Source organism: Roseateles sp. DB2 (assembly GCF_051857535.1).
Lineage (GTDB): Bacteria > Pseudomonadota > Gammaproteobacteria > Burkholderiales > Burkholderiaceae_C > Roseateles_B.
In genome coordinates this window covers 1-55621 of sequence record NZ_JBPZGY010000019.1, presented here as the reverse complement: position 1 = coordinate 55621, position 55621 = coordinate 1, and the positions used below count along the sequence as shown (strand labels likewise).

Genomic DNA, 55621 nt, shown 5'->3' with positions numbered 1-55621 from the left:
CTTCGAAGCTCGCCAGCAGCGTGCTGGTCCAGCGCTCGCCGACTCCATAGGACAGGGCCAGTTCGGGCCACAGCACGGCGGGCCCGCCCCTGCGGGGCTTGACGGTCCAGTAGCGCAGTTCGGCACCCCATTGCCCGGCCTGGGCATAGGGCGTCAGCACGTAGTAGCCGGGATCGGCCAGCGCGGGCTGGGCGCACACCCACAGCGCGCACAGCCACAGCGCGCACACCCAGCGTGCCGGACGCATGAAGCCAGCGGGCATGACACTCTCCCTCGCAGCCGGTGCCGACCGGCCTGTGCACGCACTGTAGCCAGTGGCCTGCCAATTTGTGCCGCCCTTGAGGGACACAAGCACTGTCCAGGCGACAAAGTTCCGGGCAATCCCGGGTGGGCGAGGCGCTGAAATCGGCAGATGCTGGCAGGCCGGCAACGTTTGCAATGTCGGCAGTCCGCCATGAATGCTTCGCCCGCTCTCCTCCTGTCGCTGAAGTCCCGCACCTTGCTGGGGCTGCTGATGCTGGGGCTGGCGCTGGTCCTGGTGCTGGGCACCTGGCACCTGCGGCGCGAGATGCGCGGGCAGGCGGAACTGGCCGAGGGCAGTCAGCAGCTGCTGCCGCTGCTGTATGCCGAACCCCTGTCGCGAGCCCTGGCCAGCAAGCAGGTGAATGTCGCCCAGCGCCTGCTGGAGACCATGGTGAGCCGCCACGAGCTGCAGTCGGCCGAACTCAGGGGCCGTGACGGCCTGCGACTGCTCAGCGGGATGGATGCGCTGCCCGGGCCCGACAGCCCGCACAGCGAGTTCGCGCTGCGGCTGCCGGGCGAGGGCGACGAGCTGGGCCGGGTCCGGGTGGTCGCGCCTGAGCTGAGCGTCTGGGGGCAGTTGGCCAAGCCTTCCATCCAACACTGGCTGCTGCAGCTGCTGGCCTTGGCTCTGGCGCTGGGCCTGGGCGCGGCCCTGCTGATCGACCATCTGCTGCTGCGCCCGCTGCGCCGAATGGCCTCCGATATGGAACGTTTCGACCCCAGCCGTCCGCCCAGCGAGTTCAGCTGGTTCGATGACGGGCAGCCGGCCCGCGCGCCGGCCGAACTGCGCCAGATCAACCGTGCGATGGCGCGTGTCCACCAGAGCGTGGACCAGCAGCTGCAGCGCAAGCAGCGCGAGATGCGGGACCTCAGCGCCCAGGTCGCGCAGCAGGCGCGAGCTCTGCACGAGGCGCAGACAGCCCTGGACCTCAAGCAGCGAGAGCTGGCCCAACTGGCGCGACACGACACCCTGACCGGGCTGGCCAATCGCCGCGAGTTCGACGACGCCCTGCGCCGCGAGTTCAAGCGCGCTCAGCGTCAGCAGTCCCGCCTGGCTCTGGCCGTGCTGGATCTGGATCACCTCAAGGCCTACAACGAGCTGCATGGCCATGCCGCTGGTGACGAGGTGCTGCGCCGCTTTGCCCGCCTGCTGGGCGAGCGGTTCAAGCGCGACACCGATCTGGTCGCGCGGCTGGGCGGCGAGGAGTTCGGCGCCCTGTTGCCAGGCTTTGACATCGGCTCGGCCCAGAACCTGCTGGAGAGCCTGCGCGAGGAGTGGCGGCGCCTGTCCCTGCCGCACGGTGCCAGCCCGGTGGACGAGGTGGTGACGGTGAGCATAGGGCTGGCAGCCTACAGCCCCACCCAGCCCTATCTGAGCCCCCTGGCCCTGATGCAGGCGGCCGACGAGGCCCTGTACATCGCCAAGCACGCCGGGCGCGATCGCCTGAGCCTGGCCGCCTGACGGCCTCTTGAAACAAGGCTCCCCCGCCCGCCAGGGACGCGGCTGCACCCTTCATGCACCGCCCGGCCAAGAGGGGCGGGTGCTGCCATTGACGGGCGTGAAAAAGCCGGCCTGACGCCGGCTTGCCTGGCTCTGCGCAGACACTCAGTCCCGGCCGTGCGCCTGGGCTTCCAGGAGCTGCTCGCTGACACGCCGGGCCGCGCGCAGCACCAGGGTCTCGTCCAGCTGGGCCTGGGGGGCGATGGCCTTGGCGATCTCGTCCAGGCGCTCTGGTGCGTTCATCAGGGCCCAGGCGATCACGGAGATCGCGCAGACGCTGCGGCGCTGCAGCGTATCGGGCATCAGCAGGGTGGTCTGGACGTCTACATGGCTGCGCACACTGGCCACCGAGGCAGGCGCCAGGCCCCAGCTTTCACACAGAGCGGCACCCAGGGCGTCATGGCTCACGCCGAAGGCCGTGTGCTCCAGCTTGACCAGCTCAGCGTCTTCCTGCGTGGCGCGCAGCATGGCGGGATAGTGGGCGGGGGCGTGGCGGTAGAGCACGGCCTTGCCGCATTCCTCGAACAGGCCGGCCGAGTGCGCGGCCCAGGGGTCCACGCCCAGCATCTGGCCCATGCGGCCCATCAGCAGGCCGCGCTGCGAGGCCCGTGACCAGACCGGATCCAGTTCCGGGGCGGGCGGGAAGGCCGCGCGCAGGCCCATTTCGAAGGTGATGGCGGCCACCTCGCGCATGCCCAGGTAGGTCAGGGCCTGGTGCACTGTCTGCACCCGGCCGCGCAGGCCGTACAGCGAGGAATTGACGGCCTTCAGCACCGCGGCGGCCAGGGCCATGTCGGTCTCGACCAGGGCGGAGACGGCCAGGAGGTCGATGTCGTCGGCGGCCATCAGCAGGGACAGCTTGACCAGCACCTCGGGTTGGGTGGGGATTTCGATGTCGAGCGTGCGCAGTTCAGGATCAACGGACATGGGGCAGCCTTGCATGATGCATGAGAGCGTCTCCAGGAGCGGGGCTGGCCCGCGCCGCCCCCCGCGGGGGTCTGGGCGGCCGGCAGTCGCCATGGCCGTCCTGAGAGGCGTGATCCGGCTATGGTAGCGCCGCAGGGCGGCTGTCGCGGAATCTTGTGACGCCTGGAGACGATTGCGCCTCCTGCAGGCGGGGGCTCAGCGCAGGAAGGCGTCGTAGCTGGTCTTGAGGATCAGCGCCCCCACCACCCCCACGAACATGCGCCGCACAAAGCCCGTGCCACGGGCCAGGGCCATGCGGGTGCCCAGCAGGCTGCCGATCACGTTGGTGACTGCCATCACTGCCGCCACATGCCACCAGAGGTGGCCCTTCATCGTGAACAGCAGCAGGGCGGCGGCATTGGTGGCGGTGTTGAGCAGCTTGGCACTGGCCGAGGCATGCAGGAAATCGAAACCCAGCAGGCGGACGAAGAGGAAGACGAAAAAGCTGCCCGTGCCCGGCCCGAAGAAGCCGTCATAGAAACCGATCACCCCACCGATCAGGCAGGCCAGCAGCACCTCGGCGCGGCCGCTGAAGCGCGGGGCGTGCTCGCGACCCAGGTCCTTCTTCGCCAGGGTGTAGAGCAGCACGGCGCCCAGGACCAGAGGCAGCAGCTTGCGCAGGCCTTCGGGGCTGACCAGGGTCACCGTCCAGGCTCCGCCGAAGCTGCCAAGCAGTGCCGCCAAGGCCGCGGGCAGCAGGGCGTGCCAGGGGAGGGTGACGCGGGCGGCGTATTGCCTGGTGGCCCAGGCGGTGCCCCAGATGGCGGCGCCCTTGTTCGTGCCGAAGAGCGTGGCTGGCGCGGCCTGCGGGTAGACGCTGAAGAGGGCCGGGACCAGGATGAGGCCTCCGCCACCCACGACGGCATCGATGAATCCGGCAAGCAGGGAGGCCAGGGCGACAGTGACGAGGTCCAGCATGGAGGCAGTCATCAGGCGGGCCGCAGCCCAGCAGCGCGGCCGGGCGGGCACCAATAAAAACGGGCACCGATGTGGTGCCCGTGGATTGTGACAGTGACGCGCCACGGTAGTGGCGGTCCCGTCTTCTTTGTCTCCTCAGCCCCCGTAGGCGAGCACTGCAACAGCAGCGTCCGCGTCGAGTGACGCCAATGTAGAGGCCGGAACCCATGCACGCACTTGGGGTTTTTACCGTACATCAAGCACCTGGCTGGTGCGTCATGCGCCCTTGGAGGGCCTGCTTGCTCCATGAAAATGGCAGGGGCAGGCTCTTTGGGCGACAGCTGGCCGCTGTCCCCTGATCCAGGGGCTCCACCAGGGGCGGTCCTCCCGGCCCCTCAAGGCTCAATGCGGTGACAGGGGATTGAACAGGGGCTTGAAGGCGAAGGGATCGGGGCTGGCGGGGTCGACACTGACCTGCACCGCGTGGACTTCCTGCTCGCCAAAGACCTGCAGACGCAGCAGATTGCGCAGCACCTGGCCCTTGCCCGGCTCCTTGACGGCTTTGAACGGGCGGTCGATCACGAAGCGGTGGCTGTCGCCATGGATCAGCAGCACCGGGCGGCCCCAGTCCTGAACCAGGGGCAGCAAGCCCTGTTCGAAGAGCCGGGTGAAGCCGCTGTGGCTGGGGAAGTCCATCCACTGGTTGGCCCCCAGGAAGGGATCAGCCTGCATGGCGATCACGAGGGCGCGCACATCCTGGCTGCGCGCGCGCTCGAAGCCTGCCTGCAGCCAGGCCAGATTGGCCTCGCTGCGGGCAAGGAATTCCTGGACGGCGGCGAGGTCCCGGGGTTCGAAGCCGTTGTTGGAGCCGGGCACGTTGAGGGTCAGGAAGAGCACGCCGTCCCGCTCGAAGCGCAGGTTCTCGCGGAAGCGGGCATGGGCCGGCTGCAGGTCGGACTGGCGCTGCACGGCCAGGGGCTGACGGCCCAGGCTGCGCGGGGCGCCGAAGAACATGTCGCGCAGCATGTCCAAGCGCTCCTGGGGTGAATAGCCACCTGCAGCAGGGCGGTGGCAATCCGTCCATTCGTTGTCGCCGGGGGTGTAGACCAGGGCGCTGTCGAACTGGTTGAAGAAATCGCGCTGGTGGGCGAATTCCTGATCGCTGCAGGGGCTGCTCCCGCTCTTGAAGTCGCCCACGTGCAGGCTGAAGGCGGGAGCCTGGGCATTGATCTGCCGGATCAGCTGCTGGTAGACGGGGTAGGCGGTCTCGGCGGGGCCGTAGGGCATGTCGCCCAGGGCGATGAACTCGAAGCGCCGAGGCGCAGCCGCTTCGTCGGCGACGGCGCCCGTGGCCCCCAGCAGCCCGCCCAGGCAGGCAGTCAGCAGGCTCAGCAGGCCAAGGCGGTGCAGGCGGGCATTCAATCGATGGCTCATGGGGCGGGCTCTATGCGTGGGTCGGTCGGCATGTGGGTGTCTGCGGGGGCGGCAGGGTTGCCGTCGTCAGTGATGGGCAGCCGGTCCTTCCTGCGCAGGTCCAGCACTACGGTGTGGGCAGCCTTGTCCTGCAGGGCCTGGCGGTTGGCGTCCCAGACCAGCTGGACAAAGCCCATGCCACCAGTGCCCATGCTGGCCAGGTAGCCGCCGTAGCGGCTGAAACTGCGCATCAGACTCATGGGCTTGCCGCTGAGCTCGGCTATTTTCAGACCCATGAGGCGCTTGCCGACGGTCTGGCCAGGCCACAGCACGGGCAGTAGGGTGAAGTAGACGATGGCCAGGCTGAAGCGCAGCCCCACCTCGCCCAGGGCCTCGTCCAGCCATTGCCGAGGCTGGAACCCGCTGTGGGCGCGGGCGGCCTCTTCGGAACGGCGCAGGCGTCTGACCTGGGCTTCGAGTTCGGCAATGCGGCGGCTTTCAGCACTGGAGGCGCTGGAAGCACTGGTCGGGGGCGCGGCTGCGACGGCGTCCTTGCGCGTTTCGTCCTCATCGCCCGCCTCTTCGGCCGGTTCGGTAAGGGCCGGGCGGCTGGTGCGTGGGGAGTCCCGCATGGACTCGCGAAGATCCAGCCAGAGCCCACTCAGGCCCAGCGCCAGCAACAGGGCGACCAGCAGCCACCAGAACCCGGAGGGGGGGCGCTGTGCATCGCGCCGCCGGATCTGCAGCCAGGCCGCCAACGCCAGGCTGCCCAGCAGCAGCCAGTTGCCCAGTGAGGACGCCATGCCGATCAGGGCCAGGTCCAGCGCCATGGCCCAGGCTCTCTGTGCCGGACGCGCCAGGGCATGGCCCAGCAGGGCCGGGCTGACATTGACGTCTTCCGGGGTGACCCAGTCGCGACGGGCCGAAGGCTGGATCAGGACGGGCAGGCGCAGACGCATCGGCAGGCAATGACAGAGCAGGGATGAAGGCTGCTGATTCTGCCGTGTGAATGCGGTCTGATGGGCGGGTCGTGTTTCGGGGGGGGCTCAGTCGTCTTCCAGGCTGTCGCAGCCTGCAGCCGGGCAGAGCAGGCCGATCTGGCTCAGCAGGTCCAGGGCGCCGTCCCGCCAGTCGGAGGTGCCTGTTGCTGCGCTCCCCAGCCCGGGCGGCGCATCGCCGGCCGCGGTGGCCGGCAGCGAGCCAGGGGGGAGCGGCCATGGGTGGCTGGCATGTGGCGGGGGCGCAAGGTTCGCGATCCTCACGGTCCTGACGCCAGCGGTCGTCTCGGAGGTGTCGGCGGGCGCGCGGGCGGGGGCGGTCGGCGGCACGGGGTGGTCCGAGTCCTCCAGCAGACGAGGTCCCGGGCCAGGGCCCGCAAGCACCGGCCTACCTTGCCGCTCCGGCGGGTCCTGCCACAGGCCCAGCAGCATGGCGGCGAGCGCAAGGGCAAGGAACACCGGGGGCTTCATGGCTTGGCGCAGAGCGTTGATGGAGGCCGGAGCATGGGGCGGACGCCTGAGCGGCTCGCGTCTGCTCTGCGAAGAAATGCAAAGCTGGCCGAGCTGGCGCTGTCCGGGCCTTCATCGTCCGCGCCGTGCCGCAGCCTCAAGCGACTGCTGCAGGGCCACGAAGGCATCCAGGGCCTCCCATAGCGCGCTGCCGTCCAGTCCCGGCTGCAACTGACCCAGGGCCAGGGCGGCCGCTTCCAGGCTGCTCAGTTGATGGGGGGCGTGGGCCTTGCGGATCACATAGCGGCTGGGCGGCGTTGCCGTCAGGGCCAGCCGCGGCAGCGTTTGCAGCCAGGGGGAGTTGCGCAGCAGCTGGCGGCTCTGGCGCCAGGTGCCGTCCAGCAGGACCAGGCGAGGCAGGGGCTGGCCCGAGGGGCAGGCGGACGCAGTTCGCAACGGGGTCGTCGGGTCCGGCGGGTAGAGCAGCAGCAGGGGATGGGTGTCCTCGGCAGGCGCCGGGAAATGCTCGCCGACCTGACGCTCGCAGCGCCTCAGGCACAGCTGTAGCAGGCCGGCCGTGCCCTTGGCCTGGCGGGCCTCCCCGGGATGCTGGAGGATCAGCAGGGGGACAGCGTTGTCCAGCGGCCGGATGCAGCCGCACAGGCAGCCGGCCAGGGGCCGCTCGCAGCGGGGGCAGCAGGGGCGGCTCACCAGGGCCTCACAGCGCTTTCAGCGGCAGCGGTGCGCCGCTCTTGACGCAGCGGATGGCGAAATTGCTGGTGATGTCCTGGACCATGGGCAGGGCCTGCAGCCGACGCACGATCTGTTCGTAGTCGGGCAGGTCGCCGACGACCACTTCCAGCAGGTAGTCATGGGCGCCCGAGACCACATGGCAGGCCACCACCTCGCTCATGGCCTGCATGCCGGACTCGAACTCCCGAACTGCGTCTTCCCGGTGATGCATCAGCTTCACGTTGACGAACACGGTGGTGGCCAGTTGCAGGCGTTTGCGGTCCAGGATGGCGCGGTAGCCGCTGATGTAGCCCGCCTCCTCAAGCCGGCGCAGGCGCCGGGCGCAGGGGCTTTGCGACAGGGCAACGCGGTCGGCCAGTTCGGCCACGGAGAGCCGGCCCTCGCGTTGCAGCAGCTCCAGCAATTGCAGGTCGATACGGTCCATGGAAGGGTTTGCACAAAAAGCGCGTCAAGATGATCTGGATTGGTGATAAATGGCTTTATCAGACCAATTCAGTGGCGAATGCGGTCAATTATGGCGCGCCTATCACCAGAAAATATGCGTCATTCAGTAGTAACCCGCAGTATTGCCGTGTCCACCATTGCCCCGTCTTCGCTCCAGGCCGCCGGCCTGGCCCTGCCTGCCGCCCACGACCGCCACGCCGCCCCCTGGGCCGCTTGGGCGGCTCTGGCATTCACCCTGCTGATCTGGGCCAGCTTCTTCGTCTCCCTGCGGGCGGGTGCCCGCGCTGCGCTGGCGCCGTCCGAGCTGGCCCTGGTGCGCTTCCTGCCTGCCGGCCTGGTTTTCCTGCCGGTGGTGATTCTGCGCTGGCGCCGCTTCGCCAGCCTCCCGGCAATGCAGTGGATGAGCATCGTGGCCGGCGCCGGCCTGCCCTATTTCCTGGTCGCCGGAGCCGGCATGCGCCACGCCCCGGTGGCCGATGGCGCCACGCTGATCCCGGGCACCATCCCGCTTTTCGTCGCCCTGATCGTCGCCTTCAGTCAGGGCCGTGCCGCACTGAACCGCTGGCCTGCCCTGCTGACCGTCGTCAGCGGCGTGCTGACGCTGCTGGCCTTCCATCATGGCGAAGGGCAACTGGCCCAGGGCTACGGCCTCTTCCTGCTGGGCAGCCTCATGTGGGCCAACTACACCGTGGCCTTGCGCCATTCGGGCCTGAGCCCCTTCGAGGCGGCGGCGCTGATCTCCGTGGTGTCCCTGGCCCTGCTGCTGCCCTGGCTGCTGATGCATCCGCCCCTGGGCCTGATGGCCTTGCCGGCGCGTGCCTGGGTCTTGCACGGCAGCATCCAGGGTCTGGGCGTGGGCCTGCTCTCGACGCTCAGCTATGCCTACGCCATCCAGCGCCTGGGCGCGCAGCGGGCGGCCACCGTCGGGGCCTTGACGCCTGTGCTGGCGACCAGCCTGGCCTGGCCCATGTTCGGCGAGGTGCCGGACGGCGCCACCCTGGCGGGCATGGGACTCATCGTGGCCGGTGTGCTGTGGAGCCAGCGGCCCCAGTGCTGATCCCTGCGGCTGATCTTCGACCTCAGCGGTACAAGGGCAGCGCGTCGACGCGCTGGCGGATCATGGCCATCATGCGGCGATAGCCCTGGCCCTGCAGCCCGCCGTACTGCTGCTGCAGCGCCTCGGCGCTGAGGAATTCGGGCAGGTCGTCCGTGCGGGGCATGAAGTCATGCTCGGGTGCTTGCGCCGCCAGGCGCTTCTGCAGTCCGGCCGGATCGCGTTCGGCGTAGAGCCCCATCCGGGTGCCGGCGAGGTCGGCGGCCAGGTCGTTGAAGCTGAAGCCACTGCCGCCTCGCGAATCAGCCACCTCCTTGTAGATGCCGATGGCGTCGGCGAGCGGGCCGCCGCCTTCGATGGCCAGCACTACCGAGACCAGCAGATGCTGCGCGAAATCCTCCCGCCCATTGGCGGTGATGGGCATGGGCCGCGCGCGCGGCCAGCCGAGCGCTGCGGGGAGCAGGCGGTTGGCGTGTTCGCCTGCAGCATGCAGGGCCAGGATGATGAAGGCGGCACGGTTCTCCAGGCGTGGGTCCTCCCCGGCGGCACTGCGCTGCAGGGCTTCGGCGAAGAAGGGCGGCATCACGTTCGCTACCGAGACCGGCGTGCCGGACAGATGGGGCTCGCACAGCTTCACCAGCAGGGCGTTGTAGTGCTGCAGCCGGGCCTGCTCCGAGGCGGGCCAGCGGGCGTTGAGGGCCTTCTTGAGCGAGTCCGGCTTCCACACATAGCTCATCTCCAGCTGCCCAGGCGCGAAGCCGATGTGCTGGATCAGTTCGCCCGCCACCCGTAGCTCGGCCTGCGCCGTCAGTCGCTCGGTGAGCCGCCGTACCAGCCAGTCGGAGGCCCAGGTGGGCAGGGGCAGGTGGCCGATGCGCAGCTGACGCAGCCGTGGCAGGCTGCCCGTCTCTTGAAACCGTGCGCGGATGTTGAGCCAGGGGCCGGTGCCACCTTCGCGCAGCGGGATGCTGGCCTCCAGCAGGGCCTCGTGCTGCGCCAACTGGGCCGTGGCGCGGGCCTCGTGGTAGCGGTTGACCAGGCGCCCCAGCAGCAGCTGCAACTGGGCCTCGCTGAGACGGGCGACACGCAGCCCGCCCGGAGGCAATTGGCGTGGATCGTTCTGGCGGAGGATGTCGCTGGCCTGCTGAAGCTGCACGCCTTCCAGCGCGGGCGGCGCAGGCACGCTGGGCTGGGATTGCAAGGCCAGGGCTGCCAGCAGCAGGGGCAGGCCCAGGCTCAGCCCTAGAAGCAGCCAGAGGCTGCGACGAAGCAGTCGGCCGAACTGGGCACGTCGCGGGATCGAGGTCATGGGGGCCAGTCTGCCATTGCGCTCGTGGCGCTTCCGAAAGCCAGCCTTTGCGCGCATCTCAGCGCACCGTCCCCCGGCTGGCGACAATGCCGCCCATGCCCGCTGCCGACGCCCGTCCGGACCCCTCCCCCACTGCCGCCCCCGCACTGCGCCCGCTGCTGCGCCTGCAGACCCTGGACCGCGGCGACGGCTTGCTGGGCCTGCGTCCGCATGGGCGCCTGGGCCCGCGGGGCGCGCCGCTGAGCCTGATGCAGTTGTTCCTGGTGGACGCCGTCGGCGGCCCGCCCTGGCCCTGCCCAGCTGAAGGGCAGGCGGGCCCGCATCGCCCCTGGGTCCAGCAGCTCCTGGCCCTGGGCGCCCAGGCCTTGCGGGCCGACCATCTGCAATGGCGCCAGGCACCCGCCGAAGCCCTCGGTCGTGCCTGGACACTGCTGCTGGAGGAGGACTTCGGCGACTTCATCACCGATATCGTCCCGCGGCTGGTGGCCGAGGGCTGGGTGGTGGAGCGCCTGCCGGGCTTTGCCCACGAGCCGCTGCCGGTCAATGCCTGGCATCTGGGGCTGCATGGCGAAGGGACCGAGGAGCCAGGCAATGTGTCGCGCCTGGGCGCGCCCCGCCAGCGCGGTTCCTGGCTGCTGAGCCTGGGCCTGGAGGTGCAGGGCGAGCGCCTGGACCTGGCGCCGCTGATGGCCAATCTGCTGCGGCGGGACAAACGCTGGTTGGATGCCGTGGCGCTGGAGGCCATCGAGGACGAGGCCGACATCTTCCTGCGCGCGCCCGGCGGCCGGCGTTTCCACACGCCGGCGGCGCCGCTGAAGCAGCTGATGCGGCACCTGCTGAGCCTGGTCACGCCGCGCCAGCTGGACGGCAAGGGGCCGCTGCGACTGTCCGAGTGGCAGGCGCAGCAACTGGCCCTGTTCGACGAGGACAGGGGCCGCTGGCAGCTCCAGGGCCAGCAGGCACTGGACGCTCTGGTGGCGCGGTTGCGGCAGGCCGGGCAGCCAGCGCCCGTGCTGCCGCCCGAGGGCCTGGGCCTGCGCCTGCGCGACTACCAGCTGCAAGGACTGGCCTGGCTGCAGTACCTGGGCCAGCAGGGCCTGGGCGGCATCCTGGCCGACGACATGGGTCTGGGCAAGACCGCACAGACCCTGGCGCATCTATGGATGGAGAAGCTGTCAGGGCGCCTGGCGCAGGGGGCGCTGCTGGTCATGCCCTCCAGCCTGCTGTTCAACTGGGCGCAGGAGGCGGCCCGTGTCTGCCCCGGCTTGCGCGTGGCCACCTGGCATGGCGCCCTGCGCGGGCAGTCGCTGCCGGACTGCGATCTGCTGCTGTGCAGCTACGGTCGGGTCTGGCGGGACCTCCGGGTGCTCTCGGGCCGGGAGTGGGACTGGCTGGTGCTGGACGAGGGGCAGGCAGTCAAGAACGCCGCCTCGCGCACCGCCCGGGCCCTGCGCCGCCTGCCCTCGCGCCAGCGCCTGGTGCTCAGCGGCACGCCGCTGGAGAACCACCTGGGCGAGCTGTGGGCGCATTTCGACTTCCTGCTGCCGGGCTTCCTGGGCGATGCCCGCGGCTTCGCCCGCCACTGGCGCAAGCCCATCGAGGAGGGAGGAGACGGGCGCCGGGCACGCTGGCTGGCAGCGCGGGTCCGGCCCTTCATGCTGCGGCGGCTCAAGGAGGAGGTGGCGCCCGAGCTACCCCCGCTGACCGAGCTGCGCACCCTGCTGGAGCTGCCCCTGCCTCAACGCCAGCTTTACGAAGGCGTGCGCGTGGCGGCCGACCACATGGTGAGGCGCATCCTGGCTCGCCAAGGGCTGGAGGGCGGGCTGATCTCGGTACTGGACGCCATGCTGCGACTGCGCCAGCTGTGCTGCGATCCCCGCCTGATCGAGGAGGTGCCGGCGAAGCTGGGCGAGGGTTCGAAGCTCGGCTGGCTGCGCGAGCACCTGCCCGATCTGCTGAGCCAGGGGAGGCGGGTGCTGGTGTTCTCGCAGTTCGCCCGCATGCTGGACCTGGTGGAGGGACTGCTGTCGGAGCTGAAACTGCCAGCGCTGCGCCTGAGCGGTGAAACCCCCGAACGCCAGCGTGGCGAACGAGTGGCCCGCTTTCAGGCAGGTGAGTGCCCACTCATGTTGCTGAGTCTGAAGGCTGGAGGCGTGGGCCTGAACCTGACGGCGGCAGACACCGTCATCCACCTGGATCCCTGGTGGAACCCGGCCGTGCAGGCCCAGGCTAGCGCCCGAGCCCACCGCATCGGGCAGGACAAGCCGGTCTTTGTGCATCAGCTGCTGGTGCAGGGCAGCATCGAGGAACGCATCCTTGCCCTGCAGGCGCGCAAGAAGGCGCTGGCGGACGGGGTGATGGGAGTGGATGGGGCCGCCGAGCTGCTGAAGTTCAGTGCGGCTGATCTGGAGGGGCTGCTGGCGCCGCTGCCGGCACTCGACGAGGACGTGGAGGGGCCCCTGGACCTGTGAGGCACCGAGGGCCTGCCTGCAACTGCCAGCCGGGGCGACGAGGGCGCGGTGAGTGGGCTGGAAATGCAAAGAGCGCCTCGTGGGCGCTCTGCGGGGGCGGGACGGGGAGGCCCCCCGTCGTGCTCAGCGCTTGCGGTCGAAGCGCAGGGCGCGGGCCAGGCTGCGGCGGTCTGTGCCCAGGCTGGCGGTTTCGAAGGCTTCGTGCTTGCGGCCCTTGTCGGTGTTCCATTCGGTCATGGGCACGCGACGGTTCTGGGCTTCGGTACGGGATTGCGACTTCATCATGGCGACTTGCCTTTCCTCTTGCTGGACCCCATCAGGCGGGTCTTGAGGGGCACAACGGGGGGGGCAGACCGCCGGTTGACAGCTGGGGCAAACTTTTTTCACGATCCTTCCCGCCGGCCTGGTTCGCGCTCGGAGCAGGGGGCCCGTCGTGCCACTACAACGTGAGGGCTGTCCCTTCCGGCTGTCCCCTTCTTTGTCGCTAAGCTTGCCCGCCATGTCCTCCTCGCTCGCCCAACGCCAACCGCCGCCCACCCTGGTTGCCTGCCTGTGTGCGGCCTGGTGTCGCCTCTGCGACAGCTATCGCGAGACCTTTGCCCAGTTGCGCGAGCAGCACCCTGGCGCCCGCTTCATCTGGGTGGACATCGAGGACGACGCCGAGCTGGTCGGCGACCTCGATGTGGAAACCTTCCCCACCCTGGTCGTGGGTGTGGGCGAGCAGCTGCGCTTTTGCGGTCCGGTGACGCCCCAACTGAGCACTGCCCAGCGCCTGCTGGAGACGGTGCTTGCCCCCGACGCGGCGGTCGCAACGGCCGGGCCGGATGCCCAGGCCCTGCTGTCCCGGCTCCAGCACAGCTGCTGAGCCCGCCCAGACCCTCGGCACGCGCGGTCCGGTCCGGTGCGGTGACAATCCCGCCACTCAACACCTCAGAGTCCTCCTCATGACTGTCCAACTCAAGAGCGCCCTGTCGCGCGCCACACCCATCGTCGTGCTGGATGCGGCGAGCTTCCAGGCTTTGAAGTCCAAGCTGCCCAAGCCCGCCCAGAACTGGCTGGCTGCCATCGGCTTCACCGCCAAGCCGGACAGCCATGCCCTGGTGCCTGGCGTCGACGGCAAGATCGAGAAGGTGCTGGCCGGCGTGGCCAGCGTGGCCTCGCCGTATGTGCTGTCCGCGCTGCCCATGGCCCTGCCTGAGGGCAGCTACACGCTGTCGGACGAAGGCCTGGCCGTCGCGCCTGAGCAGGCCGCCCTGTCCTGGGAGCTGGGCAGCTACCACTTTGACGTCTACAAGGCTCGCCCCCGCGCCAGCGCCACGCTGCTGCTGAAGCCGGGCATCGCGGCCGAACGCGGCCTGGCCACCGCCACTGCCATCTGCGCCGCCCGCGACCTGATCAACACGCCTGCCGAGCACATGGGCCCGGCCGAGCTGGCCGCCGCCGTGCAGTTGCTGGCCAAGCAGCACGGCGCCAAGTTCAAGCAGATCGTGGGTGAGGAGCTGCTGAAGAAGGGCTTCCCGGCCGTGCACGCCGTGGGCCGCGCGAGCGTGCGCGCGCCGCGCCTGGTCGAGCTGAACTGGGGCAAGGCCAAGGATCCGCTGATCAGCCTGGTGGGCAAGGGCGTGTGCTTCGATACCGGGGGCCTGGACCTCAAGACCCCCGAAGGCATGCGCCAGATGAAGAAGGACATGGGCGGTGCCGCCAATGCCATTGCCCTGGCCGGCCTGATCATGACGCTGAAGCTGCCGGTGCGCCTGCAACTGCTCATCCCCGCGGTGGAGAACGCCGTGGCCGGCAATGCCTACCGCCCGGGCGACATCATCAAGACCCGCAAGGGCCTCCAGATTGAGATCGGCAACACCGATGCCGAAGGCCGCGTGATCCTCTCCGACGCCTTGGCCTACGCCAGCGAGGGCAAGCCTGAGCTGATCATCGACCTGGCCACGCTGACCGGCGCCGCCCGCGTGGCCCTGGGCCCGCAACTGCCGGCCCTGTTTGCCAAGCACATGGACACTGCCCGCGAGCTGGTGGACCTGGGCCTGAAGATCGATGATCCAGTCTGGCACATGCCCCTGTGGGCGCCTTACCAGCAGGGCATCCAGTCCAGCCTGGGCGACATCGTCAACACCGGCCCCAACCCCATGGCCGGCGCCATCAATGCGGCGCTGTTCCTGGAGTACTTCATCGAGCCGCTGCAGGACTGGCTGCACCTGGACATCTATGGCTCCAACGCCCGCTCCCTGCCGGGCCGCCCGGAAGGCGGCGAGGCCCAGGGCATCCGCACCCTGCTGGCCTATCTGGAAGAGCGCTTCGGCGGCTGAGCGACAGCCCGGCCCGCGCAGCAAGGCCCGCCTCGGCGGGCCTTCTTCATGCGCGCTGCTGCAGCATCCAGCTCGCGATGCGTTCTGCAATCATCAGCGTGGGCGCGTTGGTGTTGCCGCTGGTGATGGTGGGCATGAGGCTGGCATCGGCCACGCGCAGGCCTGCCACGCCGCGCACCCGGCCCTGCGGGTCGGTCACGGCCATGGGGTCCTCGGCGCGGCCCATCTTGCAGGTGCCCACGGGATGGAAGATGGTGGTGGCGATGTCGCCGGCCAGGCGGGACAGCTCCTCGTCGCTCTCGTACGCTGGCCCGGGCTTCACTTCGCGGGGTTTGAAGGGGGCCAGCGCGGGCTGCGCCACGATGTGCCGCGTCAGGCGAAGGCTTTGCGCTGCGATGCGACGGTCCTCGTCGGTGCTGAAGTAGTTGGGCGCGATGGCCGGCGCCTGTTCCGGGTCGCCACTGCGGACGCTCACGCTACCGCGGCTGCTGGGATTCAGGTTGCAAACGCTGGCGGTGAAGGCGTTGAATCGGTGCAGGGGCTCGCCAAAGGCGTCCAGCGACAGGGGCTGCACGTGGTACTCCAGATTGGGCCAGCGCAGCTCCGGCGAGGAGCGCGTGAAGGCGCCCAGTTGCGAGGGCGCCATGCTCATGGGGCCGCTGCGCGACCACAGGTATTGCAGGCCTATGCCCAGCTTGCCCCACCAGCTCGCCGCCTGGGTGTTGAGGGTGCGCGTGCCCTCGACGGCGTAGATGGCCCGGATCTGCAGATGGTCCTGCAGGTTCTGGCCGACGCCGGGCAGGTCTTGCTGCACGGGGATGCCCAGGGACTGCAGCAGTCCGGCCGGCCCCAGGCCCGAGCACTGCAGGATCTGTGGCGAGCCGATGGCGCCGGCCGCCAGTACCAGCTCGCCGCCAGGCGCCAGGCGCACCTGCTCCATGCCATGGGGCGTGCGCACCTCGGCGCCTTCGCAGCGCAGGGCACCCGAGTCGTCGCGGCGCAGGCTCAGCCGCTGGACCGTGGAGCCCGTCCAGAGCTCGAAATTCGGGCGGCCCAGGCAGGTGGGGCGCAAAAAGGCCTTGGCCGCGTTCCAGCGCAGGCCGCCGCGCTGGTTGACCTCGAAGTAGCCCACGCCCTCGTTGTTGCCGCCATTGAAGTCCTCGGTGCGCGGGATGCCGGCCTGCTCGGCAGCGGCGGCAAAGGCGTCCAGGATGTCCCAGCGCAGACGCTGCTTCTCCACCCGCCATTCGCCACGGTGGCCATGCAGGGCGCGGAAGGCCTCGTCCGCCGCTCCCTTGGCATCCAGCCGCCAGTGGTCCTCATGCTGCTTGAAGAGAGGCAAGACCTGACCCCAGGACCAGGCGTCCTCGCCAGTGAGGGCTGCCCAGTGCTCGTAGTCCCGGGACTGGCCGCGCATGTAGATCATGCCGTTGATGCTGGAGCTGCCGCCCAGCACCTTGCCTCGCGGATAGCGGAGCTGGCGGCCGTTGAGCCCGGCCTCGGCCTCGGTGCGGTAGAGCCAATCGGTGCGCGGGTTGCCTATGCAGTAGAGATAGCCGACGGGGATGTGGATCCAGTGGTAGTCGTCCTTCCCTCCGGCTTCCAGCAGCAGCACGCGCTTGCCGGGGTCGGCGCTCAGGCGGTTGGCCAGCAGGCAGCCTGCGGTGCCTGCCCCGACGATGATGGTGTCGAAGTCCATGGGCTCGGGTCCTTCTGCGATTCAAGTCCAGCCGGCGGCCAGTTCACGGACCAGTTGGGCCGCGGGCTTGGGGCGGGCCAGTGGCAGGGCCTGACCGGCCCAGAGACTCAGGCGCTCGGCCTGGCCCTGGGTTGCAGCGGCCTGGCGCAGGGGGCGGGTCAGTGCGTTCGGGATGGGGAAGTCCGGCAGCGGTGCGTCGGCCATCTCGCGGGTGAAGTCGTTGGCCAGGCCGCGGGCCTCGCGGCCCGAGAAGGCGCGAGTGAGTGTGGAGTCGGCATCGCGGGCCTTCAGCAGCGCCTCGCGGTAGGCGGGCGTGAGCGGACATTCCTCGGCCAGCAGGAAGGCCGTGCCCACCGCTGCGGCGGTGGCACCCAGCGCCCGTGCGGCCGCCATGCCGCGGGCATCGGCAATGCCGCCGGCTGCGATCACGGGCACATAAAGCGCGTCCACCAGTTGCGGGACCAGCGCCATCGTGCCGATCAGCGCACCCTCGCGTCGGCCATGGAAGCCGCCGCGATGCCCCCCGGCCTCATAGCCCTGGGCGACGACGGCATGCACACCGCTCTCCTGCAGCTGCAAGGCCTCGCTGAGCTGCGTGGCTGTGCCCAGCACGACCCGGCCTTCGTTGCGCAGGGCCTGGACGAGGGCGGGGCCCGGGTCACCGAAGGCAAAGCTCACCACCGCGGGCGCCAGCTCCCGCACGACGGCCAGTTGGGCCTCGAAGTCCTCCTCGCAGGCTGCGGGCACTTCCGGCACGGGCAGGCCCAGTGCCAGGGCATGCGGGGCCAGGCGCTGGCGATAGGCCTCGACCCGGGCTGTGTCGATGCTCCAGGGCTGCGGGCAGAAGAGGTTGATGCCGAAGGGCCTGGACGTGCGGGCGCGGATGTCGGCCACCACCGCCCGGATGCGTGCCGGGCTGAGGTAGGCCGCGCCCAACTGGCCCAGGCCGCCCGCCTCGCTGACGGCCGCTACCAGGGCCGCGCAGGCGGCCTCGCCGGCCATGGGGGCCATCAGTACCGGCGTGGGAATGCCCAGCTTCTGCAGAAAGCTCTTCATGGCGCCACCCTCAGTTGGACAGGTGCGAGGCCAGCACCGGGAAGAGCTTGATCAGGCCGTCCTGCAGCAGCTCGACAGCCAGCGCAGCCAGGATCAGGCCCATCAGCCGGGTCATGATGTTGATGCCGGTCTGGCCCAGCACGCGGGCGATGCGGCCGGACGCTGAAAACACGAGGTAGGTTGCCAGGCCCACCACGACGCCATAGCCGACCAGCACGCCCAGCTCCCACCAGTGCCGGGTCTTGTCGGCATAGATCACCATGGTGGAGATGGTGGCGGGGCCGGTCAGCAAGGGGATGGTCAGCGGCACGACGGCGATGCTGGCGCCGCTGCTGAGCTTGGCCCGGCCTTCGCTGAGGTCCTCGGGCCGGCTCTCCGCGGGGCGGGCATTGAGCATCTGCAGCGCGCTGATCAGCAGCAGCACGCCGCCGCCCACCTGGAAGCTGGCCAGCGAGATGTTGAAGAAGTCCAGCACCTTCAGTCCGGCCAGCGCACTGATGGAGATCACCAGGAAGGCCGTGACGGAACTGACGCGCACCGTGTGCCGGCGCTGCTCGGGGCTGAGGTCCTGGGCGAAGTGGATGAAGAAGGGCACCACGCCGATGGGATTGACGATGGCCAGCAGGGCGATCAGGGGCTTGACGATGTCCATCCACGCGTCTCCATCAGGTAGTGAAGGCCGGCAGCGGCACGCGGGCCGTACCAGCTGATCAGCTCGCCGTCGACCAGGCGCACCCGGGCCTGCGGACACAGGGCCTGGGCGGCGGCCAGGTGGCTGTTGTTGAAGCTATAGGGCTCCGAGCTGAGCAGGACCTCGTCGATGTCCTGCAGCCAGGCTTCGTCGCCGCGGACTACGGGATAGCGGGCGGCGCCGGTCTCGCCGCCGAAGGCCTCGGGCCAGCTGAGCCAGCCCACCTCGGCCAGCATGCGGGCGATGTAGGTGTCACGGGCCACGGCCATCCAGGGATCCTTCCAGATCAGGTACAGCACGCGCCGCGGGGGCCAGGTCTTGCCTCGCACCGCCTGCAGCGCCTGCGCCAAGGCCTCCTGCAGGGCCTGGGCGCGGGCCGCCACGCCGGGCAGGTGGCCGAAGTGTGCCAGCAACTGGTCAATCAGGGCCGCGTTGTCCTGCGGCCCCCGGGGATGGGTGACGATGAGCTCGGGCACGAAGGTGCGCAGGGCGTCGGCGGTCTCGACACGGTTCTCGTCCATGTTAACGATCACATGGCTGGGTGCCAGGCGGCGCAGCTTGTCGAGGTTCACGTCCTTGGTGCCGCCGACCTTGGGAATGGCGGCTACCTCATGGGCAGGGTGGATGCAGAAGCCGGTACGTGCGACCAGGAAGGGTCCCAGGCCCAGCGCCATCAGCAGCTCGGTGATCGAGGGCACCAGGGAGGCGATGCGGGGTGCCTCGGCGTTCGTCACAGCTGGGCTTCCTCGACGGGAGGCTCGGTCAGCGCCAGCCACACGGCGCAGCAGCCGCGCAGGTAGAAGAGGGCCGGCAGCACCAGGGCCAGGGCGAAGACCACGCCGCCGCCCGTCTGCACGGCCAAGCCTGCCGCACTGGTATTGATGGGCGTGCCTGCCGCCCCCAGGCTGCGCAGGCCGCGTCCGAACAGCCCGGCCATCAATTGCTGCGAGGGCAGCTCGATGCCGGCCGCCCAGGGAACGAGCAGGGCCATGGTCTGGCCGCCGCCGATGACGACCACGCTCACACAGGCGCTGACCAAGCCCGAGATGCCCAGAACGCCCACCATCAGCACCGCCGTGTCCAGCAGCCGCCAGCGCAGCAGGCCGGCCAGCTTGCGCAAGGCCCGTGCCGGCGGCAGGCCAGCCCAGATCGACGGCCCGGTGAGGGGGCCGACCATCACCATCAGCGTCAGGAGCATGCCGCCGAACAGCCCCACGCCCACGGGCACCAGTGCGCTGAGCAGCAGAGGGCCCAGCTGCGGTATCCGCGAGAGGCTCAACAGTCCCAGCATCAGCGCCGCCAGCATCCCGGCGGCGGCCACCATGGCGACCAAGCACAAGAGTACGCGTGGAGCAATACGAAGACTGTCATAGGCGGCGTCACGCAGGTCCCGGACGGGGCGCCCGCGGGCCTGGTCCATCAGCAGCAGACCCGTGGCATTGACCCCCAGGAAGACCATGATCAGGGCGCTGCAACCCCAAAGGGCGCCGCGCCAGGTCTGGTCCCTGGCGAGGTCGGCTTCTGCGGCCCCCAGCATCAGGCCGGCCAGGCAGAAGGAGGCCAACAGGGCGCGAAAGGCGGCGCCATTGCGGGCCGCGTCCAGGCTGGACAGGAGGCGCGCGAGGGTGTGGGGGCTGAGGCTGGAATGCACGGTGGGGATCGAAGTCCGCTGCATCTTAGCGATGCTGGACCGGGGCCTCGCCTTGCCATGGGAATTGCTCGATTACCCTAGGCAGGCGCGCCGATCCGTGCCGAAATGCGCCCAAACAAGGGTTTGTACTGGTTTTCTTGCGGCGCCTAAAAACAACAGTCCACAGAGGGTGCTTTGCTCCGCCGGAAAAGCTCCGCCCATAATCGGCAACCTGTGTCTGGATGCAGCGCCTTCGGTTGAATGGTTCACGATGGGTTGAAGCTCCACATGGTTATTTGGTATTGAAAGGGCTTCCCCATGGGAAACAAGCTTTACGTAGGCAATCTGGCCTATAGCGTCCGCGACGAATCGCTGCACGAGGCGTTCTCGCAATTTGGTACGGTGACCTCTGCAAAGGTCATGATGGATCGTGAAACCGGTCGCTCCAAGGGCTTCGGTTTTGTGGAGATGGGTTCGGACGCCGAAGCGCAAGCCGCCATCAATGGCATGAACGGTGCTGCGCTGGAAGGCCGTGCTGTGGTCGTGAACGAAGCCCGTCCCCGTGAAGAGCGCCCGGGCGGCTTCGGCGGCGGCGGTAGCCGTGGTGGCTTCGGCGGCGGTCGCTCTGGCGGCGGCGGCTTCGGTGGCGGCGGCGGCGGCGGTTACGGCGGTGGCCGTTCCGGCGGCGGCGGCGGCTACGGTGGTGGTGGCGGCTACGGCGGCGGTGGCCGTTCCGGTGGCGGCGGCTACGGCGGTGGTCGTTCCGGCGGCTACTGAGCACCCCGGCCGGGCTGAACCTGTTCAGTCCTGGCAAGAAAAAGCACCCTCGTCGAGGGTGCTTTTTTTATGGCCCTGCCTTTGCCAGATGAGGCTCAGGAGCGGGCCTGGTGGGGGTCTTTCGAGAACTGCATCGGCAAGGCTTCATGCTCCGGCGGGTCACGGGATGCGACGCGCCCTGCGGCGGAGCGCACCTCGCGGCACTGCCTCAGCGCCCGAACACGGTGCTGTACTTGGCGAACCATTCCTTTTGCGTCCCTTCACCGGGCTGGCGACGCGTGTGGGTGTAGCCCAGGCTGAAGGCGCTGCTGAGCCCCTGGCGACGCTGGTAGACCAGGGACTGCGTGAGCCCATGCCGCCGGTCTGCCTCGAGCGCGCCGTCGGGCATGCGGCTGAGGCCGCGCTGCTGCAGGATCAGGCGCAGGGAGTCCTGGGCGCTGAAATGCAGCACGGCCAGCGACTGCCCCAGCCACTCCTGCAGCGAGCGCTGGTGCCGGGGGCCACGTACGTCAGACCACCCCAGGTGCTGGTTCCATTCCAGCGCCATCTGTGCAGGCAGGTTGAAGCGGAAATTCGCATCGATGGCCAGGGTCTGGCCGCGCCCAAGGCGGTCCGCCTCCACGTCAAGTCGTCGACCGAACTCGTAGTCGATGCTGAAGAGGCTGAACCAGGGCGAGGGATTGAGGATGAAGCCCAGGTTGACCGTGCGAGGCTGGTGCAGGGCGCCTGTTGCCGAGGCCCGCTGCGCATCCAGCCCCACATGAGCCCAGAACTCGAACTTGCGCGCCGAGGTGAACCAGACGCCGGGCTGCACACGGCGCTCCAGGACCTGGCCGGACGGGATGCCGAACTCGGGATCCGCCAGCGTGCTGGTCTGGGCCAGCTTGAGCTGCCACTCGAACTCGTAGGCGGGCCAGCTTAGGGCCGTGCCGGGCAGACTCAGGGTCTGGCTGCCCATGCGGCGGTTGATCTGGGCGGTGATGCGCTGGATCCCGGTCTGGTTGACGAAGCCGTTGTCATTGGCAAAGCGCGGACTCAGTCGCTCCAGATGGATGGCGTTGGCCCAGTCCTCGCTGCGATGCCGGCCTTCGACCCAAACATAGCTGCCGCTCTGCGCGGACTGGCGCAGGGGCAGGTCCTCGGCGTCGAAGCCCAGGGTGGTGCTGGACAACAGCACATGGCCGCGCATGCTGGACTGCTCGCTGAGATTGGCGTGGAAGTCGCTGCCCAGCACCCAGTTGTGCCGGCCCAGTCCGTAGTCGCGGACGGAGACAAGGCCCGCCGCACCCCATCGATCGAACTGGCGATGCAGGCGGGCGAAGCTGGCTTGGGAACTCAGGTGCTGGGGCAGCCGCTCCAGGGTCTCGTAGGCATTGGAGCGGAAGATCTTGCCGCCGCCCTTGTCGCGCAGGCTGAGAAAGGTGCCTTCGGCCTCGGCGCCCCGCCAGGTGGCGCGCAGGCCCCAGTTGGGGTCGGTGATGGCTCGCGAGTAGAAGGCGGCCAGGCCACGCGCCTGCCCGCTGTCGTCTGGCTGGCCCTTGCCTGTCACGTCCTGGCTCTCCAGGAAGAAGGGGCGCTTCTCTGTGAGCTGCAGCGCAAAGCGCGTGTTACCGGTCAGCTGGGGGACGTCCAGCTCGACCTGGGAGAAGTCGGGATTCAGTGTCGCGTCCACCACCCAGTCGGCGCGTGGGCGCCATTTGAGTTCCAGACCCAGGTTGGCGTCGTTCTGACGGGTCAGGGGCATGCTGGCGCTTCTCTCCTCGTGCCGGCGCAAGGTCAGCTCGGGGCGCAGTTCGACAAAGCTGCGCTCGCGCACGGTCTGCACCAGATCGCCCAGGCCCGCGATGGGCTGCAACTCGGCGATGTTGTGCAAGGAGTCCTGGGTCAGCGGCGCCGAGACGAGGAAGACGTTCTCGTCGCGGGGCACGCTGCGCCCCACCATCAGCCGCCAATCGGCTCCCCCCTGGTAGGGGTAGCGCAGGGTCGACAGGGGCCAGCGCAGCTCGATGCTGTAGCCGTCCGGGAGGCGCTGGGCGGCAGCCTGCACGTCGAAGTCGGGAGCAAAGTCCTCCACGTCGTCCACAGCGGCGATGCTGCCGTCCGCCACCACGCCATTGGCTCCCACGCGCACGAACTGCGCCGTGCGGCGCTGGCCCATGGGATCCAGGAAGACGACGACATAGTCCTGGTCCCGTTTGACCTGATCCCGTCGCACCAGGGGGGCGCGGATCTGCTCGGGATGGTCGTCGTAGCAGCGGATGCCGATGATCAGGGCGTCCTTGTCGGCGATCATCTGAACCGTGGTGCGCCAGCGCGCGGGCTTCTTGTCCTGCGGCTGGAGCTGGATGAAGCTGTCATGAATGGGCGCCTTTGCCCAGATGGCCTCATCCAGGCGCCCATCGATCTGCGCATGGGCCTGGTCCACGCGCAAGGCCTTGGGCCAGGGCATGTCGGTGAGGTCTGCGCGGGCCTGCTGCATGCCCAGCAGGGCAAGGCACGCCGTCGCGACCGCATGGCGGGTTCTGTTCATGGCTCCTCCTTGACTCGCGCGCGTAGTTGTTGGACGCGAGGCTCCCGTGCCCGGCGGGATTCCATTCGGGCGCGCGAAGTGTAGGAGGCGCAGCCTGGGCTGCCTGCAAAGGCCGGCACGGGCTGGGGATGCTTGTGGCGCCGGGCTTACTCGCCTTCTCGGTGTTTACGCGGACGTCCCGCCAGCAGGCGGTCGTACAAGGCATTGGGTATCAGGCGCAGAAGCCTTGCCACCATGCCCATCTGCCAAGGGATGACGCGGAATCGATCGCCGGCCTGGATGCTGCGGTAGGCCGCTCTGGCAAAGCTTCCAGCAGACATCAGGAATGGCATGTGATAGCGATTGCGACGGGTCAGCGGGGTGTCGATATAGCCCGGCACGATGGTGGTGACGCGCACGCCAAAGGGGCGGCATTCGCCCCGCAGGCTTTCGCAGTAGCTGATGACGGCTGCCTTGCTGGAGCAGTAGGCGGCATGGCCCGGCAAGCCGCGGATGCCGGCCACGCTGGCAATGCCCACCAGGCTGCCGCTGCCGCGCTGGTTCATGGGCGCGATGAAGGGATGGAAGGTGGCCGCCGCGCCGATGTTGTTGGTGGCGTAGACGCGCTGCATCACGGCCAGGTCCTCGTAGATGGCTGTGTCCATGCCCACCGAGATCCCGGCATTGGCGATGACCACGTCCGGCAGGCCCTGCTCGGCGATGCAGCGGCGCCCGGCCTCGACGATGGAGTCGACCTGGCTCACGTCTGCACCATAGATGCGCAAGCGCGAAGCCTCCAGGCCCTGGTCCTGCGACCAGCGCGCCAGTTCCTCGGTGCGGCGAGCTACCAGTGCCAGGCGCCAGCCCTGCTGGTAGAACTCAAGGGCCATGGCCTGGCCCAGTCCGCTGGAGGCGCCGGTGATGTAGACGAGGGGAGCTTGGCTCATGGGGGGCTCACGGGCGTTTGCGCCGGGGCTGGTAGCTGGCCGTGCTGCGGCCATGGAACTGCAGTTCCCCGCTGAGGTTGTCGTACTCGAAGGACTGCACGCTGAAACTGCCCAGGCCGGTACGCAGGGTCACCGGCAGGTGGGAGCGCATCTGCTCGCGCGGTGGGTTGACCTGCAGGAATTCGCCGCTGATCTCGAGCTGGGCGGGCTGCTTGTCGGGTTGAGCCTGGGCCTGTGCCTGGGAAAAACGGCGCACCAGCACGTCGCCCTGCAGGCGGATTTCGCTGGCATCGGCATTGCTGATGGCCTGGCGGGCCTCGGCGACGGTGAGCGTGCCATCCTTGCCCTGGGCGCGCAGCTCGATGCCGTCGATCTCCAGGGTGTCGGTATCCGGGTAGTGGCGCATCTCACGGCCGCGCAGTTGAAGGGTCAGCAGGCCGTCGGCTTGGAAACGCTGCAGCTCGAAGCCTTGCATCTGGTAATCGGGCTCATGGCGCAGCACCCGCTGGGCGCTGTCGTCGTCGGGCAGGGGGGTGCTCTTGACCAGCCACCAGCTGAAAGCGGCCAACAGGGCCAGGATCAGCAGAGGCAGGTAGGTGCCCACCAGGTTCTGCAGCCGCCACAGCAACGGGGGCGCCTCGCGCCGGCCTGCGGGGGCGGGCGGTGGTGCCAGCGGGGTGCCGGTCGTGGCGGTCATGGGCCAGCCTCCGGCCTGCGGGCGGCGCAGCTCATGCCGGGAGGCCTCCATCCAGCGTGCTCAGGTGGCCGTGCAGCAGGTCGGCGTAGCGGCCGCAGGCCATCAGCAGCAGGTCGCAGCATTCGCGGGCAGCGCCATGGCCGCCAGGGGCGCGGGTCACATGATGGGCAATGGCCAGGACCTCGGGATGGGCCTGTGCAGGCGCGCAGGCAAAGGCGGCGCGGCACATGAGAGGCAGGTCGGGCCAGTCGTCGCCCATGGCGGCCACCTGGCTCCAATCCAGGCCCATCTGGGCCAGCAGCGGTTCGGCAACGGCCAGCTTGTCTCGGGCGCCGTAGACGGCATGCTTCAGGCCCAGGTCGGCGACGCGGCGGCGCACGGCGGGCGAATCCCGGCCGGTGATGATGAGGGGCGTGATGCCGCCCTGGTCCAGCAGCTTGAGGCCGTGGCCGTCCAGGGTGGAGAAGGCCTTGAAGCTCTCGCCGCCCTCGCCGATGTAGATGCGGCCATCGGTGAGCACGCCATCCACGTCGAAGATGGCGGCTTTCAGGCCCAGGCCGTCGCCTTGCGCCTTCAGCAGCAGTTCCGGCGGGAAGCTCAATGCAGGGGTGGTGATGGCGCGCATTCAGATTACCTTGGCGCTCATCAGGTCGTTGATGTGCACGGCGCCGATCAGGCGCTCTTCCTCGGTGACCAGCACCACCGTGATGCGGGCGGCTTCCATCAGGTCGGCGGCGTCCACGGCGAGGTCGTCGGCACGCACGCTCTTGGGCTTCAGCGACATGACCTCGCCCGCGCGCAGGCTGCGCAAGTCCACGCCGCGCTCGATCAGGCGGCGCAGGTCGCCGTCGGTGAAGACGCCCTGAACGATCTCGGCCTCGTCGACCACGATGGCCAGGCCCATGCCCTTGTCGGACATGGCGCGCATCATGTCGGTGAAGGGGGTGTCGGGCTCGACCCGGGGCAGGGCGTCGCCGCTGCGCATCAGGTCACGCACATGGGTCAGCAGCTTGCGGCCCAGGGCGCCGCCGGGGTGCGAGCGGGCGAAGTCTTCGGGGCGGAAGCCGCGGGCATCGAGCAGGGCCACGGCCAGGGCGTCGCCCAGGGCCATCTGGGCCGTGGTGGAGGCGGTGGGCGCCAGGTTCAGGGGGCAGGCTTCGACGGCCACCTGGCTGTCCAGTACCAGGCTGGCATGGCGTGCCAGGCTGGACTCGGCCCGGCCTGTCATCGCGATGATGCAGACGCCCAGGCGCTTGAGCACGGGCAGCACGGCGTTGAGCTCATCGCTCTCGCCGGAATTGGAGAGGGCCAGCACCACGTCCTGCGGGGTCACCATGCCCAGGTCCCCATGGCTGGCTTCACCGGGATGCACGAACATCGCGGGGGTGCCGGTGGAAGCCAGGGTGGCGGCGATCTTGCGGCCCACATGGCCGCTCTTGCCCATGCCCATCACGACCACCCGACCCTTGCAGGCCAGCATGGCCTGGACAGACCGGGCGAAGCTCTCGCCCAGGCGGGGCAGCATGTCGGTGAGGGCCTGGGCCTCGATCTGCAGGGCCTGGCGGGCCATCTCGATGGCGCGCGCCGCGTCATAGGACTGGGGGGCATTCATGGGCGGCAGTGTAACAACCGGGGCTGCCGGCCAGCGGGCGGGCGAGGGTGTTCAGGCGGGCTGTTCGGCCAGCTTGATGTACTCGATGTTGAGGGTGATCAGCTCGCTGTAGCGCAGCACGAAATAGTCGCCGTCGACAACGTAGAAGCGGTCGGTGAAGAGCAGCGGGCGGCCGTTCTCGCCGGGGCGTTCAGGTTTGTCTGCGGCCAGGGGGCGGCGCATCACCTCGCGCAGCACCAGGCGGTCCAGCTTGCCTTCGGTGTCGAGGAAGTAGTCGCTCAGCAGGCCGGTGTAGAGAAAGGCCTCGCCGGCGATGTTGACGATGGCGCTGACGGCGATGAGGTCGGGCGCATGGTCGCGCGGGAAGTCCGCGCCGGTCAGCAGGTAGTACCAGGGCGCGCCGGAAAAGCGCAGCCAGGGGCTGAGTCGGGAGCGGTGGCTGTCCAGGCGCCAGCGGCTGATCAGGTGGCGCAGCGCCGTGGGCATGAGGTAGGCGAAGAGCAGCAGGCTGCCGAGGTAGGCCGTGATGGGGCCGGCCATGGCGGCAATGGCCTCCACGGACTGGGACTGCCGGGCGTTGTCCGAGCCCAGCAGGCGCAGCAGGACCTCGGGCCGCGGTTGATAGGTCGTCAGCAGCACAGCCAGGCCGCACCACAGCAGGTGCAGGGCCAGCGCCCAGAGCAGGGCCTCGCTGACGATCTGGCCGAAGGGGGAATAGTCCAGCGACTGCCGCTCGATGCGCTTGATGCGCGAGCGGGCGATGAAGCCGGGCAGCAGCAAGGCAAAGACAGCCAGGGTCGGCAGCGCGAAATTCATGCCCGTGACGGAGGGGGCCGGAGGTCAGGCAGCCCGCGGAACGACGACGGGGGTGAGCTTGCGGGTGCGGCCGCCATCGGACTTGAGCTCGATGACGGTGGCCTGCGGGGCTTCGCTGTCAGGGCCCTCCTGGGCCGCTTGTGCAGCGATGGCGGACTTGCGCGCCAGGTAGTGGCGCAGCTGACCCTTGGCTTGCGGGTCGGCCAGCACGGCCTTGGCGAGGGGGCTCATCAGCGCTTTCATGCCCGGGATGATGCCACAGGGCTTGCGGAGCCGGACATGAAAAAGGCCCGCCCCACGGTGGGTGTGGGCGGGCCCTGAACGAGGGCAGCGGGGCTGCCCTGTCTGGATGCATCAGGGGTAGAGGCCGCGCTCTTCGCGGGCCTGCAGCACGCGGGTGCAGGCCACGGTGAAGGCGGCGGTGCGCAGTGAGATCTTGTGCTTCTCGCTGGTCTCCCAGATGCCCTTGAAGGCGCCGATCATGATCTGGTCCAGGCGGACATTGATCTCGTCCTCGGTCCAGAAGAAGCTGGAGAAGTCCTGCACCCACTCGAAGTAGGACACGGTCACGCCGCCGGCATTGGCGATCACGTCCGGCACCACGATGATGCCGCGGTCGGCCAGCACGGCGTCGCCGTCCGGGGTGGTCGGGCCGTTGGCGCCTTCCAGCACGATGCGGGTCGAGAGACGCTGGGCGCGCTCGGCGCTGATCTGGCCTTCCAGGGCGGCGGGGATCAGCACGTCGGTCTTGACGTCCCAGAAGTTCTCGTTGTCGATCTTGTCGGCGCCCTTGAAGCCGCCCACGCCGCCGGTCTTGGCCACGTGGTCGAGCAGGTCCGTCATGTCCATGCCCTTCTCGTTCAGGATGGTGCCGGTGTGGTCCTGCACGGCGACGATCTTGGCGCCGTTGGCGGCGAACATCTTCGCGGCCACGGAACCCACGTTGCCGAAGCCCTGCACGGCGATGCGGGCGCCTTCCATGGGCACGTTCAGGCGGCGCATGGCTTCACGGCCGATCACGAACACGCCGCGGCCGGTGGCGGCCACGCGGCCCAGCGAGCCACCCAGGGGGATGGGCTTGCCGGTCACGACGCCGGTGGCGGTGGCGCCAACGTTCATCGAGTACGTGTCCATCATCCAGGCCATGATCTGGCCGTTGGTGTTCACGTCAGGCGCCGGGATGTCCTGCTGCGGGCCGATGATGATGCCGATCTCGCTGGTGTAGCGGCGCGTCACCTTCTCCAGTTCCTTCAGCGACAGGGTCTTGGGGTCCAGGCGGATGCCGCCCTTGGCGCCGCCATAGGGCAGGTTCACCGCGGCGTTCTTGACCGTCATCCAGGCCGACAGGGCCATCACTTCTTCCAGCGTGACATCCGGGTGGTAGCGCACGCCGCCCTTGCCGGGACCACGGGTCAGGCTGTGCTGCACGCGGTAGCCCTCGTAGTGGGCGATGGTGCCGTTGTCCAGCTCGATGGGGATGTCGACGATCAGGGCGCGCTTGGGGCGGCGCAGGGTCTCGACCCAGCGGGCCAGATGGCCCAGATAGGGTTCGACGGCGTCGATCTGCGACAGATAGGTGCCCCAAGGGCTGTTGCGCGTGGGCGAAACGAAGGACAGGTTGGGCATGTAATGCTCCGTAATCTTTAGCGTGGCGCGAACGGTATCGCGAACCAGGATCACGAGACCAGTGAATCCAAAGCCGAGTGCACATGCGCCTATGCGGCGAACGCATAGGTGGTGGAAGTTTGCGCCGAATGGCCTGTTTGCGCAAATTTTTGCTCAAACTGGCCCTGGTAGTTACCCATACCGCTCTGCTACCAACCCAGAAGCGAAAGGCCGGGCAGCGTCCGGCCTTCGTGCCTCCTGGGCTTGGCGGGGGCAGAAGTCAGTCCTGCCGCGGGCACGCGATGGGCAGCCGCCGCGACGCCCGCCGAGCCTGCTAGTAACCGAAGATCAGGCCCACCAGGCTGGCGATGCCCACGGCCACCACCACGTGCTGGGTGGACAGGCGCACGACGACCTTGTCCAGGGCATTGATGCCCGCGGCGCCCAGCGCGGCCAGTCCCAGGCCGCCGAGGCCGCCGAGGCCGCCGATCATGCCCAGTCCCTCCGAGAGGCCGCGGGCGATGGAGCTGCCGGTCTCGGCATTGCTGGCGAGGTCGGTGATGCCGAAGTCGCTGTTCTTGTTGCCGGAGATGTGGTGGCGGTTGCGCAGCAGCTCCTCGGCGTCCTGGCGGGCGTCGTCCGCTGTGAGACTGAGCACCTTGCCGTCGCGCCGCCGTCCATCGGCGTGCCGGTCTTGACCTGGGCGGGCAGGCCCGTGCTGCTGCAGGGGGAGGCATTACCATGACCTCATGAGTTCGCTGGACCTCGCCCTGCTGTATCTGGTGGCCGCCGTGCTGGGCGTGGTCGCCTGTCGATCTCTCAAGCTGCCGCCCATGCTGGGCTACCTGACCGTGGGGGTGCTGATCGGACCCAATGCGATGGCGCTGTCCGGCGATTCGGAGGGCGTGCGTTACCTGGCCGAGTTTGGCGTGGTCTTCCTGATGTTCGTGATCGGGCTGGAGTTCAACCTGCCCAAGCTGCGCAGCATGCGCTCCCTGGTCTTCGGCCTGGGTCTGCTGCAGGTGCTGATCACCATCCTGGGCACCATCGCCGGCAACCTGATGCTGGACCATCTGTTCGACTGGCTGGGCCTCCGCTGGGACCTGGGCTGGGAGGGCGCGCTGATGCTGGGCGCGGCCATGGCCATGAGCTCCACCGCCATCGTCGTGAAGCTCATGGCCGAACGCCTGGAGCTGGAGAGCGAGCACGGCCGTCGCGTGATGGGCGTGCTGCTGTTCCAGGATCTGGCCGTGGTGCCGCTGCTGGTGCTGATCCCCGCGCTCAAGAGCGATGGCGGCACCATGGCCGTCTCGCTGGCCTGGGCCGGGCTGAAGGCCGCCGTCGTGCTGGCCGTGCTGCTGGCAGGCGGGCAGAAGGCCATGCGATGGTGGCTGACCCTGGTGGCGCGGCGCAAGAGCGAAGAGCTCTTCATGCTCAACCTGCTGCTCGTGACCCTGGGCCTGGCCTGGGTGACAGAGCATGCCGGGCTGTCACTCGCGCTGGGCGCCTTCGTGGCCGGCATGCTGATCGCCGAGACTGAATACAAGCACCAGGTGGAGACGGACATCCGTCCCTTCCACGACGTGCTGCTGGGCCTGTTCTTCATCACCATCGGCATGAAGCTGGACTGGCGGCCGGTGGTGGCGCAGTGGCCGCTGGTCGTGCTGCTGACCTTGCTGCCGCTGGCGGCCAAGGCCACGCTGATCGCGGTGCTGGCCAAGCTCTTCCGGGCGCCGACGGGGGTGGCTATCCGCACGGGCCTGTACCTGGCGCAGGCGGGGGAGTTCGGCTTCGTGCTGCTGAGCCTGGGGGCGCAGCACCAGCTGATTGCGCCCCAGTGGGTCAGCCCGGTGCTGGCCTCCATGGTCATCTCCATGCTGGCCACGCCGCTAGTCGTGATGTACAGCAACCGCATTGTGATGAAGCTCTCGTCCAGCGACTGGCTGCTGCAGTCGGTGCAGCTGACGACCATTGCCAAGAAGTCCATCAAGGCCGATGCCCACGTGATCATCTGCGGCTACGGTCGCAGTGGCCAGAACCTGGCCCGCCTGCTGGACGCGGAGCACATCCCCTACATGGCCCTGGACCTGGACCCCGACCGCGTGCGCCAGGCCGCTGCGGCCGGCCAGAGCGTGGTCTTCGGCGACGCGGCCAAAGTGCAGAGCCTCATGGCTGCCGGCCTGGCCCGCGCCAGCGCGGTCGTGATCAGCTACCACGACACGCCTTCGGCGCTGAAGATCCTGCAGCTGGTACGCGAGCATGCGGCCCATGTGCCGGTGGTGGTACGCACCATCGACGACAGCGACCTGGAGAAGCTGCGCGCCGCCGGTGCCACCGAGGTCGTGCCCGAGGCCATCGAGGGCTCGCTGATGCTGGCCAGCCATGCCCTGGCGCTCGTGGGCGTGCCCATGCGGCGCGTGATCCGCCTGACCCGCGACGCCCGCGATGCCCGCTACGGCCTGCTGCGTGGCTATTTCCATGGCGCCGACGACGACAGCGCCGAGGAGCGCGAGCAGGCTCGCCTGCGCCCCGTCACCCTGCCGGTGGCCACGCCTTATGCCGGCGAGCCCCTGGGAGAGCTGGCACTGGAGGCCGTGGGGGTGCAGGTGGTTTCGGTGCGGCGCGCCAGCGGCGCGGTGCGGCCGGCGCAGGACGATCTGGAGCTGCTGGGCGGCGACACCCTGGTGCTGTCCGGCACGCCCGAGGCCCTGGCCCTGGCCGAGGAAAAGCTACTGCGCGGCTGAAGGCGCCGGCCAGTCCAGCTGGGGCAGGAGCCAGGCCGACCCGTCCTCGCTCAGATGGCCCTGGTCGCGGTAGAGCATCACGCCATCCCGCATCACGTCGCAGCGGTCGCCGCGGCACAGCAGGGGCTCGAAGCGCAGCACGGGAAGCACCGTGCCGGCCTGCCGCAGCCAGGCCTCTACCGCCTGGGCGCTGGCATCGCGGTGCTCGGCATCGATGCGGCAATCCGGCGTGGCGCCCAGGGTCCAGCGGCCCAGGGCCCGGCGTTCCAGGCAGGCCGCGACATTGAAGCCGGCCCGTGGCGGCGGCGCGACCAGCAGCACCTGCCGGCCCATGGCCTGCAGGTGCTGCGTGGTGCGCCGCAGATCGTCCAGCAGGGCCTGGCGCAGGCCTGCCTCGTCCAGGGCCTGCCCGGACAGCAGGCCTTGCGGCGTGAGTCGCCGGGGACTGTACTGCCGCGTGTCCAGGTACTGGGTCAGCAGGCTGGAGAGCACCACCGTGCGCACCTCCGGGTGCAGTGCCAGCCAGTCCAGCACGGCCTCGTTGAAGGCGCGGCACTGCGCCACCCAGCGCGGGGCGAAGGTCGCGCCGGGCGCCGCCTCGGGCTTGTAGGGAGCCAGGCCGGGGAAGGGGCCGCAGGAGGATTTGGTCGCCTGGATCAGGCCCGGGCCGCCCTGCTCGTCCAGGTGCCGGGCAAGACCTGGCACCAGGTGCATGGCATAGGAATCGCCCCAGACCATCCAGCGGGGATGCGCGCCGCGCTGGCATTGTGGGTGCGGGGCAAAGGGCTGCTCGGCATCGCAGTGGGCGGAGAAGCCGTAGTTCGGCCGGGTGAGCCGGGCAAAGTCATGGCCCTCAGGCGCTTGCACCCAGCGCTGGGTGAGGCTGGGCAGCACGGCCAGGGCGAGGCTGCCGATGAGCAGGGCCATCCATCCCGGCGCGCCCCGCAGGCGCGCCTTGCCGGGCAGCTCCACCCAGCGGTGCAGCAGCCAGGCCAGGGGCAGCGCGGCTGCCAGCGCGGCCAGGCGCCAGGCCGTCAGCTCGGCAGGCGCCTCATGGCCGCTCCCGACCCAGGCGCTGTGCACCGCCGCCATCAGCGGCCAGTGCACGAGGTAGAGCGAATAGCTGCGGTCGCCCAGCCAGACCAGGGGGCGCAGCCCGCGTGGCGCGGCTTCCTGGTCGGCTGGATGCTGCACCAGCAAGGCGGTGGCCAGGCAGGCGAAGAGGGCCAATGGTCCGGGATGCGGCCAGCCGGGCTGCTCCAGCAGGGGCAGGGTCAGCAGGGCGATCACGGCACCCGCGCGCAGGGCCGCAGGCACAGGCCCTGGACGCGGCCACAGCGCCACCAGCGAGCCCAGGCCCAGCTCCCAGGCGCGGCTGGGCAGTGCATAGAAGGCCAGGCTGGCGTCGCGGGACAGCCAGTACACGCACAGAGCCAGGCTGGCCAGCCCGAGCACGCCCACCGCCAGGCGCCGCCAGCGCGGTGGGGTGAGCCACAGAAGGGCCGGCAACAGCAGGTAGTACTGCTCCTCCAGTGACAGGGACCAGAAATGCAGCAGCGGCTTGAGCTCGGCGGCGCCCTGGAAGTAGCCGCTCTGCTGCCACAGCACCCAGTTGCTGGCAAAGAGCAGGGCACCACGGGCCTGCGCGGCCAGGTCCAGTTGCTCGCGGGCATTCTGCAGCCAGGGGCTGGCCAGCAGGGTCAGCGCCAGCGTGACATAGGCCGCGGGCAGCAGCCGGCGTGCGCGCCTGGCATAGAAGTCTCGGAAGCTGAACTGCCCCGCCAGCAGGGCACGCTGCACCAGGCCCGTGATCAGGTAGCCCGAGATCACGAAGAAGATGTCCACGCCCAGGTAGCCGCCGGGGATGCCGGGCAGCTGGGCATGGTGCATCAGCACCCAGGCGACGGCCAGGCCGCGCAGGGCCTGGATGTCCCAGCGCAGAGGCTGGGGTGTCGCCAAGGAGACGGGGTTGGGTGAACTCATGTCGGGCCGCATTGTCGTGCCTGCCGCCTGCGCGACAGCCGCCCCCACGGCGCTGGGTCACACTGCGTGCATGTCCCATGCCCCGAGTCTCCAGGGCCGACGTCGGCGCCTCTACCTGATGCGCCATGGCGAGGTCTGCTACTTCAACGACGTGACGGGTCGCCCGGTCCTGCCCGAGCAGGTGGGCCTGACCGCGCATGGCCAGGCCCAGGCACGGGCTGCCGGGGCCTATCTGCGCGAGCAGGGCGTGCGCCTGGACCGGGTCATCATCTCCGGCCTGCCGCGCACTGCGCAAACCGCGGCCCTGGTGCTGGCCGCTTCCGGACACGAGTCCCTGCGCCCCGAGGTCTGGCCCGAGTGGGAGGAGATCCGCGGCGGCCGCCTGTCGGAGATTCCGCCTGCGGCCCTGCGGCAGGCATTCTGCGGCCTGCACCAGGGCCAGGTGCCCGAAGGCCAGCGCTTCCTGCAGGGTGAGTCCGTCGGCGAGTTCCTGGACCGCGTCCTGCCGGCCCTGCAGCGCCTGCGCGCCGACCCGCACTGGGACAGCGCCCTGCTGGTGCTGCACGGCGTGGTCAACGCGGCCCTGCTGTCCCATGCCCTCAGCGGCGGCCAGCGCCTGCTCTACGGCAGCCTGATGCAGAGCCCGGCTTGTCTCAATGTGATCGACCTGGGCCAGGCCCCTGGCGACTGGGTGCTGCGCGGCCTGAACCTCGCGCCGCTGGATGGTCTGCGGCACGAGGATCGCCTGACCACCATGGAACATCTGCTGAACCAGTACCTGCAGTACCGTGCCGTTCGCCACCCGAAGGAACCGCCAACCGAGGAGCAAGCATGATCCGAGTGATGGGTCTCTACCACTGGGCCGAAGGTGCCCGCTTCGACGCGGCCTGCTATGCCGCCGAGCATGCGGCTCTGGCCCGTCGCCTGCTCACGCCCCTGGGCCTGCAGCGCCTGGAGCTGGCCCGCTTCCTGGGCGCAGCCCCGCCCCGCCCTGGCGAGCTGATTGCTGCCACCTTTGCGGATTTTTCCGACCTGCCCAGCGCCCAGTCCGCACTCGCCGCCGCCGGCCCCGCGCTGGCTGCGCATGTGAGCCGCTACTCCAGCCTGCAGCCGCAGATCCACCTGTGCGAGCTGCTGGTCTGATACCCCAGCCTTTCCTGAGGATCCGACATGAATTTCGACTACAGCCCCAAGGTCCAGGCCTATCGCGAGCGCCTGCTGGCCTTCTTCGACCAGCACATCTACCCCAATGAGCGCCGCTTCCACGAGGAGGTGGAGGCCAACCGCCGAGCCGGCAATGCCTGGGTGCCCACGCGCCTCATCGAGGAGCTCAAGCCCCTGGCTCGCGAGGCCGGCTTATGGAACCTGTTCCTGCCGCAGTCGGCCCGTGCACCGGAAGGACTCTCCAACCTCGAGTACGCGCCCCTGTGCGAGATCATGGGCCGCGTGTCCTGGGCCCCCGAGGTCTTCAACTGCTCCGCGCCCGATACCGGCAATATGGAGACCATCGAGCGCTACGGCAGTGAGGCCCAGAAGGACCGCTGGCTGGAGCCCCTGCTGCGCGGCGAGATCCGCTCGGCCTTTCTGATGACCGAGCCCGAGGTGGCTTCCTCCGATGCCACCAATATCCGATGCCGCATCGAGCGCCAGGGCGATGAGTACGTGATCAACGGCACCAAATGGTGGTCCAGCGGCGCTGGTGATCCGCGCTGCATGCTCTACATCGTGATGGGCAAGACCGACCCGGAGGCTGGCCGCCATGAGCAGCAGTCCATGGTGCTGGTGCCGGCAGACACGCCGGGCGTCACCGTCAAGCGGGCCCTGCCGGTTTTCGGCTATGACGATGCGCCGCATGGCCACATGGAGATCGAGCTGAAGGATGTGCGTGTGCCGGTGTCCAGCATCCTGCTGGGCGAGGGGCGCGGCTTCGAGATCGCCCAGGGCCGCTTGGGGCCGGGCCGCATCCACCACTGCATGCGTTCCATCGGGGCGGCGGAGCGGGCGCTGGAGCTCATGTGCCAGCGCGCCATCGCCCGTGTAGCCTTCGGCAAGACCCTGTCGCAGCAGACGGTGACACAGGAGCGCATCGCCGAAGCCCGCTGCCTGATCGAGCAGGCGCGCCTGCTGACGCTCAAGGCGGCCTACATGATGGACACCGTTGGCAACAAGGTCGCCAAGGCCGAGATCGCGATGATCAAGATCGTGGCGCCCAATATGGCGCTCAAGGTGATCGACTGGGCCATCCAGGTCCATGGCGGCATGGGCGTGTCCGATGACACGCCGCTGGCCATGATGTGGGCCCATCAGCGCACCCTGCGCTTCGCGGACGGACCGGACGAGGTCCATCGCAACGCCCTGGCCAAGCTGGAACTGGCCCGGCACATGAAGCTCCCTTCCGACAAGATCGCGATGCCGGTGACGCGCGGCGCCTGAGCGCCATCCCCCTAAGGTTGGGGGCGTGCTCGGGACTTGCACGCCTGGGCAGCGGCAGGGCTTGTCCCTAGGATGCCGGCTTTGCCCGGATCTCTGCTTCGGCCGCCTCACGCCCCATGTCCAGCCGCCCCGCCACCGCCACCCTGCGCCGCCGCCAGCGGATGCGCTGGCATGCCGCCTTGCGCGGGACCCAGGACTTGCTGATGAAGAAGGGCATGGCCGTGCTGCTGCTGGCCTGCCTGCTGATGCAGCTGGCTTGCTTTGCTGGGGGGCTGCATGCGCAGTCGCAGGGCGAGCCGGTGCTGGGCTGGGCCATCGCCGGCATGGTGCCGGGTTTGCTGGCCGCCGTGCTGGGCCTGCTGATGCTGGCGCAGGGGCGTCACCAGATCCAACGCGCCTATGACCAGTTGGAGGAGGCCATCGATGCGCTGCCGGCCAGCGTCGAGATCTTCGATGCCGACGACCGTCTGGTCGCCTACAACCGCAAGCTGATCGAGATCTATCCGCACATGTGGGGGGCCTTCGACCGCGGCGCCAGCTTTCAGGAGATGGCGCGGGCCTCGGCCTACAGCGGTGGTGTTCCCGAGGCCCGGGGCCGCGAGGAAGCCTGGCTCGCCGAGCGCCTGGCCCAGCGCGGCCAGCAGATCGAGCCCCTGCTGCAGCGGGTGCATGACAACAAGTGGCTGCGCATCCATGAGCAGCGCACGGCCTCCGGCGGCATCGTTGGCGTGCGCATGGATGTCAGCGACCTGGTGCAGGAGCAGCAGCGCCTGGCTGCGAGCCAGGCCCATCTGCAGGCCGTGATCCAGGCAGCGCGCAATGCCATCATCACGCTGGACACCGATGGCCACATGCTGGAGGTGAACCCGGCTTGCGAAGCGCTGTTCGGCTACACGGCTGCTGAGCTGCAGGGGGCGCACCTGAGCATGGTGCTGGACAGCAGCGAGCGCGGCGAGTCCCGCCTGCAGCCGCAGCTGCTGCTGGGGCGGCAGCATGAGATGAGCGGCCGCCACCGCGGCGGCACCGGCCTGGCCCTGCAGCTCAATGTGGCCGAGGTGAAGACGGCGACCACGCATCTCTTCGTCTGCATCATCGCGGACTTCACGGAGCGCAAGCGCCAGGAGCTGCGCCTGCGCCATGCCAACGAGCTGCTGGCCCGCCAGACCACCACCGATGGCCTCACCCGCGTCGGCAACCGCCGCCTCTTCGATGAGCTGCTGCGCCAGGCCTGGCAGCGCAGCTTGCATCACCAGCAGCCCGTGTCCCTGCTGCTGCTGGATATCGACCATTTCAAGCAATACAACGATTGCCATGGCCACGTTGCCGGCGACGACTGCCTGCGCCGCGTGGCCAGCCTGCTGCAGTCCTGCGTCAACGAGGCCGTGCTGTGCCGCTACGGCGGCGAGGAGTTCGCGGTGCTGCTGGAGGATGTGGACGCCATCGAGGCGCGGCAGATCGCCCAGCGCTGCCTGGACAGCTTGCGCCTGGCCGCCATCCCCCACGGTGCCAGCCCCTTGCGCAGCGGCGTGACCCTCAGCATCGGCCACGCCACGCGCGTGGCCCAGGCTGGCGAGGACGGCGGCCTGCTGGTCGAGCTGGCGGATGCGGCGTTGTATGCGGCCAAGCGCAATGGGCGGGCGAGGCTGGTGAGTGACGGCAAGGCGGCGTAATGGGCACTCAGTATTGCGGTTGGCATATTCCTGATTCATTCGGGGAGAAGCTATGAAAAAGGATGATGGCGATGGCGGTGCTGACCGTGGTGGCGTCTGCGGCATCAGCCGGTGTGGACTGCACCCCCGTGACCCCTCAACTCGTAGTGCGCGATGGCGTTGAAGGCACGCATGTTGCTTCTGGTCCTCGTCAGCAAGCCCTGCTTGGGGGCGACGCGGGCGGCGCCAGCCTGCTGCTGCCGGGCGTGGCTGTGTTCAGCTGGGAGGGAGCCAATGGGCCTTGCGGCTTCTTCAACGCCTTCGTGGATCAGGCCGAGCAGGACAGAAAGCGTCTGAAGGACATTCTTGACTGCTTTGATGGTGTCGCCGCTTGCCCCCACAGGGCGGACGCTCAACCGGCCGGCGGGGAGCTTTCTGATTCAAGTCAGTCCGACAGAGGAGCAGAGGGCCGAGGCGCGCGCCCGTGAACTGCTGGAGGGCATGCCGCCGCTGCCTGGCACAAAGTAGAGCCCAGGTGGAGCCCAGCCGCAGGCCTGGGCACAATCCGGCCTCATGAGCCACAGTGACCTCGACTTCATCCGCCAGCAGATCCGCACCGTGCCCGACTGGCCCAGCGCGGGCGTGCAGTTCCGGGACATCACACCCCTGCTGTCCAGCCCCAAGGCCTTCCGGGTGCTGATCGACCAGTTCGTGCACCGCTATTTCGATGCCCGGCCCACGGCCATCGCGGGCCTGGATGCGCGGGGCTTCATCATCGGCTCGGTGCTGGCCTATGAGCTCAACATCGGCTTCGTGCCCATACGCAAGAAAGGCAAGCTGCCCTTCACCACGGTGCAGGAGAGCTACGAGCTGGAGTACGGCAGCGCCACAGTGGAGATCCACACCGATGCGCTTGGCCCTCAGGACCGCGTGGTGCTGATCGACGACCTCATCGCCACCGGCGGCACCATGCTGGCCGGCCTGCGCCTGCTGCAGCGCCTGGGCGCGCAGGTGATTGAGGGCGCGGCCATCGTGGACCTGCCCGAGCTGGGCGGCTCCGATCGCATCCGCGCGGCGGGGCTGCCCCTGCATACGCTGGTGAGCTTCGAGGGGCACTAAGCCGTTCCGCGGGGCAGGCAACGGCTTGTCGATGCGGCACCGTGCGGCTCAGGCCGTGGCGCCGCGCAGCTTCCAGCGCAGGTCCAGCGCAGCGGGCCTCAGGGTCACCTCCAGCACCTCGTCAGGCAGCGGCGCCTGACAGGGCAGCAGGTCCAGGGCCGGTGCCATCAGGGCCAGCAAGGTCTTCATCTGCAGCAGGGCGGCATAGCGGCCCGGGCAGGTGCGTGCGCCCGCGCCGAAGGGCATGGAGGAGGCGCAGGGCGTCTGGCCGTCCAGGGCCAGCCAGCGTTCAGGGCGGAACTCGTGGCGGTCCTCGGGGCCGTGCCTGAGGGCACTGTAGCGGTTGAGCGTCATCAGGCCCGCGCCCCGGGGCACCAGCACGCCGCCCACCACCTGATCCTCGGCAGACTGGAACATCAGCAGGCTGATGACCGGTCGCAGGCGCTGCGATTCCTGGATCAGGGCCTCGGCGTAGGGCAGGCGACGCAGGCTGTCGTAGTCGGGGCCTTCGGGCGGGCAGGACTGGGCGATCTCGGTCTGCAACTGCTGCCAGGCCCCGGGGTGGCGGCTTGCCAGGGTCAGCAGCCAGGCAAGGGAATGGGCGCTGGTGTCTTCGCCGGCGAAGACCAGCTCGGTCAGCAGGCGCACCAGCTGTTCGTCGCTCAGCTCGACGGGGTGCTCACCGGCCTCGGGCTGGTCCTGGGCGATCAGCAGGGCGTCCAGCAGATGGCGCGGCGCGGCCGTCGGGTGGGCCGCACGGTGGGCGCGGGCCTGTTCGATGAGGGGCAGCAGGGCCAGGCGCACGCGTGTGATGGCTGCATCCACGGCGCGTTCCGGGGCGGTCTTGAACCAGCGCCACAGCGGCAGCGTCGTGTTGATGCGCCGCCAGACCTGGCCGATCAGGAATTCAATGTCCGACTGCAGCTGATGGCTGCCGGCGCTGGACTGCGCAGGGCCTTCATGCCTGAGCGGGGGGGCGCCCTTGTCCAGGCGATGCTGTGGGGCATCCTTCATGCCGTCGTCAGCCCCCAGGTCCACGCCCATGACCAGTGCCACGCCCACCTCCAGGGAGAAGCGCGGCAGGTCTCGGGCGAGTTCAGGCTGCCGGCCTGACCGCAGGGCCTGCTCCCAACGCTCGCGCCAGCGTTGGCCTATAAGCAGCATGCGGGGATGGAAGCCCCGCAGCACCTCGGGTGTGAAGGCCCGCACCGTCAGGCGACGCAGGGCCTGCCAGCGCTCGCCTTCGCTCATGAAGAGGCCATCCACGCCCAGTTCCTGGCAGACGCGCCGGGTGGTGGGGCTGCGCAGCACATGCCGTGGGCGCCTGCGCATCACGTCCTGGGCCAGTTGGTGGTCAGCCACGACCAGCACCGGCCGCCGGCCCAGTTGCAGGCGGTACAGGGGGCCGTGCGTGCCGGCCCAGCCCTCCAGCTGCTGCTGCAGGCGGTGGCGGTCCAGGACGGGCAGATGACCCAGCAGCGGCCAGCCGGGTGGGCCGGCGAGTTCACGCAGCGGCTGAGGCGGTCGTGCGTAGGCGCAGGCCGCCGGGCTTGGCCGACCGAAGTCGGCCGGACCCGGTCGCGGACCGGGGTCCGTGGCGTCACGGGTGGGTTTCATTCACTCTCTCCCTCTTTGTGCCGCGATGGTAATAGCGCGCCAGAGGAGTGGCCCGAGGGCAGACCCTCAGGCCGTGAGCAAATGAAAGGAGATGCAGGCGCCCGCCGCGGTCAGGCGGCCGCCTCAGCGGCCCTGCTTGAGCCGCGTCAGGTCCAGTGCCACGGCGTTGGAGGCGGCCGAGAATGCCGTGTTGGCGCCCAGCAGTGCACGCGCCTCGTCCATGCGGCCGGCGTTGATGGTCCGCGCCACGGCCCCTGCCGCCTGATGGAATTCCTTGTGGTGCTCGATCAGCGCCATGAAGCCAGGCTGGCCGCCGAAGCGCTGTCGGCCGTTGCCGTAAAGCCATTGGCCCAGGGCGCAGCGGTCGTCGCAGCCTATGGTCTGGGCGTCCAACTGCTCGGCATGCTCGATGGCCTTGCGCAGCTTGACCTTCCATTGCCGGTGGGCCTCGATCGCGGACTCGACGTTGATGTCCAGCTCAGGCCTGCGGTTGCGCAGGCTTTCGGTCAGCGCGCCGGCGGGCAGGCGGAAGCTCTCGACCTCCTGCGACAGCGCTCTGGCCTCGTCCTTGAGGGCCGAAGCTCCGGCTGCGGTTTCTTCGACCATCGCGGCGTTCTGCTGCGTGGCGCGGTCCAGCTCCTGCACGGCCTGGCCGACCTGGGCAATGCCCTGGCTCTGCTCGGCCGCGCCGGTGGCGATCTGCTGCAGCAGTTGGTTGATCTGCACGGCGCCGCTGACGACGCTGCCCATGGTTTCACCGGCATTCTCCGCGATGCGCGTGCCGCCCTCGACTTTCTCGACGCTGGCCGTGATCAGGCTCTTGATCTCCTTGGCCGCTGTCGCGCTGCGCTGGGCCAGGGCCCGCACCTCGGAGGCCACGACTGCGAAGCCGCGGCCCTGCTCGCCGGCACGGGCCGCCTCCACCGCCGCATTGAGGGCGAGGATGTTGGTCTGGAAGGCGATGCCGTCAATCACGCCAATGATGTCGTTGATGCGGTGCGAGGACTGCTGGATGTCCTGCATGGTGCTGACCATCTGAGCGATCACCAGGCCGCCATGGCGCGCCACCTCGGCATTGCGCGAGGCGATGCCGGTGGCGCTCTGCGCATGCTCCGTGGATTGGCGCACGGTGGCACTGATCTGTTCCATGGCCGCAGCGGTTTCCTCGAGGTTGGCGGCCGTCTGCTCGGTGCGGGAGGACAGGTCCATGGCGCCGGTGGCGATTTCGCTGCTGGAATTGAGGATCTCGTCACTGCTCTGGCGCACGCCTTGCACCATCCGGACCAGCGACTCCTGCATGGCGCGCAGGTCCAGCATGAGCTCGGCGGCCTCGTCGCGGCCCCAGGGTTCGGGTGCGGTGGTGAGGTCTCCCTGCGTCATTGCGTGCAGGTGGCGGCGGGTCTCCGCGAGTCCGCCCTCCATCACGCGGTAGAAGCAGATGAAGAGGTAGAGGGCCAGCACCAAGAACGGGCCCATGATCAAGGCGCTCGTCATCAGGCGAGCTCGCGCGGCTTGGCGCAGCTCATCGACGTAGATGCCCGACCCTATCACCCAGCCCCAGGGCTCGAAGCTGCTGACGTAGGAGAGCTTGTCCACCGGCTCCTGCTGGCCAGGCCGCGGCCACTGGTAGTCGACGAAGCCGGCGCCGTGCTGGCGCGCCTCGGCCGCAAAGGCCAGGAAAAGGGCCTTGCCGTTGGGGTCCTTGATGCCGCTGCCGTCCTTGCCGTCCAGCTCGGGCTTGGTGGGATGCATCACCACGCCGGCCTGCAGGTCGTTGATCCAGAAGTACTCGTCCTTGTCGTAGCGCAGGGCGGCGACGGCGGACTTGGCGGCCGCCTGGGCCGCCTCGCGGCTCAGCTTGCCCTCCTGCTCCTGCTTGTGCATCCATTGCAGCACGCTGCGAGCCACCTCCACATGCTGGCGGGTGGCGTTCTTGCGGTCCTGCAGGGCGGCGTCCGATTGCGCCTGCAGCTGCCACAGCAGCAGGGCCGATGCCGGCAGCAGCATCAGGGCCGAGAGGATCAGGGCCTTGAGCGTGAAGCGCAACTCACGGAACAGGCGGATGCCCGGGGCCCACAGCCCGTGGAAGGAGAAAAAGCCGCCTTCGCGGTGGCGGCTATGCGGGGAGGAAGGTGGGATTGCCTTCAATGCCATGACTGCTCCTGTGCGATGTCCAGCCTGCTTCTGCGGCGCCGGGTGAATGCTGGCCACTTTGCAAACGGTTGCTTACACCTAGCATTGCACGGCAGGCAGGCTGTGGCGTATTTGATGCATCTCAAGCGAGCGAAGGCGCTGCTGGGCGATTGCGGTAGTACTGCCGCCTTGGCCAGACCTTTTGCGTGAGGGGCGGGGGGGCACATCGATCCGCGTTTTTCACGCTTGGCGGGCAGGGCGCCTGACCTTAGGCTGGCCAGCCTCGCCATCCGGGCATTGGTACCCGCCGGCCCACTTCTGGAGCCCTGAATGACCGCTTCCCAAGCCGCCACCCCGCAGCGCCTGAACGCTGAGGACTTCAGCCCTGCCATCCTTCGCCTGTTCGACCGCTATGTGCATGGCGACGCAAGCCGCCGCGAGTTCCTAGAGGCTGCCCAGCGCCTGCTGGGCAGCTCGGCCGCCGCCGCGGCGACGCTGGCGGCGCTCAGCCCGCGCTTCGCCTCTGCTCAGCAGGTGAAGCCCGACGATGCACGCCTGCGCACGCGCTGGCTGAGCATCGACTCACCGAGCGGCAATGGCACGGTGCGCGGCCTCCTGGCGGCGCCGGCCCAGGCCCGCGGCCCGCTGCCGACCGTGCTGGTGGTGCATGAGAACCGCGGCCTGAATCCGCATATCGAGGACATCGCCCGCCGCCTCGCGCTCGAGGGCTTCCTGGCCTATGCCCCCGACGCCCTGCACAGCCTGGGCGGCTATCCCGGCGACGAGGACAAGGCCCGCGAACTCTTCCCCAAGCTCGACCCCGCCAAGGTGCGCGCCGACTTCGTTGCCGCCGCTCTGGCGCTGAAGGGCCTGTCCGAGAGCAACGGCCGGCTGGGCGTGGTGGGTTTCTGCTTCGGCGGCAGCATCTCCAACTACCTGGCGACCCAGCTGCCGGCGCTGCGTGCCGCCGTGCCCTTCTACGGCAGCCAGCCGCCGGTGGAGGACGTGCCCCGTATCAAGGCCGAGCTGCTGATCCACTATGCCGGCCAGGACGAGCGCATCAATGCCGGCTGGCCGCGCTACGAAGCGGCGCTGAAGGCGGCCGGTGTGCGCTACGAGGCCCATGTCTACGAAGGCACGCAGCACGGCTTCAACAACGACACCACGCCGCGCTTCGACCCCAAGGCCGCCGAGCTGGCCTGGTCGCGGACGCTGGCGTTCTTCAGGAGCCGGCTGGGGTGAGGGTGGCAGGGCGCAAGGCTCGCCGGCCCTTTACTTGCCGATGCAGAAGCGGCTGAAGATTTCCCCCAGCAGATCGTCCGCCGAGAAGGCGCCGGTGATCTCGCCCAGGGCGTCGTGGGCCAGGCGCAGCTCCTCGGCCATGAGGTCCAGCGCAGGCGGCTGCACCTCGACCTGGGCCAGGGCCAGCGCCAGATGCTCGGCCGTGCGGCGCAGGGCCTGGACGTGCCGCTCGCGGGCGATGAACAGGCCCTCCGGCACGGCATGCCAGCCGGCATGCGCCAGCAGGGCGCGGCGCAGATCGGCCAGGCCGGCGCCCGTCTTGGCGGACAGCTGCACGGCGTCCGGCGGCAGGGTCAGGTCTTGCTTGCTGCGGGCGTCCGCGCCGGCATCGGCCTTGTTGTAGACCTGCAGCAGCCGCGACGGTTCGACCAGGGCGAGGCGTTCGCGGATCTCGGCATCGCCGGCCTCGTAGCCGGCCTCGCCCATGCGGGTGAGGTCGTGCAGGAAGAGCACCACGTCGGCATCGGCGATGGCGTCCCAGCTGCGGGCCACGCCGATGCGTTCGACTTCGTCGGAGGTCTCGCGCAGGCCGGCGGTGTCGGTGATGTGCAGGGGCACGCCCTCGATTTGTATGGTCTGGCTGACCTTGTCGCGCGTGGTGCCGGGAATGGGCGTGACGATGGCCAGCTCGGCGCCGGCCAGCGCGTTGAGCAGGGAGCTCTTGCCCACATTCGGCTGGCCGGCCAGCACCACCTTGATGCCCTCCCGCAGCAGGGCGCCCTGGCGGGTGCGGTCCAGCACGCCGTCCAGTCGGGCCTGGATGCGGCGCAGCTTGCCCAGGGCGTCGGCCTGCTGGAGGAAGTCGATCTCCTCCTCGGGGAAGTCCAGCGTGGCCTCGACCAGCATGCGCAGGTTGATCAGGCCGTCGCGCAACTCACCGACCTCGGTCGAGAGCGCGCCGGACAGTGCGCGGCTGGCGCTGCGGGCCGCGGCCTCGGTGCTGGCGTCGATGAGGTCGGACACGGCTTCAGCCTGCGCCAGGTCCAGCTTGCCGTTGAGGAAGGCCCGCTGGGTGAACTCGCCGGGCTCGGCCAGGCGCAGGTGCTTCAGCGCCTCGATGCTCCCGCCCAGCTCCAGGCAGCGCGCCAGCAGCAGCTGCAGCACCACCGGGCCGCCGTGGGCCTGCAGCTCCAGCACATGCTCGCCGGTGTAGGACGCCGGGGCGGGGAAGTGCAGGGCCAGGCCGTGGTCGATGGCATCGCCATTGGCCGCGCGCAGGGGCAGGTAGTGCGCCTCGCGCGGGCGCAGGGCCCGGCCGCAGAGCTGCTCGATCAGCGGGGTCAGGTCTTGCGCGGACGAGACGCGGACGATGCCCACGGCGCCCCGTCCGGGAGCGGTGGCGATGGCGGCGATGGGGTCGAGGTGGCGGGCCAGCATGGGCGCATTGTCCTATGCCGCGCCCATGAGAACGGCCCCGGGCGCATGACCAGGGGCCGTGGAAGATGGCGCGGGGGAGGCGGCCGCGGGTGTTCTCGTGAACCCCGCGGTGGGCCTGTGATGCGACCCGGTTGAATGGACCTGCCGCATCAAGCTGCCCCGCATGAGGTCCATTAAAGGTGAGGGGAGGGGCGAAAAAAAGCCCCCGATCACGGGGGCGATCGGGGGCTTTGTGCGGAAGTTCGCGCAGGACTCAGCTCTGCACGCCCATCTGCTTGTTGATGACCCACTGCTGCGCGATGGACAGCAGGTTGTTCACCAGCCAGTACAGCACCAGGCCGGCCGGGAAGAAGAAGAACATGAAGCTCAGCGCCAGCGGCATCATCCACATCATCTTGGCCTGCGTCGGGTCGGCCGGCGTGGGGTTCAGCGCAACCTGCAGCAGGCTCGATGCCGTCATCAGGATGGGCAGGATCAGGTAGGGGTCGGCCGAGGAAAGGTCGGTGATCCAGCCGATCCAGGGCGCATTGCGCATCTCGACCGTGCTCTGCAGCACCCAGTACAGGGCGATGAAGAAGGGCATCTGCAGCAGCATGGGCAGGCAGGAACCCAGGGGGTTGACCTTTTCCTCGCGGTAGATGCGCATCATCTCCTGCTGCTGCTTCTGCGGGTCGTTCTTGTAGCGTTCGCGCAGCTCGTTGACGCGCGGACCCACGGCCTTCATCTTGGCCATGGAGCGGTAGGCGCTGGCATTCAGGCCGAAGAAGGCGATCTTCAGCAGCACCACCAGGGCCACGATGGACCAGCCCCAGTTGCCCAGGATGCCGTGGATCTTGTCCAGCAGCCAGAACAGCGGCTTGGCGATCACGTAGAACATGCCGTAGTCCTTCACGCGCTCCAGGCCAGGGGCGAGTTCGGTCAGCTGGTTCTCTTCCTGCGGGCCGGCGTACAGCAGGTTCTCTGCCACGGCCGAGGCGCCGGGGTTGATGGCGGGCAGGGGGAAGACCTGGCCCACGCTGTAGGCGCCTGACTCGTTCTTCTTGACGAAGAACTCGCGCGGGCCGGCGCTGTTGCGCAGCCATGCGGTGGTGAAGTAGTGCTGCACCATCGCGACCCAGCCGTCATCGGCGTGCTTGTCGTAGTCGGCCTTGCCCTTGTCCAGGTCCTTGAACTCGAACTTCTGGAACTTGTTCTTGTCCGTGTAGATGGCCGGGCCGATGAAGGAGGCGGGCGCCATGTAGCCGGACGAGGACTCCACCGCCAGCGGACGCACCAGCTGAACATAGAGCTGCGGGCTGACCGGCGCGGCGCCGGTGTTGACCACCTCGTGCTTGACGTCGATGGCGTAGTCGCTGCGCTTGAAGGTGTAGGTCTTGACCAGCTTGAGGCCGCCCTGCTCGGGGGACTCGAAGCGCACCGTCATCGAGCTGGCGCCATCCTTGAGCTGACGCTCGGCACCCACCACATTCATCAGCGTGAAGTGGTTGGGCGCGCCGGGCACGCCGATCAGGCCGGACTCGGGGCGGTAGCTGCTGGCGTCAAAGAGCACCACGGGCTCGGGCTTGAAGCCGGACGGCGCCTTCAGGCCCACAAGGCGCATCAGCGGGTCCATCAGGCCGTGGGTCTCGGTGGTCAGGTGCTTGAGCAGTTCGACGCGCACGAGGCTGCCGCCTCGGGTGTCGAAGGTGGCCTTGACCACATCGGTCGTGATCTCGAATTTCTCGCCGCCGGGCTGGCCGGCCGAGGCTGCGGACGCTGCCGAGACGGGCGCCGCGGCGGCGGTACCGGCCGTCGGCAGGCTGCCCGACGCGGCGCTGCCGGGCGCAGGTGCTGCGCTGGCGACGGGCTTGGCCGGCGCAGGGCTGAACATCGAGGGGTGCCCGTTGTATTTCTGCCAGCCGTCCCAGAGCAGGACGAGCGACATGGTGAATACCACCCACAACACGGTGCGGCGTATATCAGTCATGGAGAAGCTTCAGGATTGGAAGAAGAGGGTGTCGTGCTGCCCCCGAGCCCGAGGCGCGAGAACAGACGGGGCGGATTGTCAGGCACGGGATCATGGCCGCCCAGACAGAATGGGTTGCAGCGCAGGATTCTCGCCGCGGCCAGATAGCTGCCAGCGATGCCGCCATGCCTGCGCACGGCTTCCATGCCGTAGGCGGAGCAACTGGGGTAGTAGCGGCAACCGGCCTGGATCCAGGAGCTGATCAGCAGCTGGTAGGCACGGATCAGGCCCATCAGGAGCCATTGGAGGGGACTGCGGCGGGCCGACATGGCGGGCGGGGGCGGGCTCAGCCCCGGGGCACGGCGGCTGCGTCCGCTGGTGCGGAACGCGACAGCTTGGCGCGCAGGTGCAGCAATTCCTCGCGCACCAAGGCCTTGAGCGGCTCCGAAGCCGCGCTGGGAAACTGCTTGCGATCCACGGGCATGCGCAGGCGAACCACCCAGAGTCCGGGCGGCAGCAAGCCCGCGACGTCGGCGAAGACGGCACGGATCTGGCGCTTGATCAGGGATCGGGTCACGGCGCGGCGCGCATGCCTCTTGGGCACGACGCAACCCAGCCAATGGCCGTCAGGCACTGCCGGGCTGGCAGTGACATCGGGCTTCACCCCCTCGGAAGAGGTCGATTCGTCCACAGGGCTGTGGGCAATCGGTGAGTGGCCTGTTGATAACTCGGTTTTCACTGTGGAAAAACCGTGTCCGGGCAGGCTGGGCGCGGCCATGAGATGGTGCACAGCAAAGTGCTTGCTGCGGACGCGGCTGGGCTGGCCCAGCACGCGCTCAAAGTCGGCCGATCGTTCGATGCGGCCGATCATGGTCTTGACTCGGCTCGCTTAGACGGCCAGGCGCTTGCGGCCCTTGGCGCGGCGGGCGCGGATCACGGCACGGCCACCGCGGGTCTTCATGCGAACGAGGAAGCCGTGGGTGCGGGCGCGGCGGGTCTTGGAGCCTTGGTAGGTGCGTTTCATGTTGGAAAACCTCTGTGGACGTCTGTGGACGCGATAGCTGATGGGCCGATCAAAGATGCGGGAGCATCTCGGAACTGCAAGCCTTCTCCTCCTGGAATCTCCTGAGAGGTGTCTGCCTGCCGCACCGCTGATGTGCGCCGCGCCGGGGCGCCGCTGCTGCGTGCGCCCACATCAGGTTCCTGCTCGGTCGGCAGTCCCGGCAAGAAGCCAGGCTAGCGTTCCGGGGCAGGGCCCCTTGTTGGCGCGGTGGACCTACCGCCAGGGGTTTGGCCCCCCAAAGCAGGGAAAGCCACGCGCCCAAGCAAATACATCCGGCGTCCGGAAAAGCCCGCGATTACACCAAACTTCTGGCGCCTGGTCAACTTCCACTGGCTGAGTCGGGGTGGCGTGCTCTGGTGCTGTGGGTACGAAAATTTCTGTGGATAACCTCGTCTTTTGCGGCCGTGGATCCGTACAATCCGGCCGCTCAAGAAGAAGTTTTCCACAATGAGCGCAGATCTCTGGCAACGCGGCTGTGAACGTCTGGCCGCCGAGCTGCCTGAACAACAATTCAATACCTGGATCCGCCCCCTGCCCCCGGCTGATGTGGCCGATGGCGGCGAGCAGGGTGTGACCGTGTCGCTGCGCGTCCCCAACCGCTTCAAGCTGGACTGGATCCGTAACCAGTACGCCGGGCGCATCGAATCCATCCTCAGTGAGCTGGCCGGCCGCCCCGCGCGGCTGGAGCTGGCCGTGGCGCCGCGCGAGGCCGTGCCGCGTGCGGGCGCGGCCCTGCCGGCCAACCAGCCCGTGGCCGTGGGCCAGGTGCTGCACAACGGCCTGCGGCCGGTGCCGGTGAATCGCCCGGCGGCTGTCGAGCAGCCGGCTGTGAACGGCCTGACCGCCGTGCAGCCGGTCTCGGCCCAGTCTCCTGTGGTGTACGCCGGCGCGACACCCGCGCCAGCCAACACCCGGCACCGCATCAACCCCGCGCTGACCTTCGACACCCTGGTGCCCGGCCGTGCCAATCAGATGGCCCGCACCGCCGCCCTGCATGTGGCTGGTGCGCCGGGTCAGATGTACAACCCGCTGTTCATCTACGGCGGCGTGGGCCTGGGCAAGACCCATCTGATCCACGCCGTGGGCAACGCCTTGCTCAAGGACAAGCCCGATGCTCGCGTGCTGTACCTGCACGCCGAGCAGTTCATCTCGGACGTGGTCAAGAACTACCAGCGCAAGACCTTCGACGAGCTCAAGGCCAAGTACCACTCCCTGGACCTGCTGCTCATCGATGACGTGCAGTTCTTCGCCGGCAAGGACCGCACGCAGGAAGAGTTCTTCAACGCCTTCGAGGCCCTGCTGGCCAAGCGCGCACACATCATCATGACCTCGGACACCTATCCGAAGGGTCTGGTGGACATCGACGAGCGCCTGACCAGCCGCTTCGATGCCGGCCTGACGGTGGCCATCGAGCCGCCCGAGCTGGAGATGCGCGTCGCGATCCTGATCAAGAAGGCCGAAGCTGAACAGGCGCCCATGCCCGAGGACGTCGCCTTCTTCATCGCCAAGAACGTGCGCGCCAATGTGCGCGAGCTCGAAGGCGCCCTGCGCAAGGTGCTGGCCTACAGCCGCTTCAGCCACAAGGAAATCAACATCCAGCTGGCGCGTGAGGCCCTCAAGGACCTGCTCTCGATCCAGAACCGACAGATCTCGGTGGAGAACATCCAGAAGACGGTGGCGGACTTCTACAAGATCAAGGTCGCCGACATGTACAGCAAGAAGCGCCCGGCCAGCATCGCCCGGCCGCGCCAGATTGCCATGTATCTGGCCAAGGAACTGACGCAGAAGAGCCTGCCCGAGATCGGCGAACTCTTCGGCGGCCGGGACCACACCACGGTGCTGCACGCCGTGCGCAAGATCGGTGGCGAGCGCCAGAAGAACACCGAGCTGAACCAGCAGCTGCACGTCCTCGAGCAGACGCTCAAGGGCTGAAGGCCCGCCCCCTGCGTGCGTCTCGGCCTGGCCCTTTGGCAGGCACAAGCGGAGTCCGCGGGTGTCCGGCCTCAGCCTCCTCATGGGGGTGAGCCCGAGGGCCTGGCAGCGCCGCCCCTCGGCCTCCGGGCGGGTCGTCCCTGCAACAGATCAAAGGCATGGTTTTCACCCTTCGGGAATTGCCCCATTCCTGGGTGACAATGCGCGCTGTCTCACGCGCGCGCGTCTTGCTTGTGTCTGGCCCCGGGGCGCCAGGCGGATCAGGAGGGCGGCAGCGCGGGTCGCCCCGAACAAGTGGAGAGAGGTTCACATGATTGTGTTGAAAGCCAGCCAGGACAAGGTGCTGAGTGCCCTGCAGGCCGTGTCCGGCATCGTCGAGCGCCGCCACACCCTGCCCATCCTGGCCAATGTGCTGATCCGCAAGCAGGGCTCGCAGGTAGAGCTCACCACCAGCGACCTCGAGATCCAGGTCCGCACCACCGTCGAGTTCGACGGCGACGACGGCAACTTCTCCAGCACCGTGGGCGCGCGCAAACTGATCGACATCCTGCGCTCCATGCCCTCGGACCAGACGGTAAGCCTTTCCAGCAACGCCAGCAAAATGACGCTGCAGGGCGGCAAGAGCCGCTTCACCCTGCAGACCCTGCCGGCTGACGACTTCCCCCTGGTGCAGGAGGCCGCCGACTTCGGCCCCGCCTTCAGCGTGCCCCAGAAGACGCTCAAGCACCTGATCAACCAGGTGCACTTCGCGATGGCGGTGCACGACATCCGCTACTACCTCAACGGCATCCTCTTCGTGGCCGAGGGCAAGAACCTCACGCTCGTTGCCACCGACGGCCATCGCCTGGCCCTTGCACAGGCCGAGTTGGAGACCGACATCCCCAAGCAGGAAGTCATCCTGCCCCGCAAGACCGTGCTGGAGTTGATGCGCCTCCTGAAGGACGGCGGCAAGGACGGCTCGGACGACCAGCCCATCGAGATGCGCTTCGCCGGCAACCAGGCCAAGTTCAGCTTCTCGGGCATGGAGTTCGTGACCAAGCTGGTCGAGGGCAAGTTCCCCGACTACAACCGCGTCATCCCCAAGAACCACAAGTTCCGCGTGACCCTGGGCCGCGCGCCCCTGCTGTCCTCGCTGCAGCGCGCCGCCATCCTGACCAGCGAGAAGTTCAAGGCCGTGCGCCTGTCCTTCGAGCCGGGCCTGCTCTCCATTGCCTCCAGCAATGCCGAGCAGGAGGAGGCCAAGGAGGAGATCGAGATCGACTACGGCGGCGACCTCATCGAGACCGGCTTCAACGTGACCTACCTGATGGACGCGCTGCAGAACATGGGCCAGGACATGGTCTCCATCGACCTGAACGACAGCGCCTCCAGTGCCCTGATCACCATCCCCGAGCAGACCGGCTTCAAGTATGTCGTGATGCCCATGAGGATCTGATCGCAGCCTGACACCAGCGACAGCGGGCGAGGATCACAGCATCCAGCCCGCTTCCGTACTTCTGAAGCGGGCTGGCAAGACCTGACCCCGCGAGTGAGAGAGAGTTTCCGATGAGTGATGTCCCGAGCAACGAACACAAGCCCGAAGGCAATCCCGAAGGCCTGACCGACAAGCAGCAGGCCGCCGTCTCGGCGGAGGCCGCCTCGGGTGCGGTCTACGGGGCCGATTCGATCCAGATCCTCGAGGGCCTGGAAGCCGTGCGCAAGCGCCCCGGCATGTACATCGGCGACACCTCTGACGGCACCGGCCTGCATCACCTCGTCTTCGAGGTGGTGGACAACTCCATCGACGAATCGCTGGCCGGCCACTGCGACGACATCATCGTCACCATCCACACCGACAACTCCATCTCGGTGATCGACAACGGCCGCGGCATCCCCACCGGCGTGAAGATGGACGACAAGCACGAGCCCAAGCGCTCGGCCGCCGAGATCGCCCTGACCGAGCTGCATGCCGGTGGCAAGTTCAACCAGAACTCCTACAAGGTCTCCGGCGGCCTGCACGGCGTGGGCGTGAGCTGCGTGAACGGCCTGTCCAAGTGGCTGCGCCTGACGGTGCGCCGCGATGGCAAGGTCCACCAGATCGAGTTCAAGCAGGGCATCCCGCAGGACCGCCTGATCGAGGTGGTGGACGGCGTCGAGACCAGCCCCATGCGCGTGATCGGCGACACCGACAAGCGCGGCACCGAAGTCCACTTCCTGCCGGACACCGAGATCTTCCAGCAGAACAACGACTTCCACTACGACATCCTGGCCAAGCGCCTGCGCGAGCTCTCCTTCCTGAACAACGGCGTCAAGATCCGCCTGATCGACGAGCGCAACAACAAGGAAGACAACTTCGCCTATGCCGGCGGCGTGCGCGGCTTCGTGGAGTTCATCAACAAGGGCAAGAGCACCCTGCATCCGAACATCTTCCACGCCCAGGGCGACAAGACCTCGGACCAGGGCACCAATATCGGCGTTGAAGTCTCCATGCAGTGGAACGACGGCTTCAACGAGAACGTGCTCTGCTTCACAAACAACATCCCGCAGCGCGACGGCGGCACCCACCTGACCGGCCTGCGCGCCGCCATGACCCGCGTGCTGAACAAGTACATCACCGACAACGACCTGGCCAAGAAGGCCAAGGTCGAGGTGGCCGGTGACGACATGCGCGAAGGCCTGGCCTGCGTGGTCTCCGTCAAGGTGCCCGAGCCCAAGTTCAGCAGCCAGACCAAGGACAAGCTGGTTTCCAGCGAAGTGCGCGGCCCCGTCGAGGAGATCGTCGCCAACAAGCTGACGGACTGGCTGCTGGAGAACCCGACCGACGCCAAGATCATCTGCGGCAAGATCCTCGACGCCGCCCGCGCCCGCGAGGCTGCGCGCAAGGCCCGCGAGATGACCCGCCGCAAGGGCGTGCTGGACGGCCTGGGCCTGCCCGGCAAGCTGGCCGACTGCCAGGAAAAGGATCCCGCCCTGTGCGAGATCTACATCGTGGAGGGTGACTCCGCAGGTGGCTCCGCCAAGCAGGGCCGCGACCGGAAGTTCCAGGCCATCCTGCCCCTGCGCGGCAAGATCCTGAACGTGGAGAAGGCCCGCTACGAGAAGCTGCTGACCTCCAACGAAATCATCACCCTGATCACCGCCCTGGGCACCGGCATCGGCCGCGGCGCCGGCAGCGACGACTTCAACCCGGACAAGCTCCGCTACCACCGCATCATCATCATGACTGACGCGGACGTGGACGGCGCCCACATCCGCACCTTGCTGCTGACCTTCTTCTACCGCCAGATGCCGGAGCTGGTGGAGCGCGGCCACATCTACATCGCGCAGCCGCCGCTGTACAAGGTGAAGGTGGGCAAGCAGGAGCAGTACCTGAAAGACGGCCACGAGCTGGACGCCTTCCTGCTGCGCGTGGCCCTCAACGATGCCGAGCTGCACACCGGCCGCGGCGACGTGCTCAAGGGCGAGGCCTTCGAGGCCCTGGCCCGCCAGTACGTGCTGGCCGAGAACGTCATTGACCGCCTCTCCAACTGGATGGACTTTGAGGCCCTGCGCGCCCTGGCCGGCGGCTTGAGCCTGAACCTCGACAGCAAGGAAGCCGCGGACCAATCCGCCCGCGACATGCAGGCCGCCCTGCACGAGGCCGAGGTGAACGCTGAATACGACGCCCGTACCGACAAACTCTTCCTTCGCATCAGCCGCAAGCACCACGGCAACACCCGCTCCAGCGTCATCACCGCGGACTTCGTCCACGGCGCCGACTACGAAGTGCTGGCCACCGCCGGCAAGACCTTCAAGGGCCTGATGACGGCTGACGGCCTGGTCCGCAAGGGCGAGGGCGAGAAGGCCAAGGAAAGCAAGGTCGCCGATTTCCGCGGCGCCATGGGCTTCCTGATGACCCAAGCCGAGAACTCGGTGGGCCGCCAGCGCTACAAGGGCTTGGGGGAGATGAATCCCGAGCAGCTGTGGGAGACCACCATGGATCCGACCGTGCGCCGCTTGCTGCGGGTGCAGATCGAGGATGCGATCGAGGCGGATCGGGTGTTCACGATGTTGATGGGCGATGAAGTTGAGCCGCGGCGCGATTTCATCGAGACCAATGCGTTGCGGGCGGCGAATATCGACGTTTGACGTCCCGGGATGAAGCGGGTGGAATAGCACGATGAGCGCGCCACCCCTCATTCCCCTGGTGCAGGCTCGGCAGGCCCAGGTGGCCGAGCTGTGCCGCCGCAACCATGCGCGGCGCCTGCACCTGTTCGGCTCGGCCACTCGGGCCGACTTCCGTCCTGCGGACAGCGACCTGGACTTCCTGGTCGAGTTCGACACCTCGTTGCCCCCGAAGGCCTATTCGGACGCCTTCTTCGCCCTCAAGACTGCACTGGAGCTGCTGTTCAAGCGGCCGGTGGACCTGTTGACGCCCGAGGCGCTTCGCAACCCCTATCTGCGCCAGCGTGTCGAGGCGGAACGGGTGCTGGTCTATGGCGCCTGATTCGGCCAAGTACCTCTGGGATGCGCAGCAGGCGGCGGCGCGCGCCTTGCGTTTCGTGCAAGGCAAGCGCTTTGAGGACTACCTTGTTGATGAGTTGCTGCGCTCCGCCGTGGAGCGGCAACTGGAGGTCGTGGGCGAAGCGCTGAACCAGCTCCGCAAGGTGGATCCAGCGACCGCGGCCCAACTCCCCGAACTCGCGAAGGCCGTGGCCTTGCGCAATGTGCTGATCCACGCCTATGCCACGGTCAATGATCGGCTGGTGTGGGGCGTGGTGGAGCAGGATCTGGCGCCCTTGCTGGCGGGGGTGACGCAGCTGTTGCCGGGAGGCGAGGGCGGGGATTGATTGCTTGCGGGCGACTGCCTTGCGGCTTGATCCGTTGCCCGACTGAGGGCTCGCATGCCAGGGAAGGGCCCGGCCGACAGCATGGTGGGCAGAGGGCCGTTGGTGGGGAAGGGGCCTTGCATGTTTGCCTCCTTGCAAATGAGGTTGAACTTCGTGAGTGGATCTGGGTGCGGGGCCGTGCGCTGCGAGACCGCTGCACAACTGAACCCATCGCGCGCAGCCACTCGGCCCACACGCTGAAGATTTCGGCATGTGCAAAGGATTCGAGTTTTTGGGCCCGTTTTGGGACCTTTCGAGCCCTTCCCCCAGGCCCTTGGGCCCCTCAAGACGGACTACTGCTCGGACACGGCTGCAGCCGCCCGCTCTGCAGCTTCCTCGTCGCCTTGAGCAGATTGAGCCCCAGCGCCGCCCAGGCCATCTGCGCCTGCGTCTTGGCCGCCCCGAAGCACCGTGCCCGGCCCAAGTGGAAGCGCTGCTTCATCGTGCCGAAGCCCTGCTCGACCTTGTAGCGCAGCGTGGCGATGGCCCGGTTCATCCGGGTCTGCAAGGGATGCACAGGATGGCCCCGGCTGCCCTTGAACTGGATGAGATCCCCAA

At 68.6% G+C, this 55621-nt stretch carries 52 protein-coding genes (1 of these 52 cut by a window edge); 19 read left to right on the top strand and 33 right to left on the bottom strand.

Features of this window, described 5'->3' with window-relative positions:
* Positions 1-262: the beginning of a hypothetical protein gene (locus ACS5PK_RS20685; protein ID WP_439442160.1), read on the bottom strand. Its footprint begins 497 nt before the window's first position; 262 of the gene's 759 nt are visible here — the first part of the coding sequence; its start codon is at positions 260-262; its stop codon lies beyond the left edge, outside the window.
* Positions 263-454: 192 nt separating this feature from the next.
* Between ACS5PK_RS20685 and ACS5PK_RS20680 the strand changes: the two genes are divergently transcribed.
* On the top strand, positions 455-1765 hold the full coding sequence (locus ACS5PK_RS20680) for a GGDEF domain-containing protein (RefSeq protein WP_439442159.1): 1311 nt from the start codon (positions 455-457) through the stop codon (positions 1763-1765).
* 144 nt (positions 1766-1909) lie between these two features.
* Here ACS5PK_RS20680 and ACS5PK_RS20675 read toward each other — a convergent pair whose 3' ends face one another.
* The 7 genes from ACS5PK_RS20675 to ACS5PK_RS20645 form a co-directional block, all read right to left on the bottom strand.
* Positions 1910-2731 (bottom strand): HDOD domain-containing protein, encoded by an 822-nt coding sequence (locus ACS5PK_RS20675; protein ID WP_439442158.1) that lies wholly within the window; start codon positions 2729-2731, stop codon positions 1910-1912.
* A gap of 195 nt (positions 2732-2926) precedes the next feature.
* Complete coding sequence (locus ACS5PK_RS20670; protein WP_439442157.1) at positions 2927-3700, bottom strand: TSUP family transporter; 774 nt, start codon at positions 3698-3700, stop codon at positions 2927-2929.
* A 369-nt stretch (positions 3701-4069) separates the two neighbouring features.
* Positions 4070-5101 carry a hypothetical protein gene (locus ACS5PK_RS20665; RefSeq protein ID WP_439442156.1) on the bottom strand — a complete coding sequence of 344 codons (1032 nt, stop codon included), beginning with the start codon at positions 5099-5101 and terminating at the stop codon, positions 4070-4072.
* Positions 5098-6039: an RDD family protein gene (locus ACS5PK_RS20660; RefSeq protein ID WP_439442155.1), complete on the bottom strand. Its 942-nt coding sequence runs from the start codon at positions 6037-6039 to the stop codon at positions 5098-5100. Before ACS5PK_RS20660 ends, ACS5PK_RS20665 begins: the two co-directional genes overlap by 4 nt.
* 87 nt (positions 6040-6126) lie before the next feature.
* Positions 6127-6537: a hypothetical protein gene (locus tag ACS5PK_RS20655; protein ID WP_439442154.1), complete on the bottom strand. Its 411-nt coding sequence runs from the start codon at positions 6535-6537 to the stop codon at positions 6127-6129.
* Between the two features lie 123 nt (positions 6538-6660).
* Entirely contained in the window at positions 6661-7239 is a 579-nt protein-coding gene (locus ACS5PK_RS20650; protein WP_439442153.1) for a tRNA-uridine aminocarboxypropyltransferase, read from the bottom strand.
* Between the two features lie 7 nt (positions 7240-7246).
* Complete coding sequence (locus ACS5PK_RS20645; protein WP_269631127.1) at positions 7247-7705, bottom strand: Lrp/AsnC family transcriptional regulator; 459 nt, start codon at positions 7703-7705, stop codon at positions 7247-7249.
* A gap of 147 nt (positions 7706-7852) precedes the next feature.
* On the opposite strand from ACS5PK_RS20645, the gene ACS5PK_RS20640 reads away from it, so the two are divergent.
* Positions 7853-8782, top strand: coding sequence for a DMT family transporter (locus ACS5PK_RS20640; protein WP_439442152.1), 930 nt, complete (start codon positions 7853-7855; stop codon positions 8780-8782).
* Positions 8783-8804: 22 nt separating this feature from the next.
* Here ACS5PK_RS20640 and ACS5PK_RS20635 read toward each other — a convergent pair whose 3' ends face one another.
* A complete protein-coding gene (locus tag ACS5PK_RS20635) occupies positions 8805-10088 on the bottom strand; it encodes a hypothetical protein (RefSeq protein WP_439442151.1) in 1284 nt (427 codons plus the stop codon).
* Positions 10089-10183: 95 nt separating this feature from the next.
* Between ACS5PK_RS20635 and ACS5PK_RS20630 the strand changes: the two genes are divergently transcribed.
* Positions 10184-12559 (top strand): DEAD/DEAH box helicase, encoded by a 2376-nt coding sequence (locus ACS5PK_RS20630; RefSeq protein ID WP_439442150.1) that lies wholly within the window; start codon positions 10184-10186, stop codon positions 12557-12559.
* A gap of 123 nt (positions 12560-12682) precedes the next feature.
* Here the strand turns inward: ACS5PK_RS20630 and ACS5PK_RS20625 are convergent, their stop codons facing one another.
* Entirely contained in the window at positions 12683-12844 is a 162-nt protein-coding gene (locus tag ACS5PK_RS20625) for a hypothetical protein (protein WP_439442149.1), read from the bottom strand.
* A 214-nt stretch (positions 12845-13058) separates the two neighbouring features.
* Between ACS5PK_RS20625 and ACS5PK_RS20620 the strand changes: the two genes are divergently transcribed.
* Together ACS5PK_RS20620 and ACS5PK_RS20615 are read left to right on the top strand one after the other, a co-directional pair.
* On the top strand, positions 13059-13424 hold the full coding sequence (locus tag ACS5PK_RS20620) for a thioredoxin family protein (protein ID WP_439442148.1): 366 nt from the start codon (positions 13059-13061) through the stop codon (positions 13422-13424).
* Positions 13425-13503: 79 nt separating this feature from the next.
* Complete coding sequence (locus tag ACS5PK_RS20615) at positions 13504-14880, top strand: leucyl aminopeptidase family protein (protein WP_439442147.1); 1377 nt, start codon at positions 13504-13506, stop codon at positions 14878-14880.
* Between the two features lie 46 nt (positions 14881-14926).
* Here ACS5PK_RS20615 and ACS5PK_RS20610 read toward each other — a convergent pair whose 3' ends face one another.
* From ACS5PK_RS20610 to ACS5PK_RS20590, 5 genes are read right to left on the bottom strand one after another with little or no spacing between them, the layout of a single operon-like run.
* Complete coding sequence (locus ACS5PK_RS20610) at positions 14927-16579, bottom strand: GMC family oxidoreductase (protein ID WP_439442146.1); 1653 nt, start codon at positions 16577-16579, stop codon at positions 14927-14929.
* A gap of 21 nt (positions 16580-16600) precedes the next feature.
* Entirely contained in the window at positions 16601-17635 is a 1035-nt protein-coding gene (locus ACS5PK_RS20605; protein WP_439442145.1) for an NAD(P)H-dependent flavin oxidoreductase, read from the bottom strand.
* Positions 17636-17645: 10 nt separating this feature from the next.
* On the bottom strand, positions 17646-18287 hold the full coding sequence (locus ACS5PK_RS20600; protein ID WP_439442144.1) for a MarC family protein: 642 nt from the start codon (positions 18285-18287) through the stop codon (positions 17646-17648).
* Entirely contained in the window at positions 18266-19102 is an 837-nt protein-coding gene (locus ACS5PK_RS20595; protein ID WP_439442143.1) for a helical backbone metal receptor, read from the bottom strand. The genes ACS5PK_RS20600 and ACS5PK_RS20595 overlap by 22 nt, the downstream gene beginning before the upstream one ends.
* On the bottom strand, positions 19057-20001 hold the full coding sequence (locus tag ACS5PK_RS20590; RefSeq protein ID WP_439442142.1) for a hypothetical protein: 945 nt from the start codon (positions 19999-20001) through the stop codon (positions 19057-19059). Before ACS5PK_RS20590 ends, ACS5PK_RS20595 begins: the two co-directional genes overlap by 46 nt.
* A gap of 273 nt (positions 20002-20274) precedes the next feature.
* Between ACS5PK_RS20590 and ACS5PK_RS20585 the strand changes: the two genes are divergently transcribed.
* A complete protein-coding gene (locus ACS5PK_RS20585; RefSeq protein WP_439442141.1) occupies positions 20275-20733 on the top strand; it encodes an RNA recognition motif domain-containing protein in 459 nt (152 codons plus the stop codon).
* Between the two features lie 208 nt (positions 20734-20941).
* Here the strand turns inward: ACS5PK_RS20585 and ACS5PK_RS20580 are convergent, their stop codons facing one another.
* From ACS5PK_RS20580 to ACS5PK_RS20540, 9 genes are all read right to left on the bottom strand, one after another.
* Positions 20942-23263, bottom strand: a complete 2322-nt coding sequence (locus ACS5PK_RS20580) for a DUF5916 domain-containing protein (RefSeq protein WP_439442140.1) — start codon at positions 23261-23263, stop codon at positions 20942-20944.
* Between the two features lie 146 nt (positions 23264-23409).
* The gene (locus ACS5PK_RS20575; protein WP_439442139.1) at positions 23410-24189 is read right to left on the bottom strand and encodes an SDR family oxidoreductase; all 780 of its coding nucleotides are present in this window, start codon (positions 24187-24189) and stop codon (positions 23410-23412) included.
* A 7-nt stretch (positions 24190-24196) separates the two neighbouring features.
* Positions 24197-24886 carry an LPS export ABC transporter periplasmic protein LptC gene (gene lptC, locus ACS5PK_RS20570; protein WP_439442138.1) on the bottom strand — a complete coding sequence of 230 codons (690 nt, stop codon included), beginning with the start codon at positions 24884-24886 and terminating at the stop codon, positions 24197-24199.
* Positions 24887-24917: 31 nt separating this feature from the next.
* Positions 24918-25511 (bottom strand): KdsC family phosphatase, encoded by a 594-nt coding sequence (locus ACS5PK_RS20565; RefSeq protein ID WP_439442137.1) that lies wholly within the window; start codon positions 25509-25511, stop codon positions 24918-24920.
* Positions 25512-26498 carry a KpsF/GutQ family sugar-phosphate isomerase gene (locus ACS5PK_RS20560; RefSeq protein WP_439442136.1) on the bottom strand — a complete coding sequence of 329 codons (987 nt, stop codon included), beginning with the start codon at positions 26496-26498 and terminating at the stop codon, positions 25512-25514.
* A 51-nt stretch (positions 26499-26549) separates the two neighbouring features.
* Positions 26550-27314 (bottom strand): hypothetical protein, encoded by a 765-nt coding sequence (locus ACS5PK_RS20555; protein ID WP_439442135.1) that lies wholly within the window; start codon positions 27312-27314, stop codon positions 26550-26552.
* A gap of 24 nt (positions 27315-27338) precedes the next feature.
* Entirely contained in the window at positions 27339-27545 is a 207-nt protein-coding gene (locus tag ACS5PK_RS20550) for a hypothetical protein (RefSeq protein WP_439442134.1), read from the bottom strand.
* A 123-nt stretch (positions 27546-27668) separates the two neighbouring features.
* Positions 27669-28940: a Glu/Leu/Phe/Val family dehydrogenase gene (locus ACS5PK_RS20545; protein WP_439442133.1), complete on the bottom strand. Its 1272-nt coding sequence runs from the start codon at positions 28938-28940 to the stop codon at positions 27669-27671.
* Positions 28941-29253: 313 nt separating this feature from the next.
* Complete coding sequence (locus ACS5PK_RS20540; protein ID WP_439442132.1) at positions 29254-29577, bottom strand: hypothetical protein; 324 nt, start codon at positions 29575-29577, stop codon at positions 29254-29256.
* Between the two features lie 91 nt (positions 29578-29668).
* On the opposite strand from ACS5PK_RS20540, the gene ACS5PK_RS20535 reads away from it, so the two are divergent.
* Positions 29669-31663 (top strand): cation:proton antiporter domain-containing protein, encoded by a 1995-nt coding sequence (locus tag ACS5PK_RS20535; RefSeq protein ID WP_439442131.1) that lies wholly within the window; start codon positions 29669-29671, stop codon positions 31661-31663.
* Here the strand turns inward: ACS5PK_RS20535 and ACS5PK_RS20530 are convergent.
* The gene (locus ACS5PK_RS20530) at positions 31649-33646 is read right to left on the bottom strand and encodes an acyltransferase family protein (RefSeq protein WP_439442130.1); all 1998 of its coding nucleotides are present in this window, start codon (positions 33644-33646) and stop codon (positions 31649-31651) included. The two genes, ACS5PK_RS20535 and ACS5PK_RS20530, sit on opposite strands and share 15 nt — an antisense overlap.
* Before the next feature lie 70 nt (positions 33647-33716).
* Between ACS5PK_RS20530 and ACS5PK_RS20525 the strand changes: the two genes are divergently transcribed.
* From ACS5PK_RS20525 to ACS5PK_RS20500, 6 genes are all read left to right on the top strand, one after another.
* A complete protein-coding gene (locus tag ACS5PK_RS20525; protein WP_439442129.1) occupies positions 33717-34481 on the top strand; it encodes a histidine phosphatase family protein in 765 nt (254 codons plus the stop codon).
* Positions 34478-34789, top strand: a complete 312-nt coding sequence (locus ACS5PK_RS20520) for an EthD family reductase (RefSeq protein ID WP_439442128.1) — start codon at positions 34478-34480, stop codon at positions 34787-34789. The genes ACS5PK_RS20525 and ACS5PK_RS20520 overlap by 4 nt, the downstream gene beginning before the upstream one ends.
* A 27-nt stretch (positions 34790-34816) precedes the next feature.
* On the top strand, positions 34817-36079 hold the full coding sequence (locus ACS5PK_RS20515) for an acyl-CoA dehydrogenase family protein (RefSeq protein WP_439442127.1): 1263 nt from the start codon (positions 34817-34819) through the stop codon (positions 36077-36079).
* 116 nt (positions 36080-36195) lie between these two features.
* Positions 36196-37749, top strand: coding sequence for a sensor domain-containing diguanylate cyclase (locus tag ACS5PK_RS20510; RefSeq protein ID WP_439442126.1), 1554 nt, complete (start codon positions 36196-36198; stop codon positions 37747-37749).
* A gap of 71 nt (positions 37750-37820) precedes the next feature.
* Positions 37821-38216, top strand: a complete 396-nt coding sequence (locus tag ACS5PK_RS20505) for a hypothetical protein (protein WP_439442125.1) — start codon at positions 37821-37823, stop codon at positions 38214-38216.
* An 85-nt stretch (positions 38217-38301) separates the two neighbouring features.
* Positions 38302-38847 (top strand): adenine phosphoribosyltransferase, encoded by a 546-nt coding sequence (locus ACS5PK_RS20500; RefSeq protein ID WP_439442124.1) that lies wholly within the window; start codon positions 38302-38304, stop codon positions 38845-38847.
* A gap of 48 nt (positions 38848-38895) precedes the next feature.
* Here ACS5PK_RS20500 and ACS5PK_RS20495 read toward each other — a convergent pair whose 3' ends face one another.
* Complete coding sequence (locus ACS5PK_RS20495) at positions 38896-40464, bottom strand: cytochrome P450 (RefSeq protein WP_439442123.1); 1569 nt, start codon at positions 40462-40464, stop codon at positions 38896-38898.
* A 123-nt stretch (positions 40465-40587) separates the two neighbouring features.
* Positions 40588-42618: a methyl-accepting chemotaxis protein gene (locus tag ACS5PK_RS20490; RefSeq protein ID WP_439442122.1), complete on the bottom strand. Its 2031-nt coding sequence runs from the start codon at positions 42616-42618 to the stop codon at positions 40588-40590.
* Positions 42619-42927: 309 nt separating this feature from the next.
* Between ACS5PK_RS20490 and ACS5PK_RS20485 the strand changes: the two genes are divergently transcribed.
* Complete coding sequence (locus tag ACS5PK_RS20485) at positions 42928-43839, top strand: dienelactone hydrolase family protein (protein WP_439442121.1); 912 nt, start codon at positions 42928-42930, stop codon at positions 43837-43839.
* A gap of 30 nt (positions 43840-43869) precedes the next feature.
* Here ACS5PK_RS20485 and mnmE read toward each other — a convergent pair whose 3' ends face one another.
* The 5 genes from mnmE to rpmH form a co-directional block, all read right to left on the bottom strand.
* The gene (gene mnmE / locus ACS5PK_RS20480) at positions 43870-45276 is read right to left on the bottom strand and encodes a tRNA uridine-5-carboxymethylaminomethyl(34) synthesis GTPase MnmE (protein WP_439442120.1); all 1407 of its coding nucleotides are present in this window, start codon (positions 45274-45276) and stop codon (positions 43870-43872) included.
* A gap of 253 nt (positions 45277-45529) precedes the next feature.
* Complete coding sequence (gene yidC, locus ACS5PK_RS20475; protein WP_439442119.1) at positions 45530-47242, bottom strand: membrane protein insertase YidC; 1713 nt, start codon at positions 47240-47242, stop codon at positions 45530-45532.
* Positions 47239-47514 (bottom strand): membrane protein insertion efficiency factor YidD, encoded by a 276-nt coding sequence (gene yidD, locus ACS5PK_RS20470; protein ID WP_439442118.1) that lies wholly within the window; start codon positions 47512-47514, stop codon positions 47239-47241. The genes yidC and yidD overlap by 4 nt, the downstream gene beginning before the upstream one ends.
* A gap of 53 nt (positions 47515-47567) precedes the next feature.
* The gene (locus tag ACS5PK_RS20465) at positions 47568-48092 is read right to left on the bottom strand and encodes a ribonuclease P protein component (protein ID WP_439442117.1); all 525 of its coding nucleotides are present in this window, start codon (positions 48090-48092) and stop codon (positions 47568-47570) included.
* A gap of 18 nt (positions 48093-48110) precedes the next feature.
* Positions 48111-48245: a 50S ribosomal protein L34 gene (rpmH, locus tag ACS5PK_RS20460; RefSeq protein WP_183106475.1), complete on the bottom strand. Its 135-nt coding sequence runs from the start codon at positions 48243-48245 to the stop codon at positions 48111-48113.
* Between the two features lie 486 nt (positions 48246-48731).
* On the opposite strand from rpmH, the gene dnaA reads away from it, so the two are divergent.
* From dnaA to ACS5PK_RS20435, 5 genes are all read left to right on the top strand, one after another.
* Entirely contained in the window at positions 48732-50216 is a 1485-nt protein-coding gene (dnaA, locus tag ACS5PK_RS20455) for a chromosomal replication initiator protein DnaA (protein ID WP_439442116.1), read from the top strand.
* A 310-nt stretch (positions 50217-50526) separates the two neighbouring features.
* Entirely contained in the window at positions 50527-51651 is a 1125-nt protein-coding gene (gene dnaN, locus ACS5PK_RS20450; protein WP_439442115.1) for a DNA polymerase III subunit beta, read from the top strand.
* A 110-nt stretch (positions 51652-51761) separates the two neighbouring features.
* The gene (gyrB, locus tag ACS5PK_RS20445; protein ID WP_439442114.1) at positions 51762-54323 is read left to right on the top strand and encodes a DNA topoisomerase (ATP-hydrolyzing) subunit B; all 2562 of its coding nucleotides are present in this window, start codon (positions 51762-51764) and stop codon (positions 54321-54323) included.
* A 31-nt stretch (positions 54324-54354) separates the two neighbouring features.
* The gene (locus ACS5PK_RS20440) at positions 54355-54681 is read left to right on the top strand and encodes a nucleotidyltransferase family protein (protein ID WP_439442113.1); all 327 of its coding nucleotides are present in this window, start codon (positions 54355-54357) and stop codon (positions 54679-54681) included.
* Positions 54671-55024, top strand: a complete 354-nt coding sequence (locus tag ACS5PK_RS20435; protein ID WP_439442112.1) for a HepT-like ribonuclease domain-containing protein — start codon at positions 54671-54673, stop codon at positions 55022-55024. The genes ACS5PK_RS20440 and ACS5PK_RS20435 overlap by 11 nt, the downstream gene beginning before the upstream one ends.
* A 322-nt stretch (positions 55025-55346) precedes the next feature.
* Here the strand turns inward: ACS5PK_RS20435 and ACS5PK_RS20430 are convergent.
* A partial coding sequence (locus ACS5PK_RS20430; protein ID WP_439442111.1) for a transposase occupies positions 55347-55621 on the bottom strand: 275 nt, incomplete at its 5' end.

Coding starts and splice junctions, on each gene's coding strand:
- ACS5PK_RS20675 (WP_439442158.1), bottom strand. CDS start 2,731: ATGTCCGTTGATCCTGAACTGCGCACGCTCGACATCGAAATCCCCACC.
- dnaN (WP_439442115.1), top strand. CDS start 50,527: ATGATTGTGTTGAAAGCCAGCCAGGACAAGGTGCTGAGTGCCCTGCAG.
- ACS5PK_RS20670 (WP_439442157.1), bottom strand. CDS start 3,700: ATGACTGCCTCCATGCTGGACCTCGTCACTGTCGCCCTGGCCTCCCTG.
- yidD (WP_439442118.1), bottom strand. CDS start 47,514: ATGGGCCTGATCCGTGCCTACCAGCTGCTGATCAGCTCCTGGATCCAG.
- yidC (WP_439442119.1), bottom strand. CDS start 47,242: ATGACTGATATACGCCGCACCGTGTTGTGGGTGGTATTCACCATGTCG.
- ACS5PK_RS20530 (WP_439442130.1), bottom strand. CDS start 33,646: ATGAGTTCACCCAACCCCGTCTCCTTGGCGACACCCCAGCCTCTGCGC.
- ACS5PK_RS20510 (WP_439442126.1), top strand. CDS start 36,196: ATGTCCAGCCGCCCCGCCACCGCCACCCTGCGCCGCCGCCAGCGGATG.
- ACS5PK_RS20490 (WP_439442122.1), bottom strand. CDS start 42,618: ATGGCATTGAAGGCAATCCCACCTTCCTCCCCGCATAGCCGCCACCGC.
- dnaA (WP_439442116.1), top strand. CDS start 48,732: ATGAGCGCAGATCTCTGGCAACGCGGCTGTGAACGTCTGGCCGCCGAG.
- ACS5PK_RS20555 (WP_439442135.1), bottom strand. CDS start 27,314: ATGAATTTCGCGCTGCCGACCCTGGCTGTCTTTGCCTTGCTGCTGCCC.
- ACS5PK_RS20610 (WP_439442146.1), bottom strand. CDS start 16,579: ATGGACTTCGACACCATCATCGTCGGGGCAGGCACCGCAGGCTGCCTG.
- ACS5PK_RS20645 (WP_269631127.1), bottom strand. CDS start 7,705: ATGGACCGTATCGACCTGCAATTGCTGGAGCTGCTGCAACGCGAGGGC.
- ACS5PK_RS20560 (WP_439442136.1), bottom strand. CDS start 26,498: ATGAATGCCCCCCAGTCCTATGACGCGGCGCGCGCCATCGAGATGGCC.
- ACS5PK_RS20635 (WP_439442151.1), bottom strand. CDS start 10,088: ATGACCTCGATCCCGCGACGTGCCCAGTTCGGCCGACTGCTTCGTCGC.
- ACS5PK_RS20435 (WP_439442112.1), top strand. CDS start 54,671: ATGGCGCCTGATTCGGCCAAGTACCTCTGGGATGCGCAGCAGGCGGCG.
- mnmE (WP_439442120.1), bottom strand. CDS start 45,276: ATGCTGGCCCGCCACCTCGACCCCATCGCCGCCATCGCCACCGCTCCC.
- lptC (WP_439442138.1), bottom strand. CDS start 24,886: ATGACCGCCACGACCGGCACCCCGCTGGCACCACCGCCCGCCCCCGCA.
- ACS5PK_RS20515 (WP_439442127.1), top strand. CDS start 34,817: ATGAATTTCGACTACAGCCCCAAGGTCCAGGCCTATCGCGAGCGCCTG.
- ACS5PK_RS20575 (WP_439442139.1), bottom strand. CDS start 24,189: ATGAGCCAAGCTCCCCTCGTCTACATCACCGGCGCCTCCAGCGGACTG.
- ACS5PK_RS20680 (WP_439442159.1), top strand. CDS start 455: ATGAATGCTTCGCCCGCTCTCCTCCTGTCGCTGAAGTCCCGCACCTTG.
- ACS5PK_RS20585 (WP_439442141.1), top strand. CDS start 20,275: ATGGGAAACAAGCTTTACGTAGGCAATCTGGCCTATAGCGTCCGCGAC.
- ACS5PK_RS20580 (WP_439442140.1), bottom strand. CDS start 23,263: ATGAACAGAACCCGCCATGCGGTCGCGACGGCGTGCCTTGCCCTGCTG.
- rpmH (WP_183106475.1), bottom strand. CDS start 48,245: ATGAAACGCACCTACCAAGGCTCCAAGACCCGCCGCGCCCGCACCCAC.
- ACS5PK_RS20550 (WP_439442134.1), bottom strand. CDS start 27,545: ATGAGCCCCCTCGCCAAGGCCGTGCTGGCCGACCCGCAAGCCAAGGGT.
- ACS5PK_RS20545 (WP_439442133.1), bottom strand. CDS start 28,940: ATGCCCAACCTGTCCTTCGTTTCGCCCACGCGCAACAGCCCTTGGGGC.
- ACS5PK_RS20565 (WP_439442137.1), bottom strand. CDS start 25,511: ATGCGCGCCATCACCACCCCTGCATTGAGCTTCCCGCCGGAACTGCTG.
- ACS5PK_RS20665 (WP_439442156.1), bottom strand. CDS start 5,101: ATGAGCCATCGATTGAATGCCCGCCTGCACCGCCTTGGCCTGCTGAGC.
- ACS5PK_RS20620 (WP_439442148.1), top strand. CDS start 13,059: ATGTCCTCCTCGCTCGCCCAACGCCAACCGCCGCCCACCCTGGTTGCC.
- ACS5PK_RS20440 (WP_439442113.1), top strand. CDS start 54,355: ATGAGCGCGCCACCCCTCATTCCCCTGGTGCAGGCTCGGCAGGCCCAG.
- gyrB (WP_439442114.1), top strand. CDS start 51,762: ATGAGTGATGTCCCGAGCAACGAACACAAGCCCGAAGGCAATCCCGAA.
- ACS5PK_RS20615 (WP_439442147.1), top strand. CDS start 13,504: ATGACTGTCCAACTCAAGAGCGCCCTGTCGCGCGCCACACCCATCGTC.
- ACS5PK_RS20660 (WP_439442155.1), bottom strand. CDS start 6,039: ATGCGTCTGCGCCTGCCCGTCCTGATCCAGCCTTCGGCCCGTCGCGAC.
- ACS5PK_RS20505 (WP_439442125.1), top strand. CDS start 37,821: ATGGCGGTGCTGACCGTGGTGGCGTCTGCGGCATCAGCCGGTGTGGAC.
- ACS5PK_RS20535 (WP_439442131.1), top strand. CDS start 29,669: ATGAGTTCGCTGGACCTCGCCCTGCTGTATCTGGTGGCCGCCGTGCTG.
- ACS5PK_RS20600 (WP_439442144.1), bottom strand. CDS start 18,287: ATGGACATCGTCAAGCCCCTGATCGCCCTGCTGGCCATCGTCAATCCC.
- ACS5PK_RS20590 (WP_439442142.1), bottom strand. CDS start 20,001: ATGCAGCGGACTTCGATCCCCACCGTGCATTCCAGCCTCAGCCCCCAC.
- ACS5PK_RS20520 (WP_439442128.1), top strand. CDS start 34,478: ATGATCCGAGTGATGGGTCTCTACCACTGGGCCGAAGGTGCCCGCTTC.
- ACS5PK_RS20625 (WP_439442149.1), bottom strand. CDS start 12,844: ATGATGAAGTCGCAATCCCGTACCGAAGCCCAGAACCGTCGCGTGCCC.
- ACS5PK_RS20495 (WP_439442123.1), bottom strand. CDS start 40,464: ATGAAACCCACCCGTGACGCCACGGACCCCGGTCCGCGACCGGGTCCG.
- ACS5PK_RS20485 (WP_439442121.1), top strand. CDS start 42,928: ATGACCGCTTCCCAAGCCGCCACCCCGCAGCGCCTGAACGCTGAGGAC.
- ACS5PK_RS20605 (WP_439442145.1), bottom strand. CDS start 17,635: ATGAAGAGCTTTCTGCAGAAGCTGGGCATTCCCACGCCGGTACTGATG.
- ACS5PK_RS20465 (WP_439442117.1), bottom strand. CDS start 48,092: ATGATCGGCCGCATCGAACGATCGGCCGACTTTGAGCGCGTGCTGGGC.
- ACS5PK_RS20630 (WP_439442150.1), top strand. CDS start 10,184: ATGCCCGCTGCCGACGCCCGTCCGGACCCCTCCCCCACTGCCGCCCCC.
- ACS5PK_RS20525 (WP_439442129.1), top strand. CDS start 33,717: ATGTCCCATGCCCCGAGTCTCCAGGGCCGACGTCGGCGCCTCTACCTG.
- ACS5PK_RS20500 (WP_439442124.1), top strand. CDS start 38,302: ATGAGCCACAGTGACCTCGACTTCATCCGCCAGCAGATCCGCACCGTG.